52 protein-coding genes, 2 tRNA genes and 1 pseudogene are annotated in these 57,671 nt (G+C 42.5%); 34 read left to right on the forward strand and 21 right to left on the reverse strand.

Annotated features, from left to right (window positions below):
* The 4 genes from tnpA to BMZ28_RS09940 form a co-directional block, all read left to right on the forward strand.
* Positions 1–249: IS200/IS605 family transposase (tnpA, locus tag BMZ28_RS09925; protein ID WP_139211636.1), on the forward strand; the 249-nt coding region annotated here is incomplete at its 5' end.
* Positions 250–496: 247 nt separating this feature from the next.
* Positions 497–820 carry a hypothetical protein gene (locus tag BMZ28_RS09930; RefSeq protein WP_074822848.1) on the forward strand — a complete coding sequence of 108 codons (324 nt, stop codon included), beginning with the start codon at positions 497–499 and terminating at the stop codon, positions 818–820.
* Positions 821–1,823: 1,003 nt separating this feature from the next.
* Positions 1,824–4,238 carry an inverse autotransporter beta domain-containing protein gene (locus tag BMZ28_RS09935; protein WP_074822850.1) on the forward strand — a complete coding sequence of 805 codons (2,415 nt, stop codon included), beginning with the start codon at positions 1,824–1,826 and terminating at the stop codon, positions 4,236–4,238.
* 654 nt (positions 4,239–4,892) lie between these two features.
* Positions 4,893–5,462, forward strand: a complete 570-nt coding sequence (locus BMZ28_RS09940; RefSeq protein WP_074822854.1) for a hypothetical protein — start codon at positions 4,893–4,895, stop codon at positions 5,460–5,462.
* A 259-nt stretch (positions 5,463–5,721) separates the two neighbouring features.
* Here the strand turns inward: BMZ28_RS09940 and BMZ28_RS09945 are convergent, their stop codons facing one another.
* Positions 5,722–6,579, reverse strand: a complete 858-nt coding sequence (locus tag BMZ28_RS09945) for a Vmh family MBL fold metallo-hydrolase (RefSeq protein ID WP_074822857.1) — start codon at positions 6,577–6,579, stop codon at positions 5,722–5,724.
* A 278-nt stretch (positions 6,580–6,857) separates the two neighbouring features.
* Between BMZ28_RS09945 and BMZ28_RS09950 the strand changes: the two genes are divergently transcribed.
* The 7 genes from BMZ28_RS09950 (at position 6,858) to osmV (ending at position 13,570) form a co-directional block, all read left to right on the forward strand.
* On the forward strand, positions 6,858–7,442 hold the full coding sequence (locus tag BMZ28_RS09950) for a hypothetical protein (RefSeq protein ID WP_074822860.1): 585 nt from the start codon (positions 6,858–6,860) through the stop codon (positions 7,440–7,442).
* Between the two features lie 313 nt (positions 7,443–7,755).
* Complete coding sequence (locus BMZ28_RS09955) at positions 7,756–9,144, forward strand: L-cystine transporter (protein WP_047781021.1); 1,389 nt, start codon at positions 7,756–7,758, stop codon at positions 9,142–9,144.
* A gap of 169 nt (positions 9,145–9,313) precedes the next feature.
* A complete protein-coding gene (locus BMZ28_RS09960; RefSeq protein ID WP_074822863.1) occupies positions 9,314–9,652 on the forward strand; it encodes a DUF1161 domain-containing protein in 339 nt (112 codons plus the stop codon).
* Between the two features lie 444 nt (positions 9,653–10,096).
* Entirely contained in the window at positions 10,097–10,813 is a 717-nt protein-coding gene (locus tag BMZ28_RS09965; RefSeq protein ID WP_074822865.1) for an ABC transporter permease, read from the forward strand.
* 33 nt (positions 10,814–10,846) lie between these two features.
* Positions 10,847–11,776 (forward strand): glycine betaine ABC transporter substrate-binding protein, encoded by a 930-nt coding sequence (locus BMZ28_RS09970; protein WP_047781018.1) that lies wholly within the window; start codon positions 10,847–10,849, stop codon positions 11,774–11,776.
* Positions 11,777–11,786: 10 nt separating this feature from the next.
* Positions 11,787–12,434 carry an osmoprotectant ABC transporter permease OsmW gene (osmW, locus tag BMZ28_RS09975; RefSeq protein WP_047781017.1) on the forward strand — a complete coding sequence of 216 codons (648 nt, stop codon included), beginning with the start codon at positions 11,787–11,789 and terminating at the stop codon, positions 12,432–12,434.
* Positions 12,434–13,570 carry an osmoprotectant ABC transporter ATP-binding protein OsmV gene (gene osmV, locus BMZ28_RS09980; protein ID WP_047781016.1) on the forward strand — a complete coding sequence of 379 codons (1,137 nt, stop codon included), beginning with the start codon at positions 12,434–12,436 and terminating at the stop codon, positions 13,568–13,570. Before osmW ends, osmV begins: the two co-directional genes overlap by 1 nt.
* A gap of 87 nt (positions 13,571–13,657) precedes the next feature.
* Here osmV and BMZ28_RS09985 read toward each other — a convergent pair whose 3' ends face one another.
* The 3 genes from BMZ28_RS09985 to mlc all read right to left on the reverse strand — a co-directional run bounded on the left by BMZ28_RS09985 (position 13,658) and on the right by mlc (position 16,676).
* On the reverse strand, positions 13,658–14,404 hold the full coding sequence (locus tag BMZ28_RS09985; protein WP_047781015.1) for an SDR family oxidoreductase: 747 nt from the start codon (positions 14,402–14,404) through the stop codon (positions 13,658–13,660).
* Positions 14,405–14,517: 113 nt separating this feature from the next.
* Complete coding sequence (gene bioD, locus BMZ28_RS09990; RefSeq protein WP_047782618.1) at positions 14,518–15,204, reverse strand: dethiobiotin synthase; 687 nt, start codon at positions 15,202–15,204, stop codon at positions 14,518–14,520.
* Between the two features lie 254 nt (positions 15,205–15,458).
* The gene (gene mlc, locus BMZ28_RS09995) at positions 15,459–16,676 is read right to left on the reverse strand and encodes a sugar metabolism global transcriptional regulator Mlc (RefSeq protein WP_047781014.1); all 1,218 of its coding nucleotides are present in this window, start codon (positions 16,674–16,676) and stop codon (positions 15,459–15,461) included.
* A 349-nt stretch (positions 16,677–17,025) separates the two neighbouring features.
* On the opposite strand from mlc, the gene BMZ28_RS10000 reads away from it, so the two are divergent.
* The gene (locus BMZ28_RS10000; RefSeq protein WP_047782617.1) at positions 17,026–18,276 is read left to right on the forward strand and encodes an MFS transporter; all 1,251 of its coding nucleotides are present in this window, start codon (positions 17,026–17,028) and stop codon (positions 18,274–18,276) included.
* Between the two features lie 61 nt (positions 18,277–18,337).
* Here BMZ28_RS10000 and fumC read toward each other — a convergent pair whose 3' ends face one another.
* Positions 18,338–19,732 (reverse strand): class II fumarate hydratase, encoded by a 1,395-nt coding sequence (fumC, locus tag BMZ28_RS10005; protein ID WP_074822867.1) that lies wholly within the window; start codon positions 19,730–19,732, stop codon positions 18,338–18,340.
* Between the two features lie 274 nt (positions 19,733–20,006).
* Here fumC and BMZ28_RS10010 point away from each other — a divergent pair, with 274 nt between their 5' ends.
* Together BMZ28_RS10010 and aegA are read left to right on the forward strand one after the other, a co-directional pair.
* Positions 20,007–21,533 (forward strand): YdgA family protein, encoded by a 1,527-nt coding sequence (locus BMZ28_RS10010; protein ID WP_074822870.1) that lies wholly within the window; start codon positions 20,007–20,009, stop codon positions 21,531–21,533.
* A gap of 308 nt (positions 21,534–21,841) precedes the next feature.
* Positions 21,842–23,848: a formate-dependent uric acid utilization protein AegA gene (aegA, locus tag BMZ28_RS10015; protein WP_074822873.1), complete on the forward strand. Its 2,007-nt coding sequence runs from the start codon at positions 21,842–21,844 to the stop codon at positions 23,846–23,848.
* Between the two features lie 70 nt (positions 23,849–23,918).
* Here the strand turns inward: aegA and BMZ28_RS10020 are convergent, their stop codons facing one another.
* Positions 23,919–24,524: a riboflavin synthase subunit alpha gene (locus BMZ28_RS10020; protein WP_074822876.1), complete on the reverse strand. Its 606-nt coding sequence runs from the start codon at positions 24,522–24,524 to the stop codon at positions 23,919–23,921.
* 249 nt (positions 24,525–24,773) lie between these two features.
* Here BMZ28_RS10020 and BMZ28_RS10025 point away from each other — a divergent pair, with 249 nt between their 5' ends.
* From BMZ28_RS10025 to BMZ28_RS10045, 5 genes are all read left to right on the forward strand, one after another.
* Positions 24,774–26,147, forward strand: coding sequence for an MATE family efflux transporter (locus tag BMZ28_RS10025; protein WP_047781009.1), 1,374 nt, complete (start codon positions 24,774–24,776; stop codon positions 26,145–26,147).
* A 173-nt stretch (positions 26,148–26,320) separates the two neighbouring features.
* Positions 26,321–26,397 (forward strand) — tRNA-Val (locus BMZ28_RS10030).
* Between the two features lie 27 nt (positions 26,398–26,424).
* Positions 26,425–26,501 (forward strand) — tRNA-Val (locus tag BMZ28_RS10035).
* Positions 26,502–26,825: 324 nt separating this feature from the next.
* On the forward strand, positions 26,826–28,238 hold the full coding sequence (gene pykF / locus BMZ28_RS10040) for a pyruvate kinase PykF (RefSeq protein ID WP_047781008.1): 1,413 nt from the start codon (positions 26,826–26,828) through the stop codon (positions 28,236–28,238).
* 366 nt (positions 28,239–28,604) lie between these two features.
* The gene (locus BMZ28_RS10045; RefSeq protein ID WP_047781007.1) at positions 28,605–28,817 is read left to right on the forward strand and encodes an LPP leucine zipper domain-containing protein; all 213 of its coding nucleotides are present in this window, start codon (positions 28,605–28,607) and stop codon (positions 28,815–28,817) included.
* A 437-nt stretch (positions 28,818–29,254) separates the two neighbouring features.
* Here the strand turns inward: BMZ28_RS10045 and BMZ28_RS10050 are convergent.
* Positions 29,255–30,160: pseudogene (locus tag BMZ28_RS10050) on the reverse strand (L,D-transpeptidase family protein); the annotation flags it as partial.
* A 354-nt stretch (positions 30,161–30,514) separates the two neighbouring features.
* Between BMZ28_RS10050 and tpx the strand changes: the two are divergent.
* Positions 30,515–31,018 carry a thiol peroxidase gene (gene tpx / locus BMZ28_RS10055; RefSeq protein ID WP_074822879.1) on the forward strand — a complete coding sequence of 168 codons (504 nt, stop codon included), beginning with the start codon at positions 30,515–30,517 and terminating at the stop codon, positions 31,016–31,018.
* Between the two features lie 60 nt (positions 31,019–31,078).
* Here tpx and tyrR read toward each other — a convergent pair whose 3' ends face one another.
* The gene (gene tyrR, locus BMZ28_RS10060) at positions 31,079–32,668 is read right to left on the reverse strand and encodes a transcriptional regulator TyrR (RefSeq protein WP_074822881.1); all 1,590 of its coding nucleotides are present in this window, start codon (positions 32,666–32,668) and stop codon (positions 31,079–31,081) included.
* Between the two features lie 294 nt (positions 32,669–32,962).
* Between tyrR and BMZ28_RS10065 the strand changes: the two genes are divergently transcribed.
* A complete protein-coding gene (locus tag BMZ28_RS10065) occupies positions 32,963–34,231 on the forward strand; it encodes an O-acetylhomoserine aminocarboxypropyltransferase/cysteine synthase family protein (protein WP_074822883.1) in 1,269 nt (422 codons plus the stop codon).
* A 66-nt stretch (positions 34,232–34,297) separates the two neighbouring features.
* Here the strand turns inward: BMZ28_RS10065 and BMZ28_RS10070 are convergent, their stop codons facing one another.
* The 6 genes from BMZ28_RS10070 to pspA all read right to left on the reverse strand — a co-directional run bounded on the left by BMZ28_RS10070 (position 34,298) and on the right by pspA (position 38,441).
* Positions 34,298–35,356: a YcjF family protein gene (locus BMZ28_RS10070; RefSeq protein ID WP_047781003.1), complete on the reverse strand. Its 1,059-nt coding sequence runs from the start codon at positions 35,354–35,356 to the stop codon at positions 34,298–34,300.
* A complete protein-coding gene (locus BMZ28_RS10075) occupies positions 35,353–36,750 on the reverse strand; it encodes a YcjX family GTP-binding protein (protein WP_074822885.1) in 1,398 nt (465 codons plus the stop codon). Before BMZ28_RS10075 ends, BMZ28_RS10070 begins: the two co-directional genes overlap by 4 nt.
* Positions 36,731–36,961: a hypothetical protein gene (locus tag BMZ28_RS10080; protein ID WP_047781001.1), complete on the reverse strand. Its 231-nt coding sequence runs from the start codon at positions 36,959–36,961 to the stop codon at positions 36,731–36,733. The genes BMZ28_RS10075 and BMZ28_RS10080 overlap by 20 nt, the downstream gene beginning before the upstream one ends.
* 141 nt (positions 36,962–37,102) lie before the next feature.
* On the reverse strand, positions 37,103–37,447 hold the full coding sequence (pspC, locus tag BMZ28_RS10085) for an envelope stress response membrane protein PspC (protein ID WP_047781000.1): 345 nt from the start codon (positions 37,445–37,447) through the stop codon (positions 37,103–37,105).
* Positions 37,444–37,680, reverse strand: coding sequence for an envelope stress response membrane protein PspB (gene pspB, locus BMZ28_RS10090; RefSeq protein WP_047780999.1), 237 nt, complete (start codon positions 37,678–37,680; stop codon positions 37,444–37,446). The genes pspC and pspB overlap by 4 nt, the downstream gene beginning before the upstream one ends.
* 89 nt (positions 37,681–37,769) lie before the next feature.
* On the reverse strand, positions 37,770–38,441 hold the full coding sequence (gene pspA / locus BMZ28_RS10095) for a phage shock protein PspA (protein ID WP_047780998.1): 672 nt from the start codon (positions 38,439–38,441) through the stop codon (positions 37,770–37,772).
* A 195-nt stretch (positions 38,442–38,636) separates the two neighbouring features.
* Here pspA and pspF point away from each other — a divergent pair, with 195 nt between their 5' ends.
* The 7 genes from pspF to fabI all read left to right on the forward strand — a co-directional run bounded on the left by pspF (position 38,637) and on the right by fabI (position 46,106).
* Complete coding sequence (gene pspF / locus BMZ28_RS10100; RefSeq protein ID WP_074822888.1) at positions 38,637–39,647, forward strand: phage shock protein operon transcriptional activator; 1,011 nt, start codon at positions 38,637–38,639, stop codon at positions 39,645–39,647.
* A gap of 138 nt (positions 39,648–39,785) precedes the next feature.
* Positions 39,786–41,480 (forward strand): ABC transporter substrate-binding protein SapA, encoded by a 1,695-nt coding sequence (gene sapA, locus BMZ28_RS10105; RefSeq protein WP_074823142.1) that lies wholly within the window; start codon positions 39,786–39,788, stop codon positions 41,478–41,480.
* Positions 41,477–42,442 (forward strand): putrescine export ABC transporter permease SapB, encoded by a 966-nt coding sequence (gene sapB, locus BMZ28_RS10110; protein WP_047780997.1) that lies wholly within the window; start codon positions 41,477–41,479, stop codon positions 42,440–42,442. Before sapA ends, sapB begins: the two co-directional genes overlap by 4 nt.
* Positions 42,429–43,319: a putrescine export ABC transporter permease SapC gene (gene sapC, locus BMZ28_RS10115; RefSeq protein ID WP_047780996.1), complete on the forward strand. Its 891-nt coding sequence runs from the start codon at positions 42,429–42,431 to the stop codon at positions 43,317–43,319. The genes sapB and sapC overlap by 14 nt, the downstream gene beginning before the upstream one ends.
* Positions 43,319–44,314 carry a putrescine export ABC transporter ATP-binding protein SapD gene (sapD, locus tag BMZ28_RS10120; protein WP_074822890.1) on the forward strand — a complete coding sequence of 332 codons (996 nt, stop codon included), beginning with the start codon at positions 43,319–43,321 and terminating at the stop codon, positions 44,312–44,314. Before sapC ends, sapD begins: the two co-directional genes overlap by 1 nt.
* Positions 44,311–45,126: a putrescine export ABC transporter ATP-binding protein SapF gene (sapF, locus tag BMZ28_RS10125; RefSeq protein WP_126467561.1), complete on the forward strand. Its 816-nt coding sequence runs from the start codon at positions 44,311–44,313 to the stop codon at positions 45,124–45,126. The genes sapD and sapF overlap by 4 nt, the downstream gene beginning before the upstream one ends.
* Positions 45,127–45,317: 191 nt before the next feature.
* Positions 45,318–46,106 carry an enoyl-ACP reductase FabI gene (gene fabI, locus BMZ28_RS10130; protein ID WP_047780993.1) on the forward strand — a complete coding sequence of 263 codons (789 nt, stop codon included), beginning with the start codon at positions 45,318–45,320 and terminating at the stop codon, positions 46,104–46,106.
* A gap of 67 nt (positions 46,107–46,173) precedes the next feature.
* Here the strand turns inward: fabI and ppnP are convergent, their stop codons facing one another.
* The gene (ppnP, locus tag BMZ28_RS10135) at positions 46,174–46,458 is read right to left on the reverse strand and encodes a pyrimidine/purine nucleoside phosphorylase (RefSeq protein ID WP_047780992.1); all 285 of its coding nucleotides are present in this window, start codon (positions 46,456–46,458) and stop codon (positions 46,174–46,176) included.
* A gap of 247 nt (positions 46,459–46,705) precedes the next feature.
* On the opposite strand from ppnP, the gene BMZ28_RS10140 reads away from it, so the two are divergent.
* Entirely contained in the window at positions 46,706–48,649 is a 1,944-nt protein-coding gene (locus BMZ28_RS10140; RefSeq protein ID WP_074822891.1) for an exoribonuclease II, read from the forward strand.
* 134 nt (positions 48,650–48,783) lie between these two features.
* Positions 48,784–49,035, forward strand: coding sequence for an Arc family DNA-binding protein (locus tag BMZ28_RS10145; protein WP_047780990.1), 252 nt, complete (start codon positions 48,784–48,786; stop codon positions 49,033–49,035).
* A gap of 277 nt (positions 49,036–49,312) precedes the next feature.
* On the opposite strand, the gene cspE (BMZ28_RS10150) is transcribed toward BMZ28_RS10145, so the two are convergent.
* Positions 49,313–49,522 carry a transcription antiterminator/RNA stability regulator CspE gene (cspE, locus tag BMZ28_RS10150; protein WP_047780989.1) on the reverse strand — a complete coding sequence of 70 codons (210 nt, stop codon included), beginning with the start codon at positions 49,520–49,522 and terminating at the stop codon, positions 49,313–49,315.
* A gap of 464 nt (positions 49,523–49,986) precedes the next feature.
* Here cspE (BMZ28_RS10150) and BMZ28_RS10155 point away from each other — a divergent pair, with 464 nt between their 5' ends.
* Positions 49,987–50,496 (forward strand): M48 metallopeptidase family protein, encoded by a 510-nt coding sequence (locus tag BMZ28_RS10155; protein WP_114986608.1) that lies wholly within the window; start codon positions 49,987–49,989, stop codon positions 50,494–50,496.
* An 8-nt stretch (positions 50,497–50,504) separates the two neighbouring features.
* Here the strand turns inward: BMZ28_RS10155 and BMZ28_RS10160 are convergent, their stop codons facing one another.
* Positions 50,505–50,687 carry a YoaH family protein gene (locus tag BMZ28_RS10160; protein WP_047780987.1) on the reverse strand — a complete coding sequence of 61 codons (183 nt, stop codon included), beginning with the start codon at positions 50,685–50,687 and terminating at the stop codon, positions 50,505–50,507.
* A 175-nt stretch (positions 50,688–50,862) separates the two neighbouring features.
* Between BMZ28_RS10160 and BMZ28_RS10165 the strand changes: the two genes are divergently transcribed.
* The 3 genes from BMZ28_RS10165 to BMZ28_RS10175 all read left to right on the forward strand — a co-directional run bounded on the left by BMZ28_RS10165 (position 50,863) and on the right by BMZ28_RS10175 (position 54,552).
* Complete coding sequence (locus BMZ28_RS10165; RefSeq protein ID WP_047780986.1) at positions 50,863–51,432, forward strand: CoA pyrophosphatase; 570 nt, start codon at positions 50,863–50,865, stop codon at positions 51,430–51,432.
* A 286-nt stretch (positions 51,433–51,718) separates the two neighbouring features.
* Positions 51,719–53,086 (forward strand): L-serine ammonia-lyase, encoded by a 1,368-nt coding sequence (locus BMZ28_RS10170; protein ID WP_074822894.1) that lies wholly within the window; start codon positions 51,719–51,721, stop codon positions 53,084–53,086.
* A gap of 218 nt (positions 53,087–53,304) precedes the next feature.
* Complete coding sequence (locus BMZ28_RS10175) at positions 53,305–54,552, forward strand: mechanosensitive ion channel family protein (RefSeq protein ID WP_074822898.1); 1,248 nt, start codon at positions 53,305–53,307, stop codon at positions 54,550–54,552.
* A 58-nt stretch (positions 54,553–54,610) separates the two neighbouring features.
* Here BMZ28_RS10175 and rlmA read toward each other — a convergent pair whose 3' ends face one another.
* The 4 genes from rlmA to BMZ28_RS10195 form a co-directional block, all read right to left on the reverse strand.
* The gene (gene rlmA / locus BMZ28_RS10180; protein WP_047780983.1) at positions 54,611–55,429 is read right to left on the reverse strand and encodes a 23S rRNA (guanine(745)-N(1))-methyltransferase; all 819 of its coding nucleotides are present in this window, start codon (positions 55,427–55,429) and stop codon (positions 54,611–54,613) included.
* Between the two features lie 173 nt (positions 55,430–55,602).
* Complete coding sequence (locus BMZ28_RS10185) at positions 55,603–55,809, reverse strand: cold-shock protein (RefSeq protein WP_047780982.1); 207 nt, start codon at positions 55,807–55,809, stop codon at positions 55,603–55,605.
* Between the two features lie 201 nt (positions 55,810–56,010).
* Positions 56,011–56,220 carry a transcription antiterminator/RNA stability regulator CspE gene (gene cspE, locus BMZ28_RS10190; protein WP_047780981.1) on the reverse strand — a complete coding sequence of 70 codons (210 nt, stop codon included), beginning with the start codon at positions 56,218–56,220 and terminating at the stop codon, positions 56,011–56,013.
* A gap of 291 nt (positions 56,221–56,511) precedes the next feature.
* The gene (locus tag BMZ28_RS10195) at positions 56,512–57,438 is read right to left on the reverse strand and encodes a Kdo(2)-lipid IV(A) acyltransferase (protein ID WP_047780980.1); all 927 of its coding nucleotides are present in this window, start codon (positions 57,436–57,438) and stop codon (positions 56,512–56,514) included.
* Between the last annotated feature and the right edge of the window lie 233 nt (positions 57,439–57,671).

Consider the following 57,671-nt stretch of genomic DNA (forward strand, 5'->3'; position numbering starts at 1 on the left):
TTATTAGTCAAGATCCCACCAAAGCTCTCAGTGTCAGAGGTAATGGGGCACTTGAAAGGAAGAACAGCGATAAGGCTGTTTAATAAATTTCCCTATTTAAGAAAGAAAAAGCTGTGGGGCAACCATTTTTGGGCGAAGGGCTATTGTGTAGATACCGTAGGTGTAAATGCAGAAATGATTCGTAAGTATGTTAAGTATCAAGAGAAACATGAACTTGAAGATAATCAATTAAGCTTAAAAGGGATGTGAAGCGAGGGCCCTATGGGTTCGAGCTTAGTACGCCCCTCAGGGGCGCCAAAGCAATGCCGCCTTCTATGAAGGCGGATTTTTACTTCTCAACAGGACTGGCGGTTGGTACCTGTAATTTAATCTCCGGCTTACCGTTTAATTAGCGAATGATGATTTTGTATGTTTGACAATAAAACTGCTGTTTTTTTTAGTTTTACAGAGGATAATTACCGGTTATGAAAGGAAAAGGACTAATGGTAATAATTTTATGAAAAAATTTCACATAAAGAAATCAGTATTGGTATTATTTTTATTATTTGCATTTGTATATCCTAAAGTTGGCGATACATACCCTCAAGATGTTGTAGATTTTATAATGAAAAGAGAGGAGTGTGATCACTTTAGAGAAGAGATGTCTGGTGACAAAGATATAGATGAGATGAGAGATTTAAACAATCAGCTTGATTATTATTGTAAAAGAAGTGACCAGGAACTATCAGATCTAAAAAATAAGTATAAAAATAACCACGCTATTAATAAAAAACTAAGTCATTATGAAGAGAATATTGAGCCTATTAAGGTTGGGGAATAAATTTAAGATTATGCGGAGATATTGCATTTTGCTTTGAAATTACTCATGTTTATTTCGTGCAGCTAGTATGATCTTTTCTTATCAATCCTTCGGTAAGCGTCTGGCGTCTCTAAATCTTAAACTCGGCTTGTCAGTGGCACAAGGCTTTGAAAGATTTTCTATCTTTTCTGTTAAATTAGAAAAAAATTAATAAATTTAAATAGATCATGACAATGTTGTTATTTTAATGTCAATTATTAAATTTAATTTTTATATTCATAATGCTTATATTTGTCACAATTAGATTAATGTTTTATGATGCTGTTGTTTAATTGTATAAATATAAAATACACTATTATTGCCATTTGTTTTACCGCCAAACCAATAGCTTGAAGCTATTGGTTTAACTTGTTCAATTGATAATAACGATTTAATGATTTGATCGTTCAACTGTATCATCTAAACTTTATAGACTGATATTTATTGTTTATTAAGAAATAAATAAAGAGGCTGTATAGATGAAGTTTTTAACTCATATGGTTATCCTTTAATTTTTGTTTGATGTTTTTAACCTATCTCTTATAAGTTAGAGAGAAATTAATTTTTACTTTTTAATAATATGAGCATGCTGATGTGAACATTATTTAAATTAATACATTCTTATGAAAAAAATCAGACTGGCTATTTTATATTAAAGGTTAATAAAACATACTTTATAAATAAAGGTATGAAATTATCACCGTTAATTTAATCAAGACTATTTTTCAGAAAGCCAGTTCCAACTTTTTATTGAAACCCTTTGGATTCGCAGTACCCGTGATTTTGGGGCGACAATGAATGGTATTGCGGTGACACAGGCTGGCAAGGGCAGTTGAGCCCTGGGCTCAATCTGTGGGGGAATGTAGGGCAGCAGTTAGGTGACAAAGGCTACCGTGATACTGCAGCTGTTTTTGGGGTGAAGTATAGGCTTCATAACAGTCAGCAGGTAAGTGCGTAATTAACGACATACATGGAAGTATTGACAATGAAGGGAAACAAGAAGCATATAAGTTATTTATTGGTTGTTACACAGTTAGCTTTGCCGGTTTTTCCTGCTTATGCTGGATCTGATAATAACCACAATAATAATGAGCAAACTATTGCTCAAATCAGTTCTCAGTTTGGCTCCGCGATGAGCGCGGGTAATGCGAACGAAGCGGCTAAGTCCGTTTTGTTAAATCAGGCTTCCGGCGTGGCTTCTGAAAATGTTGAATCATGGTTACATCAATTTGGTACTGCGCAGATATCGTTACAGACGGACAGCGATTTTTCCTTAAAAAACTCATCTGCTGATGTATTGTTCCCCCTCTATAACTCCACTGAGAACGTCTTATTTGCACAGTTGGGCGTTAGGGATAATGATGGGCGCTTTACGTCAAATATCGGTTTAGGTCACCGTTATTTCACCGCGTCGTGGATGGTAGGGTATAATGCGTTCTATGACGCCAGTTGGAACAATACTAATCAACGTTACGGGGTTGGGATTGAAGCATGGCGAGATTACCTCAAACTTTCAGCTAACTTTTATCGTGGTATGTCAGGTTGGCATCAATCCCGACAACATCAAGATTATGATGAACGTCCAGCGGATGGATGGGATATTCGATCTGAAACCTACTTATCCGCTTACCCTCAACTGGGCGCTAAATTCGCTTATGAACAGTATTATGGCGATAGCGTCGCTCTTTTTAGCCACGACGATAAGCAAAAAAATCCCCACACTTTTACCGTTGGTGTGAACTATACTCCCGTTCCCTTAATTACGGCGGGCGTTGATATTAAGAATGGGAAAAATGGGGTAAACAATACACAATTCAATCTCGAACTTAACTACCGACTTGGTGAGACGCTGACCAAACAACTCGACTTGCAAGCAGTTTCGATACAACGCAGCTTGATGGGAAGTCGTTTAGATTTGGTTAATCGTAATAATAATATTGTGATGGATTACCGGAAACAAGAGTTGATAACTCTCGCATTTCCGACTCATATTAGAGGTGATGAAAATACACAATATACATTTATCCCAAGAGTGAAATCGAAGTACGGCGTAGAGCGTATCGAACTCAATGATACTGCGTTGGTGCGTATGGGAGGGAAAGTCGTGAGCAATCAACAGGGTGCTATCACACTACAACTTCCGCCACACACGGAGATTCCTGTCCAGTTATCGGGGGTTGCCGTTGACCGCCATGGCAACAAATCGAACCTAGCTAATGTACTTATTACGACTCTTGCTACGCAAAATAAGTTGGCTCTGATTGCCAATCGTAATCAGGTTAATGCCGATGGACAAGAGCGAGTTGTGTATACACTTTCAGTTACTGATAGTCAGGGTAAGGCCGTAGCGAATGCGGATATTACCTGGAACCATAATCTTGGCGAGATCCAGGCTGATGGTACAACGGACGATAAAGGTATGGCGACCGCGACATTAACTAGTCGTGAGGCAGGGCAAGCCATTGTTGTGGCGAAGGTAAACGAACAGTCCGTAACCAATAATACCGTCACCTTTACTGAGTTTAAAATGGTTATTAAATCCAGTATTACGCCTGAGCGAAACCAACTTACCCCTAATGAAAAAATACAGCTTACAGTACAAGTAAACGATGCACAGGGACATCCGGTGAGTCATGCGAAAGTGACTCATTGGCAGGTTAAAGGAGTAGGGATGGTAAATAGTCAGTCTGTTTATACTGATAATAATGGGGAGCTAAACGCGAATTACACCGCTACAGAATCAGGGGTAGCGGTTGTTTCCGTAGATATTACCGCACCAGACGATGAGGCGAATATTGTTAAGGCTAGCACCTCTGAAATTGTGGTGATGAAACCATTGGCCATTGAATCAATAGAGGCAGTAGATAAAAACGGTGGAAATGAGAATAACATTTCTTTCAGTAAATCGACCGGACCTACGGTAGCCTGGAAAGGCGCTAAATTCAAAGTTAATGTGACAAATGCCGTAGGCAATGTAACGTGGACCAGCGATTCAAACGCATTAAGCTTCGCGGGTGACATCATCACCATCAATAACCATCCATACACGGTACTGGTCATAGGTAAGGATACCGCAGGGCAAACAGTGGCATTTACAATGAATGTCAGACGTTGGTTTATGCAATCAGGGATAACCAGCGATTCATACGGCGGTGCTCAAAAAAACTGTGAAGCATTAGGAACAAACGTTTCATCAAAAGGTGCTATCAATAATTTGTTCAACCAGTGGGGGAATTTCTATGTCTATGATGGCTGGATGCGTGAATTTTATCGGACTTCTACGGCCTATGACCTTTCAAAACCCGTTTCAGATAATAATAACTGGGTGTTTTGGGCTGAAAATGGCCTATGGACTAAAAATGCCTGGTCGCGTCTTCCTTACGCCTGTGGTGGGGAGTAATCTCCACGAGCCCCATTGTGTATTTAGTGATGGGGCTAACCCGATATCGTCATCAATAATCATTAATACTTTCAGCGTCGATGATGTTTGAGTGAATAGGGACATTGCGGGATCAACCGCATTGAAGAATAGAATGAGCTTATTTACTCAATTATCTTATTTAACATAATATACATTATGCGCACCAAGATGTTATTTGAAGGAATCTGAGGTTCTGTGGCTAATCTTATGCTGTTGGATGTTTTAAGGCTTGTCTGATTGTGATCTGATAGCTAAACCGCCTGAGGCTCATTCAGTGAGCTACCATTGCACATCTTTCCTGATTGCATAAACTGCCGCGCCTAATCAACGCTAAAGAAAAAATAAAAACTGTTGTAGCTTGGCCAACCCCGTCAGCAACAAAACAAGTTTTGTCACTGACCGGCGCTATGATTAAAAATAAGGAAGTTAACGAATTATTTTTGGTGTTTGTTTTTGAGAAAAAAATATACATCCATCCTTGGTTCGCATAATGACATTATATGTAAACGAATGTCGATTCGGCTTAGGCCCTCCTAATTAAAATATCTCACCAGATACCGATGTACCCTATGCTACACACGGTGACAACGCATTAATAAGCTGCATGATGCTGGGTTAAAACTATTCAATTTCATGGATGGATGCTATGCGGCATTAGATGCTGCGGAGGAAAGTTTAACCAGTGAAAAAAAGACCCAACTAAATGAATTAGCTGGACTTTTCTGTGACGCACTTGAAGAGACGATCCCGAACCATTATTCAATAATGTGTGTGTATTATGGTGATGATTGTAAGCCAAGCAAACATGCTTTTGCTGGGTTGCAACAACTAATAGTTCAAGTAAAGAATAAAAAAGAAATTAGAGCATTAAAAGAAAAATGTATAGCCAATGGCTTACCTGTAAAAGGGTTTGATAAAAAAAGAAGATTCAGAATGACAAAAACACATGAGCGTATCTATTCTGCCATACTTGGAATTATAAGTATTACCGTCATGGTAATACTTCTGTTTTTCCTAGAGATCGACGACTCATCAAGGAGTAAATATATCATATTAAGTGTTGTGGTTTCTCTTTTAGGTGGGATTGGTGCTCGATTACTATCAGGCGCTTTAAATTTTAAAATAAAAGATACTACAGCAACTGCTGGTTATGCTGCATTTGTTATTATATTTTTGATATTGCAGGGAGTCAGGATTTTTTAACTAATGATTCGCATAATGCACTCTATGTGTAAAGACGAACCTTCACCATTCCGGTAACAGAGTAAAAAACCCTACCTCCTTGCCCACATTTCTCAAAGGAAAGCCACCCTATAAAGGGTTGGTTCATTCAATCAGGTCAAGGTGATGCAGTAAACGATCCATATCCAGATAATAAAAAATAATAATCCTTAATTGGCCCGCATAAATCAGGATGCTAAACTTCGCACCCTGATTTATTTTTAGCTGGTAAAACACCCTATTACCATTTCATTTCGCCGGTATTCACTTTTGCACTCAGTTCAAGTGAGCTTTTTTCACGTAATTCTGGGTAGGCTTTTTCCATTGAGCTGATTACCCCTTTAGAGTCCTTATGGGCCTTCAGGGACTGTTCCATTTTTTTCAGATAATCCGAAGTGAAAGTGATTGCCTGACCTTTTTCTGGAAGCTGTCCAAGATAATGCCCGGGAATAACCTGTTCAGGATGGAGTGCAGACATTTCGTTAAGTACTTTAAGCCAATTGGCCCGGCTGGCTTCTGTCTGAGTATCCGCTGTCCAGACATGGATGCCCCAAGACACGCCGGTTCCACCAAGGATAGCTTTAGCTGAAGGAACCCATACATAAGCCGCATAGGAATCCGGGTTGCGCAATTCCACTTCCTCGCCATCAATGTAAAAACGGGTATCATTAGTTTGCTCAGGAACAGTCAGTTTTTTGGGGGCTCCATCTTTTAGTTGCGGTCCCCAGTAAGCCAGTTTTGCATCTTTGGTTTCATTTATATGTTTAACCACTTCCGGTGTTGCAATCACTTTCACATCTGGAAATGCCTTGATAATCGGTTCAAGGCCGAAATAAAAGTCTGGATCACCGGAGGTGATGAGGATTGATTTTAGCTTTTTTCCACTCTTATTAATTATGTTAACCAGCTTCTCACCATCCTTGACGCTGAATTGTGAGTCAACGAGCATGGCTTCAGTAGGTCCAGTTATCAACGTTGAGGATACTGCAAAAATACCCTTATCCTGTGGGTTGTAAGTCTGCAGGCTGAGCGGTGCGGCCATTATCGTAGAGCAGAAAAGCGCGGAAAGTGCCACAACCGGTTTAACTAATACTTTCATAAAACCTCCCATTGTTTTTGTCTTAACTGACAACAAAAGTGTAACGTACTTTTTCATTAATCACCTGATAATGGCGGAATAACGTTTTTAAGCGCAAAGTAATGGTGAATAAAATTATTGGTATTATGATTAGCTACGTGGGCATCTTTGGGCGAGAAGCTTGGCTCGGGCACAAACAGTCAGTAATATGGACTACAACACTCGTATTTCTCGGTATTCAGGGGAAATATTCTGGTTACGAATATCATGGTCAACGTTAACATAATATCGGTGTCATAATGCCCTCACCTCTACTTTTAGTTGAAAATCAAATCACTTATCAGCAAGCAACTCAGGTCGATTACTCTGCTATTTTAACCATGGCGGAACCTTTTTATCCTGACTCACCCAGTGCTAATGCCTCTACCGGTTTTCTCAATAAACGTTTTACTGAGCCAATGCTGGCTTCAATGAATGAAAGTCTGGGATTATTGATTGCTCAAAAAGACGGCGGTCAAGTTATTGGATTTTTGGGACTGTCGCCCTTCACTACCCAATCGCCATCACCCGTCGTCAATGCGATGCTCAAGGTGTTAAATACCCTTTCTTATCACGGTCAGCGCATTGAACAACTGAGCCCGTTTGTTTTTGGACCAATCTGTGTTGCTGCTGAGGCTAAAGGGCTTGGGGTGTTTAAGAACTTATACCGTGCTATGTGGCAATTTTTGCCGGCGTCAGCCTATAACGTAGGTTTGGCTTTCATTGATAAAAATAACCAACACTCTTTGGATGCGCATATTAAAGGATTAGGTGCAGAAATTATTGGTGAGTTTAGCGTTCATCAATCTTTATTCTGGATTATTGCTTATTCCAGAGTTAAGTAAAAATAATTGGTGATAGATAAGAACTCTTTTTGTTATCACTATTGACTATTAAATCAACAAACACGCGTTGAGTATAGTTTGTCATTATTTTTGTTTTTATTAAAAACTATTTATTATCAATGCATTATTTGATTTTCATTAAAATGGACTTTCTCATTAGATCCTGGTGTTTTCCTATTTCATCTACAATTAAACGGTATAAACAATACTTTTTTGCTATAAGTAGTCATATTACATAACTGTTACAATACGACCATGCAATACTTAATTGCTTAATATACGTACAAAATAAGAATGATCACTGAGGTTGGGAATGAACATACCATTAATTATTAACGTGCTGGTCTTTATTGCAGTGCTATTTCTACTGGCACAAACACGACGCACCCAATGGAGCCTAGCGAAAAAGGTTCTGGTTGGTCTGATTGTCGGTGTTTTTTTTGGTTTAGGTTTGCAGTTAGTTTACGGTGCAGACAGCGCAATACTAAAAGAATCTATCTCTTGGTTTAATATTGTTGGTAATGGCTACGTTCAGTTGCTACAAATGATTGTTATGCCATTAGTTTTCGTTTCGATTCTGAGTGCGGTTGCTAAACTACATAACGCTTCCTCGTTGGGTAAAATCAGCTTTCTGACCATCGGCATTTTGCTTTTTACGACTATGATTGCCGCCATTATCGGTATTGCCATTACCCTATTATTCGGTTTGACGGCGGAAGGCTTGGTTCAAGGCGCTCAGGAAACGGCTCGTTTAGGCGCGATTGAGACCAATTATATTGGTAAAGTTGCCGATCTGACGACACCACAGCTGATTCTTTCCTTTATTCCAAAGAATCCATTTGCTGATTTAACTGGCGCAAATCCAACATCTATTATTAGTGTTGTTATCTTCGCGGCTTTCCTGGGCATAGCATCATTACAACTGCTGAAAGATGATGAAGTTAAGGGACGGCGGGTTTTAACCGCGATTGATACGCTACAATCTTGGGTTATGAAGCTGGTTCGTTTAGTCATTAAATTAACCCCTTATGGTGTTTTGGCTCTGATGACCAAAGTCGTGGCCGGTTCCAATATTCATGACCTGCTTAAACTTGGCGGCTTTATCATTGCTTCATATATTGCATTGGCATTAATGTTTGTCGTACACGGTATTTTATTAACGTTTAGCGGCATTAATCCGATTAAATTCTTCAAAAAAGTATTACCGGTACTCACATTTGCCTTTACCAGCCGTTCTAGTGCGGCAAGTATTCCACTCAATGTTGAAGCTCAGACTCGTCGTCTTGGCGTTCCTGAAACCATTGCGAGCTTCTCTGCTTCATTCGGTGCAACGATTGGCCAGAACGGTTGTGCGGGTATTTATCCTGCCATGTTAGCCGTTATGGTTGCACCTACCGTGGGAATTAACCCTTTTGACCCAATGTGGATTGCAACGCTGGTTGCCATTGTAACCATTAGTTCCGTTGGCGTTGCTGGCGTGGGTGGTGGCGCTACATTTGCAGCATTAATTGTTTTGCCAACCATGGGATTACCAGTAACGTTAGTTGCCCTGCTGATTTCTGTTGAACCATTAATCGATATGGGTCGTACCGCCCTGAACGTTAACGGTTCGATGACGGCAGGAACCATTACCAGCCAGATCCTGAAAGAAACCGATAAGTCAGTGTTTGAATCTGAGGATGATGAGCTCGCTCATCGTTAATCATAACTAATCAATAAACGACTTAAAAATGCAGCCTACGGGCTGCATTCTTGTTTCACACTTCTACAAAACCTGAAGAAGCTTGAAATTAAAAAAGATACGATCTGATAAAATCAGTACGTTTACTCTTGGCTATCTAAAGCAAACTACGTCTTCTCTGAGGGAAAAAATGAAAAAATTATTACTGGCACTAACGGCATCAGCGTTTTTTATTGGTGTACCTCTTACCACCTCTGCAGCAACCTGTGATGAGATCAAGGCGGAGATATCCCAGAAAATTATTAGTAATGGTGTGCCTGAATCCGGCTTTCAGCTGAATTTAATTCCAGCAGAACAGACTGAACCCACTGAAGGAAAAGTTGTTGGTAACTGCGATCGAGGCCAACAGAAAATTATCTATATTCGTGGTGATGTCTCTCAGATACAGCAGCCAGCCACCACTTCAGAGCCCGCTCCTGTCGTAGAGGAACCGAAACAAGAAGCCCCTCAACCTCAAACCCAACCATAAGAACGGGTTTAACAAGCAGTCACCTTGGTATTGAGTTGGCTGCTTGTTGACTGAATTCACGATTAATCTGAATTTTTATATTCTTTCTGACGGTATTCCATTATTACCCTTCACCCATTGGTGACATTGTCACTAAATGTGTTAAAAAAAGTTCAATCTCCCTCCAACCCTGATGTTACCGTACTTGAGCAGCCAGGTGCTGTAATTTTAAACACCACTAATTTACCTGATAGTTTGGCATTACCTTAATCATGATGTTATACCTTTAAAGGTCAGCAGTTTGGGGAAATGCTGACATCCCGTTTTTTATCGATATTTTTTGCTAAAAAAATCCGCGATTTACAATATTTTACCTCACTTCGTTTGGCTAATTCCTATTAGTGACGAACTCTCTTTCCCTGATGGTTTTCACCATCAAAATAGTTGATCTTATCTGGAGGAGACATGCATAAATCGGCGTTATTAAAACGAATGTTTATTGGAGGTTTGTTGCTTTTTGCCGTCCTTGCCCTGCTAATTTATGGCATTGGTATCGACTTATTAAAACAACATTCCGACGATCTTCGTTATCTTGGTAAGCAGCATATGTTTTTGGTTGGTTGTTCGATGCTGTTAGCCTTAATTATTGGTTTACCCAGTGGGGTTCTACTGAGCCGTTCATTTGCCCACCGTTGGGCAGAATCAGCCATGCAGATATTTAACGTAGGCAACACATTACCACCATTAGCCGTTCTGGCTTTAGCCATGTTGGTGGTTGGTATTGGTGATAAACCCGCTATCTTTGCTCTGTTCCTGGCTTCCCTATTACCCATTGTACGTAATACCTATTCAGGACTCAGATCGATTCCACCTTCATTAATTGAAGCCGCCAACAGTATTGGCATGACCCCTATGCAGCGCTTAATGAAAGTGGAATTACCCAATGCCTTACCAGTCATTATGTCAGGTGTCAGAGTGTCGGCAGCCATTAACGTTGGAACAGTACCGTTAACCTTTCTGATTGGTGCCAGCAGCTATGGTGAGCTGATTTTCCCCGGAATATATCTGAATGATTTTCCATTGCTAATTTTGGGAGCTGCCGCGACAGCGTTCATTGCTTTAGCCCTTGATACGCTCCTTGCCGGCCTGAGTTATTTACTGAGCCCTCAACTGGCACGATAAGTAAGGCATAAACCACAATCGATATGGAATATTATGAATAAATTCAAAAAATTATGTTCACAATGGCAACGAACTATTGGATATGGAATGCTCTCTGCTTTATTCATGTTCAGCGGCTTTGCAAACTCAGAATCACTGGTTCTGGCCAGTAAAAACTTCACCGAACAGCATATTTTGTCAGCCATGACCGTCCAGTATTTGCGAACTAAAGGCATTGCGATTACACCTAAGACTGATTTGGCATCGACAATCATTCGTACCGCTATGCTCAATAAACAGGTTGATTTAGCCTGGGAATATACCGGGACGTCACTCATTGTTTATAACCATATTAATCAGCCCATGTCGGCTGAAGACACTTATAACATGGTTAAAGAACTGGATGGTAAACAGGGAATTATCTGGCTGGAGCCGGCCAAGATGAATAATACCTATGCGTTTGCCATGCAACGCAAGCGTGCGGAACAAGAGAATATTCATACCCTTTCACAACTGGTTGAACGCATTTCACTGATACAAAAAACTGATGCCAAACATAACTGGATGATTGGCTTTGATCCTGAGTTCGTTAATCGTTCAGATGGTTTGAAACCCATGCAAAAAGCCTATTCGATGAATCTGGAACGTCCGCAAATTCGCCAGATGGATCCCGGTTTAGTCTATAACGCGATTCGCGATGGGTTTGTTGATGTCGGGCTTATTTACGCCACAGACGGACGGGTTAAAGGTTTTGATTTGCTGGTACTAAAGGATGATAAAGGATTCTTCCCAAGTTACGCTGTCACGCCAACCGTTCGAGCCGACGTACTAAAATCGACACCAGGCTTAGCTGAAGCGCTAAATACCCTATCTCGTTTGTTAAATAACGACGTTATTTCTGAATTGAATGCCAAAGTGGATATTGAACATCAATCCGCAGAACTGGTTGCAGCTCAATTCTTAAAAGACAACGGACTACTCTAGGAGGCAAATAATGGAAACGCTTGCATATATGTGGCAAGACGCGGGCTATATTGCCGGCCTGACCGGTCAGCATATGATGTTGGTCAGTGTTGCCGTTGGATTAGCGATTGTTATCGGTGTGCCTCTTGGTATTACTATCGTACGTTATAAATGGTTGGCGACACCCATACTCAGTTTGGCCACAGTCGTATTAACCATTCCTTCCATTGCGCTATTTGGCTTAATGATTCCGGTATTCTCTATTATTGGTCAGGGAATTGGCGTGGTGCCAGCCGTTACGGCGGTGTTCTTATACTCCCTACTGCCCATTGTGCGTAATACCCATATCGCCTTAAGCAACCTGCCTAATGGGTTACGTGAAGCCGGTCGTGGAATTGGTATGACTTTTTGGCAGCGTTTACGTTGGGTTGAAATCCCGATGGCGCTTCCGGTTATTTTTGGCGGTGTACGTACCGCAGTAGTTATGAATATTGGTGTTATGGCGATCGCGGCGGTGATTGGGGCCGGTGGATTGGGCCTATTGCTGCTGCATGGTATCAGCCGGAGCGATCCTAGATTGCTGATTGCCGGCGCCATCATGGTTAGCTTGCTGGCTATTGCGATGGATTGGTTACTCCACCGTTTACAACTCGCCCTAACGCCCAAAGGAATTCGATAATGATAAAATTAGAAAATCTCACCAAACAGTTTAAACAAAAAAGTGGTAAAGCGCTTAATGCCGTTGATCATGTGAATCTCCACGTACCGTCAGGTGAAATGTGCGTATTATTAGGCCCTTCCGGTTGTGGTAAAACCACCACACTGAAAATGATTAATCGCCTGATAACGCCTACCAGCGGGAGAATTTTGATAAATGGTGAAGATACTTCAGGTTTGGATACGGTAACGCTACGCCGAAAAATTGGCTACGTTATCCAGCAAATTGGTCTATTTCCCAATATGACCATTGAAGAAAATATTACCATCGTACCAAGGATGCTGGGCTGGAATAAAAAAGCCTGTCAAGAACGTGCTTGTGAGCTAATGGATATGGTTGCGTTAGATCCCAAGCGCTTTTTAAAGCGCTATCCGAGAGAAATGTCCGGTGGTCAACAGCAGCGTATTGGCGTTATTCGCGCTTTGGCTGCGGATCCTCCGGTACTCTTGATGGATGAACCTTTTGGTGCTGTTGACCCAATCAATCGTGAATCTATTCAAAATGAGTTTCAGGAGATGCAGCGTAAGCTGAAAAAAACCGTCATCTTAGTGAGCCATGATATTGATGAAGCCCTGAAACTAGGTGACCGAATTGCGGTATTTCGCCAAGGAAGAATTGTCCAATGTGCCACACCAGATGAACTCTTGGCTAAACCGGCGGATGAGTTTGTTGGTTCCTTTGTTGGTCAGGACAGAACCCTTAAACGCCTGCTATTGGTGCAGGCCGGCGATGTCACCGATATGCAGGAAACGTTAACCGTCCAACGATCAACGCCGATGAGTGAAGCCTTCAGTATTATGGATGACAACGATATGCGTTCTATTATTGTGGTTAATGATGATGAGAAACCACTTGGATTTATTAAGCGTCGTGAAGCGCGCGGCACTGACGGGGTTTGCGGTGATTTTACTCACCCGATCACCATAACTGCCCGGGCGGAAGAGAATTTACGAGTAGTATTGTCCAAGCTGTATGAGCACAACATGGTATGGATGCCGATAGTTGATGAAGAAGGCCGCTATAGCGGTGAGATATCTCAGGATTACATCGCCAGCTATCTCAGTTCCGGTCGTACTCGCCGTAAGTTATCAGCCTAGATTGATATTGGTGACATTGTCACTAATTGATAAATGCTAAAATAAAAGCGCCCTCTTTAATTGGGGCGCTTTTTGTCGGGTTTAGAACTAGCCTTTCACTATTTTTAGCGGTGAGAAGCTTTGTGCTACCGGCATTAATTCAATGCGATTGACGTTAACGTGAGCGGGTTGAGTGGCGATCCAGAATACCGTTTCAGCAATATCCGCTGACGTTAATGGCTGTACATTTTCATATAGGCTCGCCGCTTTAGTATCATCACCTTTAAAGCGCACGTTAGAAAACTCAGTAGTTCCACACAGGCCCGGTTCAACATCCGTTACTCGAATTGCGGTACCGGCTAAATCTGCACGCAAATTCAGACTAAACTGCTTAACAAATGCTTTTGTCGCCCCATAAACATTACCGCCAGGGTACGGATAGGTACCTGCAATCGAACCGATGTTAATCACATGTCCACGGTTTTGTTCAACCATTTGCGGCAAAATAGCGTGAGTGACGGAAGCCAGCGCGGTCACATTGGTATTGATCATGGTTACCCAGTCATTAAAGTCCGCCTTATTGGCCATCTCCAGCCCAAGTGCCAAACCAGCATTATTCACCAATAAATCAATTTGCTTAAACGGTGCGGGTAAGTTTTGTAAAACATCTAATAGTTTCTCACGATCGCAAACATCCAGTTCAACGGGCAAAAACTTATCCCCTAACTCTGTTTTAAGCTGTTGAAGACGTTCCAGACGACGGGCTACACCGATAACATAATGTCCTTCAGTAACAAATTTTTTAACAATAGCCTGACCAAAACCGGCCGATGCACCGGTAACAAAAACAACCATAATATTTCCCCTTGTCTGTTATTAGTGAGCCTATTCAGTGACGGATAAGCAGCCATCAGCATACGAATAACGATCTGAATAGTCACCTATATTTATATCAGTCAGGTATTTGATTAGTAAGACGGTGATAAAACCGATGCCATCTGAGTCAAATCAATAAAACCCGTTAAATCGCGCTCTTCTGGCCGACCGAGATAAGGTAATTCACCAATCAGTGGAGCTGGGATATTCTGTTGTAAAGCAGCGATGGTCTCGGCGTAATATGCCAGACCGGGGTTAATACGATTTGCTACCCAGCCAGCAATTTTCAACCCATCACGAGTAATGGCTTCTGCAGTGAGAATTGCGTGATTAATACAGCCCAACTGAATACCGACCACCAGAATAACCGGTAATTTTTCTTCAATTACCCAGTCAGATACGGGGCGCATTCCATTAAGTAAAAAACGCCAGCCGCCAGTACCTTCAACAATAACACAATCTGCTAAAGACCCGAGTTTATTTAACCCAGCGGAAAGTCTGGCGTAGTTCATGGGTTCGTCGTGATAAGTCAGCGCTGCGTGGTTTTCAATAATGATCGGGTTAATATCTTCGTAAGGCACGGCAACAGATGACGATGATTGCAGAATCAGCGCATCGTGATTTCTTGCACCCTCTTCAGTGCTGTGAGAAGCAATAGCGATAGGTTTATATCCTACGGCTCTTTTCCCTTGTTTTATAAATGATTGTAACAGCGCACGAGAAACAACAGTTTTACCCACTTCAGTACAGGTACCCGTTACAAAAAATCGATTCGGCATAAAGGTAATCACTCCGAAACCTTCAACTAAAACGGTTAAGACGTATCAGTTAGCCGGTTACTCAATCTAGAAATCGTGAAATAAAAATGAACCAACACTCTGTGATATTCATCCCAATAGCAAAAGTCTAGGCTATGGTTAAATTGAATAGATTGCGTTAGCTCAATATTTACTGCATCAGATAGGATAATTTTATAAAACAAAGCGTTATACCAATTAAGGGGTAATTGCTGAAGTTAACGCATTGAAAGCAGTTATCCTTGCAAAAGTTTAACTAGCAGAGCGCCGTTATATAGCGCCATTTTTACCAATGCCGCACCTGGCATTGTTCCTTGGTTAATAAAGTGAGTTGGAGCAAGACGAATATTGGTGCTGTATTGCGGTAAAGATTGCTGCCTGACGCTGTTTTCAATCGCGGGATAGAGAATAGCGGAAGAACGATTAAGGGGAGATCCAATAATAATTTTCTCTGGATTAAAGATATTCACCATGACCGCGGCAATCTGTCCGACGCTGTGTCCCACATGTTGAATAATCTCGGTAGCTAACTGGTCACCTTCATTGGCAGCATTACATAGATTCTCAATAGTTAGCGGAGCATGATGTAGTGCCGATTCTGGATGTGTGTTCAACCGTTGTTGGGTTTGCTCCAGAATACTGCCCATACTGGCGATGGTTTCCAGACAGCCATGATTGCCGCAGTAACAAGCCTTACCGTTAGGATCAACTTGCGTATGCCCTATTTCTATATGGCTGCCTGAATCAGCATGTAAAACGCGTCCATCGGTGATCACGGAAGCGCCGACAATATCATCAATAACCAATTGAATCACATTTTGGCAACCTACCGCTGCGCCATATAGCGCCTCACTGATTGCCCAGGCAGATACATCATGCTGAACATAAACGGGTAGCCCAGTTCTTTGACTCAACATTGGCCCAAGAGGAACATTCTCTTGGTTATAAAACGGCATTTTATGCACGATGCCGGATGTTGCATCAACAATGCCCGGCAGTGTTATGGCGATAGCCGTTAATCGTTCAAGCTGTTTCTGATGACGATTAAAAAAAGATTCAATTTGAGCGATAAAACGCTCTAACCATGACGCACTATGATCAATAGGAAAATCGATTTGTTCTTCAATAATGACCTGATTACTGAGATCTCTTAAAGCTAATGTCAAATAACCGTAGTGAATACGTCCAGTTAAATAGTGCCATGCTTGGGTATCCAGTTCGACGCCAACCGCAGGACGCCCTCGGCTACCTACTTCATTAAACTCGGTTTCTTTAACTAAATGCGCATCAAACAATTCACGCACAATTTTGGTAATACTGGCGGGAGCCAATTGGGAAACTTTTGACAGATCTATCCGTGAAATGGGGCCATATTGATCGATTAACCGATATACCGCACCGGTATTTATTTGTTTTATATGGTCAATATGTCCTGGCTGTCCTTCTCTATTCACACTGCTGCCCCTGAATACCGCTCAATATAGTTGGATCTAATAACCCATAATGTTCACATGATGTCATGTATAATAAAAATGCGATGAATTAGTTGATAGAAATGACGATAAACAAGATTGATATTTATTGCTATGTCTAAGAACGTTTCATAAGAAAATTTTGTTGTTAATACTGTGTATCAAAAAGCAAATTGGCATTTTCAGGCTAATACAAACATCGATTCTGGATTATCGTTTACCCAATAGCTTTTGTCACCAATGTATAGTCTTATTTTCCAGATTCTGAGGACATCTCGTGGCACCGAACCAGTCTGAAAATCGAGTAAACACCGAGTCTAATACTGATGAAATCGAACCGGTACCGGATCCTGTAACCGAAAAATCAACGCGTACGCGTTCCCCTTTTATTACCCGTGGAACGCCTAATTTTATGCGCGTTACCGCAGCGCTGTTTTCCGCGGGTTTAGCGACATTTGCTTTACTCTACTGTGTTCAGCCTATTCTGCCTATTTTATCGCACGATTTTAATGTATCACCGGCCAGTAGTAGTCTTTCTCTTTCTGTTTCAACAGCCATGTTAGCCGTAGGTTTATTATTCACTGGCCCGATCTCTGATGCCGTTGGCCGGAAACCGGTGATGGTTATCGCCTTAATGTTGGCGGCTATTTTGACGATTGCCAGTTCATTAACCACTAGCTGGCACGGTATTCTGATTATGCGGGCCTTAGTAGGGTTGGCTCTAAGTGGTGTCGCCGCCGTTGCAATGACCTATTTAAGTGAAGAGATCGACCCAATGTACGTCGCCTTTGCCATGGGATTGTATATCAGTGGTAATTCGATTGGCGGTATGAGCGGTCGACTGCTCAGTGGTGTTTTGACCGATCTTTTTTCCTGGCGCTTTACGTTGGGAAGCATTGGGTTAATTGCCCTGATCGCGGCCTTGGTTTTCTGGCGAATTTTACCCCCTTCTCGCCACTTCAGACCTTCTTCACTACGGCCGAAAACGCTACTGATAAACTTTCGTCTGCACTGGCACGACCGTGGTTTACCCTTATTATTTGCCGAAGGCTTTTTGCTCATGGGAGCTTTTGTCACCCTGTTTAACTATATTGGTTATCGATTGATGGCAGCCCCTTATTACATCAGTCAGGCGTTAATTGGATTGCTTTCTTTGGTTTATTTGATGGGGACTTATAGTTCTCCCAAAGCGGGCTCTCTCACTTTACGCTTTGGTCGCGGGCCGGTATTTATGTTCTCTATTGGGTTGATGTTACTCGGTTTGTGTATCAGCCTGTTTTCCTCCATTTGGATCATCTTTATCGGCATGCTGATCTTTACCTCTGGCTTTTTTGCCGCCCATTCTGTTGCCAGTAGTTGGATTGGTCGCCGGGCAAGACGCGCGAAAGGTCAAGCCTCTGCTTTGTATCTGTTTTTCTATTATGTTGGCTCCAGCGTTGCAGGTACGTCAGGTGGTTTTTTCTGGCATAATTACGGTTGGTCCGGTCTGGTGGCTTTTTTGAGCGTTATGTTGATTTGTGCACTGCTTATTGGACGTTCTCTTTCTCGTTTACCCGAAGCATCTATAGCCTCTAACCTATAAAAAAGATAAAAGGAGCCTAATGGCTCCTTTTAGATCACCAGAAAAAGTGACAGCGTCACCATTACTTCATACTACCGACCATATCCTCAGGCCTAACCCACTCATCAAATTGTTCTTCGGTGAGATAACCTAACTTCAAGGCTGACGCTTTTAACGTTAACCCTTCTTTATGTGCTTTTTTCGCAATTTCTGCTGATTTATCGTAACCAATATGGGTGTTCAGCGCCGTGACCAGCATTAATGATTCGTTAAGCAGTTGAGAAATACGCTTTCTATTTGGCTCAATACCCACCGCGCAATGCTTATTAAAACTATTCATACCATCAGCCAATAAACGAACTGACTGGAGGAAGTTATCAATGATCATTGGACGGTATACGTTAAGTTCAAAGTTACCAGATGCTCCACCAATATTGATAGCCACATCATTTCCCATGACCTGAGCACACAACATGGTTACCGCTTCACATTGGGTCGGGTTCACTTTGCCTGGCATGATGGAACTACCTGGCTCATTCTCCGGAATAGAAAGCTCACCAATGCCACAGCGCGGACCTGAAGCCAGCCAGCGCACATCGTTGGCTATTTTCATCAACGATGCGGCTAAACCTTTAAGCGCGCCATGGGCATGAACCAGCGCGTCGCAGGTTGCCAAGGCTTCAAATTTATTGGGAGAAGTGATAAACGGCAGCTTGGTCAAAGAGGCTAATTCTTTGGCAACCCGAACTGCATATTCAGGATGAGTATTTAAGCCGGTCCCCACAGCGGTACCACCTAGTGCGAGTTCGCTAAGGTGAGGAAGCGCATTTTCAATATGCTTGATATTATAGCTTAGCATTGCTGCCCAGCCTGAAATCTCCTGCCCGAGAGTTAGTGGTGTGGCATCTTGCAAATGCGTACGGCCGATTTTAACAATGTCCTGATAAGCCTGTGCCTTATCAGCAAAAACCTGCTGTAGCGCTTTGAGTTCGGGTAATAAATGCTCATGAATGGAAACAACGGCGGCGACATGCATACCCGTTGGGAATACGTCATTAGAGCTTTGGCTTTTATTCACATCATCGTTAGGGTGAACTAAACGTTCATTACCGCGTTTTCCGCCCAATATCTCACTGGCTCGGTTGGCCAAAACCTCATTCATATTCATGTTGGTTTGGGTACCGGAACCCGTTTGCCAAATCGACAACGGAAATTCATGCGGATGTTTATCCGCTAAAACCTCATCGGCAGCCTGAATAATCGCCTTGCCTTTCTTATTATCAAGCAGGCCTAGCTGCATATTCACACTGGCCGCCGCTCGCTTTACCTGAGCCAGAGCATGAATCAGCGAATTGGGCATTTTCTCTTGTGAAATACGGAAATGCTCCAGAGAGCGTTGTGTTTGGGCTCCCCACAGGCTGTTTTCAGGAACATCAATTGGACCCATTGAGTCTTTTTCTGTACGCATAGCCACCATCACTTTCTCCTGATATTAGTCAATAAAGGTATGGGATTTGCTTCATGATAAAATATTGTCAGATTATTGTTACACAATTGTGCTTAATAATGTGTGATAGACCCATTAGTTAATGCTGAGGAGGCTCATCAATATGATTAAATTATGGATAAATATTGCTAACCAGCTTGCTTAACGGGTTTATTTAAGTGGACAATCAACAATCTGATTTTGAACTGCCATTAGTCTGGTTTGCTATTGGTAACATAGCCGTGAATGACAGGATAAACAAACGATGAAAAAGTCGATAGTTGCAGTAGGTGTATTGGTCGTACTTGGAGGAGCTTGGGTTGGCGGTTCATGGTATACCGGTAAAGTAATTCAAAGCGAAATTGAAAAGTCGCTGGTTAATGCTCAAAAATATATTGAGCAATATGCACCTGAATACAAGATCAAGATGAATATCACTGACTACCAGCGAGGCGTGTTTTCCTCACAAGTGTCCTACGCTTTTGACGTTGCCAACGGTAACGGTAGTGATTCTGTTTCCATCGCTCAAAAAATTAGCCACGGCCCTTTCCCATTAGATCATTTTAGCCTGTCGCCTAAACTGGCCTTTTCTAAAACCGAGCTGATTAAGCAACCATCGTTGGATAGCTTTTTTGACATGGCCGGTGGAAAATCCCCACTTAACGTTGAAGTACTTGCCTCTTATGATGGTAGCTCAGAAGGTAAAGTCGTCATAGAAGCACTGACGGATAAATCTGACGGAACATTTAAATTCAGCGGGCTCACTCTAAATGTTGCCGGTCAGGTTAAAGATGGTGAAACAAACTTTACGATGACCAGTTCACCATTTGATATGACCGAGCACGGTAGTCAAGTATCTTACGATATGGCAAAGGTGGCTGGTACTCAGAATAAAAGTAAAGAATATACGGTTGATGGTAGCTTAGGAAAACTCACCATTGCTAAATTGGGTGATGAAGGTGAAAAAGAACAAATCATACTCAACAATTTGACCGTGAAGAGTCAAGGTAAGGCCGGTAAGTTTGACATGAATCTGGGCCTAATCAATATTGCATTGCAAAACGTAACCTACACCATAAACGATAAACCTAAAATGGTGATGGATAGTTTAACTGCCGTTAGTAATGTACAGGAAGATGAGAAATTCATTAATCAGGTTATCGATACCACCATTGGCCAGCTTAACCTTGATGGTAAAAACCTGGGATCTGGTTCAATGAAGGTGAAGCTCGATCGATTTGATGGCGGTGCATTACAATACTTGAATAAGAACTCTGATCAACTAGCCTATTTATATATGGCTGGCGCTACCTCGCCACAGGGTGAGAGTAATTTGATGATGAATAATCTGATGACGTTTTTGGATGCCAATCCGACCATCAGTATTACACCGTTAACCTGGAAAAATGACAAAGGTGAAAGCCAGATAGATATGGCATTAACGCTAATGCGCCCTGCTTCCCTTGAGTTTTCGGATATGACCCAGCTGTTACTTAACTCGGTCAAACAATTCAACAGTAGTACTAAATTGTCAGTGCCTATGCTGACTGAAATGACCAAGCTTCAGTATGAGCTTTCTGGTGGATTGTCTGCGGAAGATTCTCAGACCCAAGCTACGGCGTCAGTACAGCAAACTATCGATATGGGTATCGCCCAGAAGATGCTGAGCAAGAAAGATGATAATACCGTCACCAGCTATTTTAACTATGCTGATGGTATGCTCGATTTGAATGGGCAAAAAATGCCTGCGGAGCAGTTTATCAATATGTTTATGATGCCGGGCATTGAGTAGCTTATAAATTAAGCTAACGATGATAAATATACGTTTCCGCCTGAAATAATTCGTCTCAAGCGGAAACGTATCAGCAACGTGATATTTTTAAAGTTTTTAATTAATTATCCCTATCTTTATCAAATAATTAATCTTAATTCCCTTTCGATTTAACCTCCTTTTATTGTGCATTTACCCTAATTGTTTGAATATTTTGACTATTGTTATGCCCATTCGCCTGTGATAAATACAATACCCATAATAAAAGTAATGATTAATCCCTAATTAATAAGCAGTCCTAACACACTGGATATCTACAGGAAGGATTTATGAACCGCTTTGTAATAGCTGATGCCAAAGCATGCATTGGATGTCGTGTCTGTGAAGTTGCTTGCGTTATGACACATAACCATGGCAAGCATCCAGAAGTACCGGAACTTTACCTCCCTCGAATCAAGGTTGTTAAAACGGCTAAAATAAAAACGGCGGTAACCTGTCGTCACTGTGAAGATGCTCCCTGTGTGCAAGTTTGCGCGAGTGATGCGTTAACACACGAAATTGATGGCATTCAGTTGTCGAAAGAGAAATGTATTGGCTGTAAGACCTGCGTGCTCGCCTGCCCATTTGGCGCTATTAGCATGGTAGAAGAAAACGCCACCGTTTTAGATAACGAATTGTCGCGTATTACCGCGCATAAATGCGACTTATGTGCCAATGATGCCGAAAGTCCCGCCTGCGTCAGCGCTTGCCCTACCAAAGCATTGAAAGTATTTAGTCAGGCGTATTTGTTAGAACAACAGCAAGAAAAACTCTATTCGGCAGCATTAAGAGAAAACCTCGAAAGTGTTTCCTCTTCAGTACCGGAATTCGCTAAGAATAGCGCCATGAACAAACTCACCGACAAAATTACCGTTCCGCGGGGAGAGGCTATCAAAGAAGACATTACTCTGCGAAAAACCGGTTTCGGTGAAATATATCAGCGCTTCACACCAGAACAGGTTGAAACTCAGGGCAATCGCTGTATCACCTGTGGTGAACATGCTTTCTGCGAATGGACCTGCCCGCTACATAACCGGATTCCACACTGGATCTCGCTGGCAAAACAAGGCCGTATTATTGAAGCCGCTGAACTCTCTCATCAAACCAGCAGCTTGCCCGAAATCTGTGGCCGCGTCTGCCCTCAGGATCGGCTTTGTGAAGGGAGCTGTACTCTAAACTCGCAAGGCGGCGTGACCGTGGGAAATATTGAGCGCTATATTACTGATACCGCCTTTGAAATGGGTTGGAAGCCGGATCTTTCTCATGTTAAGTCATTAGGTAAAAAAGTCGCCATTGTTGGCGCAGGTCCAGCGGGATTAGCCTGTGCGGATATTCTGGCTCGAAATGGTGTTGATGCCGTGGTATTTGATCGACACCCGGAAATTGGCGGTATGTTAACGTTTGGTATTCCATCGTTCAAACTGGATAAGAACGTGATGGTACACCGCCGCGAGATATTTAGCGGTATGGGCATTACATTTCATCTGAATACTGAGATTGGTAAAGATATTCCATTCGAATCGCTGGTTAATGACTATGATGCTGTTTTTGTTGGTGTTGGCACCTACCAATCCATGAGAGCAGGTCTGGATAATGAAGATGCGCCAGGTGTTTATGATGCATTACCCTTCCTTATCGCCAATACTAAAAAAGTGATGCATTTACCCGAATTGGCAGAAGAACCTTATATCAATATGGTAGAAAAACGCGTTGTTGTGCTGGGTGGTGGTGATACAGCAATGGACTGTTTACGCACCGCTATTCGTCATGGGGCAACGGAAGTAACTTGTGCGTATCGTCGTGATGAAGCCAATATGCCCGGCTCGAAAAAGGAAGTGAAAAACGCGCGTGAAGAAGGCGTAGAGTTTATGTTTAATGTGCAGCCCGTTTCGCTGGAATTAGACGATTCAGGACACGTTTGTGGCGTTAAACTGGTGAGAACCGAGATGGGAGAGCCTGACGCGGCAGGACGTCGCCGACCTAAAGTGATTCAAGGTTCAGAATTTATTCAACCGGCTGAGGCTGTCATTAAAGCCTTTGGTTTCCGCCCTCATGCCATGCCTTGGTTGGCTGACGTTGGCGTTGAACTGGATAGTTATGGTGTGATTGTGGCTCCTCATCTCAATCACTATGCTTGTCAAACCAGTAATCCCAAAATTTTTGCCGGTGGTGATGTTGTTCGAGGGGCTGATTTAGTGGTTACTGCTATCGCTGATGGTCGTAAAGCAGCAAAAAGTATTGTTGAATATTTAACCGATGACGATCGGACATCTAATTTGTTAAATAAAGCGTCTTAATAACAATATTAGATAAATTCAGGCCCCCTGCATCTAAAAGCGTGGGGGCCTTCAGATGATCAATCAGCCATTATCGATTAGCTAACACGCGTTCTACGGTATCAACTACGGCTTGAGTTTGCGGATCGATTTCGATATTCACTTTATCTGCTAACCGCTTACAACCCAGAGTGGTACGCTCCAGCGTTTCTGGAATCAGGTGTACACAGAAGCGCTCTTTTGACACTTCGCCAATCGTCAGACTGATACCATCAATGCCAATAAAACCCTTATGTAGCACATATTTCATCAACTCTTGCGGCATTTTGAACCATATTTGGCGGTTATTCTCAGAGGTCAGAATTTTGACGATTTCTGCCTGGCAAATAATGTGTCCAGACATTAAATGCCCACCGATTTCATCACCAAATTTTGATGCCCGCTCGATATTGACTCGATCACCAACGTTGATAGCCCCAAGATTAGTGATGCGTAGCGTTTCTTTCATTAAATCGAAACTGACTACGTCACCTTCTATTTTTGTTACGGTCAAACAACACCCATTATGGGCAATAGAAGCGCCGGTCTCGATTCCCGGCAACAATGCTGACGGAAGTTTTACTTTGTGAACACGAAAATTGGACTTCTCATCAATGGCGACTACGGGCGCCGTACCCTGAACAATTCCGGTAAACATTCGATTAGCCTCGATAACTAGAATGATAAACAAATTCACTGTTGAGAAGTTTGACGTAATTTATCCTAAAAACCAAATACGTTTTTCTTCATTTACATGACATGCAAAAAGAATGACCTTAAATCGGCCTAGATTATTTGATTACTGATGGTTAACAGGTAAAATCACGCCTCGCATAATTTCGTCTCTCACTGTAGGTATGTCTTACGGTGACTTTCTTATTTTTAGTTTCAATAAAAAGGTATATACGTGCAGAAGTATATAAGTGAAGCGCGTAGTCTGTTGGCTTTAGCCATTCCAGTGATTGCAGCCCAGTTCTCTCAAACTGCCATGGGGGTTGTCGATACCATCATGGCGGGTGATGTTAGTGCCACCGATATGGCAGCCGTAGCCGTGGGGACGTCAATCTGGTTACCGGCAATTTTGTTTGGTCAGGGACTATTAATGGCGTTAACGCCAGTCGTGGCACAGCTTAATGGTGCCGGACGCCGCAATAAAATCGCTCATCAGGTGACTCAATCAATCTGGTTAGCGTTGTTTATTTCATTGTTGGTGATGGTTGTGCTGTATAACAGCCACTACATCATTGAACATATGCAAAATATTGACCAAAAGTTAGCGGAGATCACAATAGGCTATTTACGCGCTATTATGTGGGGAGCTCCAGCCTATCTGCTATTTCAGGTTTATCGCAGTCAGTGTGATGGTTTGTCAAAAACCAAACCGAGTATGGTGATTGGTTTTGTCGCTTTGCTGGTTAACATTCCGGTTAACTACGTAATGATTCACGGTAAGCTCGGTTTTCCTGCTTTAGGCGGCGTTGGCTGTGGTGTCGCGACGGCTACCGTCTATTGGGTTATGTTTGTTTGCATTAAATTCTACGTCCGCTCTGCCGGTTCTCAGAAAGATATCCTGGCCCACAGTAAATTTGAGATGCCTTACTGGCCAACCCTAAAACGGTTGTTTAATTTAGGATTACCCGTTGCTTTAGCGCTGTTTTTTGAAGTGACGCTGTTTGCTGTGGTGGCTTTGTTGGTTTCGCCTTTAGGCGTGGTCTCCGTTGCCGGTCATCAAATTGCGCTGAACTTCAGTAGTCTGGTCTTTGTTATACCGCTGGCGTTAGGTGTTGCAACATCAATACGCATTGGTTTTAAGCTGGGGCAAAAAAAGGTAGACGACGCCAAAATAGCATCTTATACCAGTCTAATATTGGGTTTATCCATGGCCAGTATGACTGCATTGTTCACCGTGGTCTTCCGCCATCAAATCGCTTTATTGTATAACGATACACCTGAAGTGGTGGTGATGGCTTCTCACTTGATGTTGCTGGCAGCAATTTATCAGTGTTCTGACTCTATTCAAGTTATCGGTAGTGGCGTGTTACGTGGCTATAAAGATACACGTTCGATTTTCTTTATTACCTTTACTTCTTATTGGATAATTGGCCTGCCAGTTGGCTATATATTGGGTCTGACCGATCTTATTGTACCGGCGATGGGGCCTGCTGGCTTCTGGACTGGATTTATTATAGGTCTAACCATATCCGCTATTATGATGACATGGCGTATGCGTTGGTTACAAAAACAGCCTGTTGAGGTAATTTTAAGCCGGGTACAACATTAGTCATTTGATTAGAAATGCATAACGGTGATTGAATAAAAAAGAGGCGGCCTGCACAGTAACTCGCCAGTTAGTCAGGTTAGTGCAAGAAAAACGTTTTTTCTCCTTGCCAGTAGGTCGCTTCATCGTTAATATTCGTGCCCATCACTACTGCTTTTAATAACAGTATGATATGTGCGTCCGTAGCTCAGTTGGTTAGAGCACCACCTTGACATGGTGGGGGTCGGTGGTTCGAGTCCACTCGGACGCACCAAATTAATTAAGCATCAGCTATCTTTATGCGCCCTTAGCTCAGTTGGTTAGAGCGCCACCTTGACATGGTGGAGGTCGGTGATTCGAGTTCACTAGGGCGCACCATTTCTTCTATTCCCCCCTATTTTTGGCTTTTTTGTACGTTTTCACTAATTTAAATAATAAATTCAATCGTTATTTCCACATTTTTCCATTTTCATCTTGAGCGTTTCCCCTCTATAATAGGCCGATAGTTTGTTGAAAGGTTTCAGCTAGTGAGAAAATGGATTGTTCGTAGAAACGACTAACGCGTTTGTTTTATAAACTGGCGGGATTGTCTATGTTTCGCAATACTGAAAGAAGCCTGATAACGTATGAACTCTTATCTGAAGCCTAGAATGCAGGCTCTTGTTTTCTTTTTACACAATAATATCGGTAGAAATTATCATCATGAAAAAAACTAAAATTGTATGTACCATCGGTCCAAAAACGGAATCTGAAGAGGTTCTGGGCAAACTGCTAAATGCAGGTATGAATGTAATGCGTTTGAACTTTTCTCATGGTGACTATGATGAACATGGTCAGCGTATTACTAACCTGCGCGCTATTCTGGCTAAAACTGGTCAAAAAGCCGCTATTCTGTTAGATACTAAAGGCCCAGAAATCCGCACCATGAAACTAGAAGGTGGTAATGATGCCCCTCTGGTTGCTGGTCAAACGTTTACCTTCACTACCGATCATAACGTTATTGGTAACAGTAATTGTGTAGCGGTCACCTATAGTGGATTTGCTCAAGACCTGAAAGTAGGTAATACCGTTTTAGTTGATGACGGCTTAATTGGTATGGAAGTGATCGAAGTTAAAGCCAATGAAGTGGTATGTAAAGTTCTGAACAGCGGTGACTTAGGTGAGAATAAAGGCATCAACCTGCCAAACGTTTCTATTCAGTTGCCTGCCCTGTCTGAAAAAGATAAGAAAGACTTAGTATTTGGCTGTGAACAGAACGTTGACTTCGTTGCAGCATCATTTATCCGTAAGCGTTCTGACGTACTGGATATCCGTGAGCACTTAAAAGCACACGGCGGTGAGCATATTCAGATTATCTCCAAAATCGAAAACCAAGAAGGCCTGAATAACTTCGATGAAATCCTTGAAGCCTCTGATGGCATCATGGTTGCTCGTGGTGACCTGGGTGTTGAAATTCCGGTCGAAGAGGTAATTTTCGCTCAGAAGATGATGATTGAAAAATGTAATCGGGCACGTAAGGTTGTTATTACCGCAACTCAAATGCTGGACTCCATGATCAAAAACCCTCGCCCTACCCGTGCAGAAGCTGGTGACGTTGCTAACGCCATTCTTGATGGTACTGACGCAGTTATGTTGTCTGGTGAGAGTGCTAAAGGTAAATATCCATTGGAAGCCGTAACGATTATGGCAACCATTTGTGAGCGTACCGATCGCGTTATGCCTTGTCGCGTTGATTCACTGGCATCATCAGGTAAGTTACGCATTACTGAAGCAGTTTGCCGCGGAGCCGTTGAAACAGCAGAGAAACTGGAAGCGGCACTAATCGTAGTTGCAACCCAGGGCGGTAAATCAGCTAAAGCTATCCGTAAATACTTCCCTACTGCGCCAATTCTTGCTCTAACCACTAACGAAACAACTGCTCGTCAGTTAGTTCTGAGCAAAGGCATTTCTGCTCAAATCGTCAGTGAAATTGCTTCAACGGATGATTTCTATCGCATTGGTAAAGAAGCGGCTCTGGCGAGCGGTTTGGCACATAAGAATGACGTTATTGTGATGGTGTCTGGTGCATTAGTTGCTAGTGGTACCACTAACACCGCATCTGTGCATATTCTTTAACATTTGCCATAACAAAAAACGCCGTTTAATACGGCGTTTTTTTTTGCTTGTAAGAAATAAGCCCATTAACTTTATTGTATGAACAAAAAGTGCGGTTTATTTGTTAACAAAATAATTTAATATGGATAAAAATACAGGTTAATTTCAACCTATTACTTTAGGTATTCTATTAAACATGGGTATATCCCACTTTTTTAGTAGAATAAGATCCTTTTTTTTGCAAATAAATAAATGTTTTGACCATTATTTAACCAGTCAAGCAAAATAGTTTGAAAGAAGTTAAAAAATTATTCTCATTCCAAAAAACTTTGTGTAATACTTATGTGGCTACATGCAAAAAAGTTAACTCAAATTGAGGGTGTAAATATGAACCGTACTAAAGTGGTACTGGGTGCTGTAATTTTAGGTGCTACTCTGTTAGCTGGTTGTGCGAAAAGCACTGATACTGCTACTAACAGCAAGCTGACTCAACTGATCAGCGATGTTGCTGCTTTACGTTCTGATGTACAAGTTGCTAAAGATGAAGCAGCTCGTGCTAACCAGCGTTTAGACAACATGACTCGTTCTTACAAGAAATAATATTTCTAGTAAGTAAAAATGGCGCACTTTGTGCGCCATTTTTTTTTGCCTCTCTTTATTCCTACTCCCCCACATTGATATACCTATTACTGGTTTTAATTACCGTTTATTGTATTTATTTTTCCTAATCGAGAAATATTATCAAATGCATAAAACGCAATGGCATGCATTATGAGCACGCGTAATCGATAGAGGCGTTGTTCTCATTATAAATTTAAAAACAGTCCCTATTGTTCTGCTATGCGTTTATTTTACGTATTTGGTTAAAGGTGTGGTCATCAATTTAAACCAGACAAAAAAAGAGATAATAGAACATAGGAAGTAAGTCGGAATTTGACGGGAAGGATTCAAAAGTATAGAGAGGAAAAAGTGCTTAAGGCGACAGGAAACATTTCCTGTCGCGCTTTATTAAAATGCGATTATTTGTTTACCTGAAGAGGTAAACCAGAACGGCGGGAAATTTCAGTATTCACTTTTGCTGCATCGGTTGCTGAATTATTGATAAACGTAGCAACGTTAGCACTGATCTCAATAGGTTTAGTTTGAGGATCGTCATTTTCAGATTTAGATAACGGTTGATGAACCTCAACATAACGTTGACCGTCCGGTTCTATCGTTGTTTTTATCGGTTCATTAATCACTTGAACGCGAGTACCAACCGGAACCGTATTGAAAAGTTCTTCAATATCATTAGGACGTAAACGAATACAACCGGAACTCACCCGTAGACCAATACCAAAATCAGCATTTGTTCCATGAATCAGATAAGTACCACCAGCAGCGGCTAAACGTAATGCAAACAGCCCCATTGGGTTATCTGGCCCGGCAGGAATGACGGCAGGTAAGGTAATTCCTTCAGCCGCATAATTCTTACGAATGTTAGCCGTTGGTGTCCAGGTCGGATTTGCTTTCCGCTCGGTAATTTGAGTCACCATTACCGGTGTATCACGGCCTAATTGACCAATACCGATAGGATAGACAATAACGCTATTTTTACCCTTCGGATAATAGTAAAGACGAAGTTCAGAAAGGTTGATTACAATACCTTCACGTGGGGTATCTGGCAGAATCATTTTTAGCGGTAAAATCAACTCTGAGCCAGCTTTAGGCAACAGAGGGTCAACATCAGGGTTAGCTTCAAGCATACCAATCAAGCCGATCTGATAATCAGCCGCAATTCTTTCCAGAGAACGACCGTCATCAGGGACGATCAGCACCCTATTCTCACCAATTAAACGGCTGCCCGATGACGGTAATGGATATTCCATTGCCTGAGCAATGGTAGCTTGACCAATGAATAATATCGCTAGTACAGCCTTACAAACTGCAAAAACACGGTTCATTCTTAATTCCTAAACTTCAACTTTATATAAGTTAATTTTCCGGGGTATCTCATCGACAGGATCTCCCGAGGTTTACAGCTATAAACAAACATTATGTATCAAAACAAACTATTCACATAGGGATGCTACCTGTTGTCAGGTAAAAAATAATCAATTTTTTTATTCATTCTCACGTTGCCTCATTTCTGTTGCTACAATGAATAAATTAATTAATTGATATGTAGATAAAAAACTACGTTAAGGCTTGATGTGGCGTTTCAATGCTTCGACTAAAATAATTTGAGATACCCAAAACGATTTGGTTGGGCTAAGATAAATCAATTGTTAAATAAAAGTAACTCCCTGGAGAAGACCATGACACAAACTGTTAAAATGAAAGGTAATCCTGTTTCAGTCGCTGGACAATTACCCAAATCGGGTGATAACGCCAAAGCCTTCACGCTGGTTGCTAAAGATCTTACTGATGCCACATTGAGTACTTATGCCGGCAAGCGAAAAGTATTGAATATTTTCCCAAGCGTTGATACCGGTGTATGTGCTACATCAGTTAGAACATTTAATAAACTGGTTGGTGACTTGGAAAATACTGTTGTTCTGTGTATTTCTGCTGACTTACCTTTTGCTCAGGCACGTTTCTGTGGTGCAGAGGGGTTGGATCATGTTGTGACACTTTCAGCTTTCCGTAATCCTGAGTTTAAACAGAACTATGGCGTTGAGATTCTTGATGGCCCACTGAAAGGCTTAACTGCTCGTGCAGTGGTCGTGTTAGACGCCAATGATAAAGTTATTCATAGCGAGCTGGTTGAGGAAATTACCACTGAACCTAACTATGATGCGGCCCTGGCTGTACTTAAGTAGATTTCACTTATAAACAAGGGGCTTTTTATTAAGCCCCTTTTTTCTTCAACAATGTCTAACCTAGTCGTTTTCGACGGTTTCAATATTCTCAGCAGATTTAGGTGGATGACTTAAACCATACTCTCTTAGTTTATTGGCAATTGCCGTATGAGAGACGCCAAGTCTTTTCGCCAGCTTTCGAGTACTCGGATAACTGCCATATAATTGAGTTAATATCGAACACTCAAATCGTTTGCAGATTTCATCTAAGGTACCGTCCATCAGGTCATTATTTAGCATCATCTCCGTTGCTACTTCAGGCAAGACAATATCTTTCGCCTGTAGCTCATTTCCTTCCAGTTGTGTGAAGCTACGATAAAGTACATTCTTCAACTGACGCACATTTCCAGGCCAACCATACTGCGTTAATAGTGGAATAATATCGCCAGAAAGTTTTGGTCGCGGAACGCCCTGTTGATCGGCAAACAGGGTAATAAACTGTTCGGTCAACGGCATAATATCCGATACTCTTTCACGCAATGGAGGAATGGTTAACGTGAGTACATTAAGACGATAATAAAGATCTTCCCGGAATAGTCCCTGATTAACTAAATTGAACAGATTCTTTTGTGTAGCGCAAATGACGCGAACATCAACGTAGACTTCTTTATCTTCCCCTACTCGACGGAAAGTACCATCATTAAGGAAGCGCAGCAGCTTGGTTTGCATTGTTGGTGACATTTCACTGATATTATCCAGCAGCACCGAACCGCCATTAGCCTGTTCAAAAAATCCTTTTTTACTTTCCACTACCGCAGGATAAGTGCTGCCACCGTAGCCATATAATTCACTTTCAACCACATCGTCCGGCATTGAAGCACAGTTTATGGCCAAAAAAGGCTGTTCCCGGCGAGCGCTACGCATGTGACAAGCATGAGCCAGTACATCTTTACCGGTGCCGGTATCACCCTGAATCAATAATGGTACATCTAACATCGCCAGCTTATTCGCTTGTTCGATGAGCTGCTTCATTTTGCTACTTATGGCAACAATATGGCTAAAAGCGTTGTTATCAGCAATATTCTTATTCTGCAGTTGATGTCCCATTCTGGCCGCTGACTTAAGCACAATAACGGCACCAGTGATCTCTTTTGGCTGCTTATCTTCATCACTTTGATAAATTGGCATCATATCCATCAAATAGTCCTGACCGCGTACAATGGCACGTTCAGAATGAGCTGTGATGTTATCCCCTTCAAGATGACGCAAGAAATTATAGCCGCTGAGCAGGCTGGAGGCAGTTTGAGTCAGAATCTTTTCTTCAGAGAGCCCAAACAGCATGAGTGCCGCATGGTTTGCCAAATCGACCTTGCCTTTTAAGTCGATAGAAAGTACTGGTTCAGGTAAAGATTCAAGCAAGGCTCGTAATGCGCGTAGACGTTGCTCTGATGGCATATAAGAAACGGTACGAACATCGGTCACGCCGGTAATGCGTCGGATATTCACCATCAATGCGCTAAACACATCAAAATCAATGGATGAAAAGTTAAGGTATATTTTTCCGCTGACATCAATTTCAATGCCGCGGAGATCGAGATTGCGAGCAACCAGTAAATCAAGTAATTCGCGGGTTAGCCCCAACCGGTCTTCACAAAGAACTTCAAGACGCATTGTAGATAGCCTTGTTTAACGAGCGCTGTAGACAACTATTACCATTATCATACCCGCAGAGCGGTTGCATATGAAGTGGAGTGTCACAAAAAGTTGACAGATTTAACAGAAACTCGTGGGCGACGCCTGAGAATTGACGCCTTTGACAATGGCATGATGAGGAGCAAAGCATAACGCGGGCTAAGTTTGATGGTAAACGATTGTTTACGGCAAAAATTGGTTTTTATGGTTCCCTTTCATCATAAACAGTGATTAAGTAATCTTCCTTTAAAAACAAAATAACAGAGAAATGGAATGAAAGACGCAACTCTTGCCCTACACCATGGATTCCAGTGCGATCCAACCACGAAATCTGTCGCTGTTCCCATCTATCAAACCGTTGCTTACGAGTTTGATAATGCACAACATGGTGCCGATCTGTTTAATCTGGCGGTTCCGGGCAATATCTATACTCGAATAATGAACCCAACTAACGATATTTTGGAAAAACGCATGGCCGCCCTTGAAGGTGGTGTTGCGGGACTGGTGGTTTCAGCGGGCAGTGCAGCCATTAGTTATGCTATTCAGACGCTGGCTCAAGTCGGTGATAACATTGTTAGTACTCCCCAATTGTATGGCGGCACCTATACGCTATTTGCCCATATGCTTCCCGGCTTTGGTATCAATGTGAAGTTTGCTCGTGATGATTCTCCTCAAGCCATTGCGGAACTTATCGATGAAAATACTAAAGCGGTTTATTGTGAAAGTATTGGTAATCCAGCGGGAAACATTGTCGATATTGAAGGGCTTGCTGAGGTTGCTCATGCCCGTGGTGTTCCCCTTATTGTTGATAACACCGTCGCTTCTCCAGTTCTGTGTAAGCCTATTCAGTTTGGCGCGGACATTGTTGTCCATTCGATTACCAAATATGTCGGTGGGCATGGTAACTCATTGGGCGGTGTTATCGTTGATTCAGGTAAGTTTCCGTGGACTGAGCACAAAGAACGCTTCCCCATGTTCAGCTCACCTGAGCCTGCCTACCATGGTGTGATATATACCGAATCTTTCGGCGCTGCTGCTTTTGTTGCCCGTGCACGTACCGTTCCCTTACGTAACTGTGGCGCGGCCCTTTCTCCAATGAATGCTTTCCTGCTGATACAGGGATTAGAAACCCTATCTCTGCGTATGGAACGTCACGTTGAAAATGCGCGTAAGGTAGCTAATTATCTGAAGCAACACGATAAGGTCGCTTGGGTTAGCTATGCAGGTCTGCCAGAACATCCTCATTATGCGCTGGCGCAAAAATATATGCAGGGTACGCCTTCGGCGATTCTCTCTTTTGGATTAAAAGGTGGTTATCAGGCTGGCGTTCAATTTTATGATGCCTTACAGATATTTAAACGATTGGTGAATATCGGTGATGCTAAATCACTCGCTTGCCATCCGGCATCAACCACCCATCGTCAAATGTCTGAAGAAGAGCAGGCAAAAGCCGGTGTTAAACCAGAAATGATTCGCTTATCTATTGGTATTGAAGCGATTGAGGATATTCTGGCCGACTTGGAACAGGCATTGGCTGATTAATCGAGAGCCCATAACTGAACAAAGCGGCCAAGCGTTTATCTGGCCGCTTTGTTATTTGGGGGTTACCTATTCGGTACGTCCCCCTTTCGGCAGTTTATTCTTTAACTGACTAATGAGCTGGGTACGGAAGTCACCTAAACGTGGTTTATCATTCTCCATCCATGGTAACGGTCGACATAATTCCATCGCTTTAATACCCAGTCTGGCGGTAAGTAAACCGGCACCAATCCCCTGAGCCGCACGAGTGGATAAACGAGCGGTGATATCCTGAGAAATCCAGTCCATGCCTACTTCACGAATTAATTCTGAAGCCCCGGCAAACGCAATATTTAGCATTACCAGTTTAAACAGCCGTATCCTGCTAAAATAGCCTAGCTGGATGCCATATATATTGGCAATTCGGTTAATCAGGCGCAGATTTCGCCAGGCAATAAACGCCATATCCACAATAGCCAATGGACTAACCGCTATCATCAGTGCTGATTCAGCCGCTGAACCGCTGATTTCACGACGAGCCTGTTGGTCTAACACCGGTTGCACCAGTTTGGCGTACAGGGAAACAACCTCTCGATCGTTTTGGGTTTCATGTAGCGAAGCCTGCCAGCGCTGCAGAGCCGGGTGACTTTTATCAATACCCGCCTGTTCCGCCAGCTTTTCACAGAATTCACGCCCTTTCCCCAAAGCATGGCTGTGTAATAACTCGCGGGCAATATCCCTTTCCTCGGCCCGCTCTCGCAGGTGATACAATCTGCGCCACTCCGTCGCCACCGAGCCAATTCCGGCAACCACAATAATCGCACCGGCACTGTAAGCGCCGAGCGTAATCCATTCTTGTTGTTGAATCGCCTCAGCGATTCGATAAACGCCTTGAGCCACAACGCTTACGCCAAACAACCCTAGACCAAATGTCACCATCTTGCGCCACAGGCTTCTTTTTGGTTTCAGAGCGCTAATAATAATGCCTTCTGCCTGACCTTCTTCCTGTTCTTCTTCAAGCTCGGGCGCCGAAGGATAAAAGTGTTCAGACTCTTCTTGATTGAATTGCAAATTGCTACGTAATACCGGTTCTTGTTCCTGTATTAACGGTTCTTCAAACGTAACTCGCCCTTTTAATGGTTGATTCATCGAAGTTTATCTCCTAACAAAAACTCCATCACGGCATCCAGACGAATATGGGGCAGCGGCGTATCGACGCTCATGGGTTTTGGCCGGAACTGATCGAAATGGAATCCCTGCTGTTGCCAGAAAGCAGGCTCAGGTAAACGTGCAGGGACTTCACCCGGATAAACGGTTAACGGCTGCCCATCATCCAAACGATACCCTTTCAACGCCGGTAAACGAGTGCCCTGATGTTCTATCATGCCACTATCAGTAGCCTGCACCGAGGCCAGGCCAACGCAATCCATACTGATTCCTTCAAATGCAGCATTTTGCCACGCCTCCTGTACCAGCTGTTGCAGCAGAGAAACCAAATTTGCATGCTGATCGGGAGTAATATGGTCGGCTTTACTGGCAGCAAACATCAATTTATCAATGCAGGGAGAAAATAGCCGTCTTAAAATTGAGCGTTGACCATAGTGAAAGCTTTGCATTAATTGAGTCAGTGCCAACCGCATATCGTTAAATGCTTGTGGTCCGTTGTTCAACGGCTGTAGACAATCCACCAGCACGATCTGACGATCGAATTTCATAAAGTGATCTTTATAGAATCCCTTGACCACATGTTGACAATAATATTCGTAGCGAGCTTTCAGCATTCCCCAGTTGGTACGCTTATTCGCCTGAGCCAATCGAGACTCATTTTGCACACTGATATCCGGCCATGGGAAAAATTGCAGAACTGGCGCACCGGCTAACTCCCCGGGTAAAACAAACCGCCCCGGTTGAATAAAGTGCAGACCTTCTTGCTTACAACGCAATAGATAGTTAGCGTATTCCTGAGCGATATCCGCCAGCAAATTTTCATCAACTGGACCCAGAGGATCGCATTTAGCACACAGCGCTAGCCAAGGCTTAGCCCATTCAGCTCTTTCTCCCTGCCGTATGCCGTTCATTTGATGTGACCATTCCAGATAGCTTTGTTCCAGCATCGGTAGGTCCAGCAACCACTCCCCCGGATAATCAACGATTTCCAGATACAAAGATGAGTGGGTGGTAAAGTGACGTAACAGAGAGTCATTGGAACGAAAGCGTAGCGCTAACTGAATTTCACTGACGCCTCGGGTCGGCGTTGGCCAACTCGGCGGCGTACCATATAACGAAGCTAATCCTTCATCATAAGTGAAACGTGGAATCGCGAAATCTTTTTGGGGAATACGCTTTACCCCCAACAGACGATCTTCCCGTACGGCTGAGAATAACGGCAGTCTTGCGCCATTATTGACATTAAGCAGTTGGTTAACAAAAGCGGTGATAAATGCCGTTTTTCCACTGCGGCTTAAGCCGGTCACCGCCAATCTTAAATGACGATCCAGCCCGCGGTTAACCAGTGAATTAATTTCATTTTGCAGTCGTTTCATTCGGAACCTTAACAAAGCGGTAAGCAACGGAACCAAATAGTTTTCGTAACAATGGCTCACCAAATAAGACCAGCAGAAAACGTACCGGCCGCCATAACTTGCTTTTCAACAAGAATGATAGCACTAACACCGGCGCATACGATCTCCCCAGAAATAATAATAGCGCGATAAGAGGCTGAATAAGTAAGCGGATTTTGCCTGGCTTTTGCATTATTGCTCCCGAGTTCTGAATATTGTGAGGGTTTCTAAAGGAGGGATATCGGTTGCCTGAAGCGACGATCTCACGTTGATGTGAGCTCCTTCCTTTAGAAGGAACTCCACATAACATGAAGTGCGCTGTCGGAAAGCCTAATTATAAACGGCGAAATCGGCTTTCTACCTGAAAGGTTTCTGAGGTCAGATAACGTTCTAAATCACGTAAACGCTGTTCACTCGCCAATAGATCTTGTTCCACTTGCTTTATACGCTGACGGGCAGGTATACGACTGTGTAATGAAGCTTCTTCTGCTGGCGCACTCTCCAGAAAAAATACCATCGTGAAATAGACCACCACGGTAATGAAGAAAAAGCCGAAAAATAGCGCTAATATCGCCAGAATACGCACCATTAATACCGGGATCCCCAGATAACGTGCGATCCCCGCACATACTCCACTAATCATGCCTTCATCAGGAATACGATACAGTTTATTGTTCATCGGCGTTGCCTCCAGTTTGGATGATCTTCATCTAAAATGGCTTCCAGAGTCTGAATACGTTCTCTCATTTTCTGAGCATCATCACTCAGTTTTGCTAACCGTTGTATATCTTGTTGATTTAACTGACCACTATTGTTCTGTTTATTGCGATAATGCATCCAGAGCCAAATTGGGACAATGAACAAGATAAATAACGTCAGCGGTATGGCAAGAAAACCTAATAGCCAACTCATTGATATTCCTTATATTGTAAGGGTTAGTCTGTCGCTCACTCGTGCATACTGTTACTGAGTAAGCGACGTTATCAGCCTGTCGCTATCTATCAGGCATCTTTGTTCAAGTTCATTTTAGCTTTTAATGCAGCCAGTTCATTGTCAATTTGTTCGTTAACTTTCAGTTCAGTTAATTGCTGCTCTAAGCTCTTCTCTTTACCAAAAGCCACGCTCTGACCTTCGGCTTCCATATGGTCGATACGACGTTCAAATTGCTCAAAACGCGCCATCGCTGCATCAAGTTTACCGCTGTCCAGTTGACGACGAACGTCACGGGAAGAACTGGCGGCCTGATGACGTAATGTTAATGCTTGTTGGCGAGCGCGAGTTTCGCTTAATTTTGCTTCCAGCTCACTCACTTCATTGCGCATACGGTCTAGGGTTTCATTAACTACAACCAGCTCTGACTGAAGTATAGCGACCAAATCGGCCATCTTTTGCTTTTCGATTAAAGCAGCGCGGGCCAGATCTTCTTTATCTTTACGTAAAGCCAGTTCAGCTTTATCTTGCCATTCAGTTTGTTGAGTTTCGCCCTGCTCTATACGACGAGCTAACTGCTTTTTCTCTGCCAAAGCGCGAGCTGAGGTGGAGCGAATTTCAACTAATGTATCTTCCATTTCCTGAATCATCAGGCGAACCATTTTTTGTGGATCTTCTGCCTTCTCTAATAAGCTACTGATGTTAGCGTTTACGATATCGGCGAAACGAGAAAAAATACCCATGGTGATGTCCTCTACAGTTGTGAATCAATTTATTGGCGTTGATTGCCAGTCAGATGAATTACTATAGATATATCAAGAAGCGTGCCAACTTTTTCATTTTATTAACCGCATGATTTTAAAGTAAATTAAATTTACTTGCTATTTGAGTGTAAAAAATGGTTTGATGAAAAAAACCAATTAATGGCGAAATTAACCATGAATGATGGCATTGATAACATCTTAGGTGAAGCTAATAGCTTTATTGAAGTGCTGGAGCAGGCTTCTCAAGTTGCACCTTTAACCAAGCCGGTACTGATTATTGGCGAACGAGGCACCGGTAAAGAGCTGATTGCTCATCGCCTTCACTATTTATCCAAACGATGGCAAGGGCCGTTTATTTCCCTTAATTGTGCTGCGCTGAGTGATACCTTGCTAGATTCAGAACTCTTTGGTCATGAAGCTGGAGCGTTTACCGGGGCGCAAAAAAGACATTTAGGACGTTTTGAACGCGCAGACGGCGGTACATTGTTTCTCGATGAATTAGCTAATGCCCCCATGTTGGTTCAGGAAAAATTACTGCGGGTTATTGAATACGGTCAATTAGAACGAGTTGGTGGTACTCAACCGTTAAAGGTGAATGTGCGTCTGGTGTGCGCGACCAATGAAAACTTACCGGCGATGGCCAAAGCGGGAAAGTTCCGCGCAGACCTGCTGGATCGACTGGCATTTGATGTTATTAATTTACCGCCGTTGCGTGAACGGCGACAGGATATTATGTTACTGGCAAACAATTTTGCCATTCAAATGTGCAGTGAATTAGAGTTGCCATTCTTCCCTGGATTTACCGTTCAGGCCATTGAAGTGCTGATGAACTATGACTGGCCAGGTAATATTCGTGAGCTGAAAAACGTGGTTGAACGTTCAGTCTATCGGCATGGGGAAAACGAGGCTCCGCTGGATAATATTATTATCGATCCTTTTGTCCGCCCTTCATCTACTCATAGTCAATATGACCCATCGCCAATACCAGAAGCAAAACATCACGTTGATTTACCGGCTTTTCCGATGGATTTAAAGCAATGGTTATCAGAGCAAGAGCAGTTAATGATCGTCAAAGCACTGGAGCAATCACAATATAACCAACGTCAGGCGGCTAAACTACTTGGGTTAAGTTATCACCAACTAAGAGGGATGTTACGCAAATCAGAGATGAATAAACTGACATAGCTGAACAGTATTTCGACATCTTTCGCACAATTTATATTCTCTGCTTCGCTTAAGCCATGCTAAGGATTGGGATGATGGCTATACTCCTGTATAATCGCCAACTTGAATAGAATAAAAAAGAACTCTTTATATATGCGTATGCGTGGTTTAAAAATATGGGCGTTGATATGTGCTGGTTTAATGATGCCAGTATGTGCGCCATCGGCTAAAACGCAAACGGCTCCGGCGTCTCCTGTCGAGACGACATCCGCTGTTCCGATAACGGCAACACCACTGACGAATATCAATCAAAGTGGCTTTGTGTACTGCGTTAACGGTGTTGTTGATAGCTTTAACCCACAAATTGCTAACGGTGGCGTACTGGTAGATACCATTTCCGCTCAGCTGTATGACCGGCTATTAGATGTTGATCCTTATACCTATCGTTTAATTCCCGAATTGGCGGAGCGCTGGGAAACACTGAATGATGGAGCAACCTATCGTTTCTATTTACGTAAAGATGTGCCTTTTCAAACCACCGCCTGGTTTACGCCAACGCGAAACCTGAATGCTGATGATGTGGTTTTCAGCTTCAGTCGTATTTTTAATCAAGAAGCGCCCTATCATGCCGTTAACGGTGGCCGTTACCCCTATTTTGATAGTATGCAATTTTCAGATGCGGTAAAAAGTATTCGTAAAATTAACGATTACACCGTAGAGATCCAACTTTATAAGCCAGATGCTTCTTTTTTATGGCACTTAGCCACACATTATGCCCCAGTACTGTCAGCTGAATACGCTCAAAATTTAACCCGGAATGGTATCCAAGAGAACATCGATCGCCAACCAGTCGGCTCTGGCCCTTTTTTGTTAAATGAATATCATCCGGGACAGTTTATCCGTTTATACCGTAATGAAAGCTACTGGCGTGGGTCACCTAAGATGCAGCAGGTGGTGATTGATCTGGGCGCTGGGGGAACAGGTCGTTTATCCAAACTGTTGACCGGTGAATGTGATGTTTTAGCCTATCCGGCCGCGAGCCAGCTTTCTATTTTACGTGACGATCCACGTTTGCGTATCTCGTTACGCAGCGGTATGAATGTGGCCTATTTAGCATTTAACACCAGTAAACCACCGTTGAATGATGTTCGTGTTCGTCATGCCATTGCGTTGGCCATCAATAATCCCCGACTCATGCAATCGATCTATTACGGTACCGCAGAAACTGCGTCATCTATTCTCCCCAGAACATCGTGGGCTTATGACAATGAATCGACGATTACTGAATATGATATCGAAAAAGCGAAACAGCTCTTACAAGAAGCCAATGTTACTGACCTTCGGTTACATCTATGGGTACCAACGGCATCTCAAGCTTATAATCCGAGTCCGATGAAAATGGCCGAATTGATCCAAGCCGACTTAGCGCGTATCAATATTAAAGTCACGATTGTACCCGTTGAGGGGCGATTTCAGGAAATGCACCTGAGCGATGATGAACATGATCTGACGTTAACCGGATGGGCAACGGACAGTAACGATCCGGATAGTTTTTTCCGACCGCTGCTCAGCTGCGCCGGTATTGATTCACAAACTAACTATGCCCGGTGGTGTAATCCAGAATTCGATCGTCTCTTAACTGAAGGCGTTACTTCACAAGATCTGGCCGTAAGGATAGAAACTTACCAGCAGGCACAAAAAATTCTGGCGCAGGAAATTCCTGTTTTACCGTTGGCCTCTTCCCTTCGTATACAGGCTTACCGCTATGATATTAAGGGATTAGTATTAAGTCCGTTAGGTAATATTTCCTTTGCGGATGTTTACCGCGAGAAACCAGAGAGCAATCGCAAATGATTATCTATCTTCTCAGACGATTACTGCTATCGCTCGTTACTCTGTTGATCTTAACCGTTGTGAGTTTTAGCATTTCCTATTACCCCTCAAATGCGCCATTGAGCGGTGCGGGTTTATTTGAAGCTTATAGCTTTTATATATCAGATTTACTTCACGGTGAATTTGGCACATCGGTTATTAACGGGCAGGATATCGGTGAGCAACTAAAAATTGTTTTTCCAGCTACGCTCGAACTCTGTTTTTTTGCATTTATTATCGCGTTAGGGTTGGGGACGCCTCTCGGTATTGCCGCCGCCATGACCAAAAGTAAATGGCCGGATCGTATTATAACTTCGGTTTCCCTATTAGGTTTTTCTATTCCGATTTTCTGGCTAGCGCTGTTATTGATGTTATTTTTCTCTCTAAACCTTGAGTTATTACCAGTATCAGGACGCTACGATCTTCTCTATCAGATTCAACCAGTCACTGGCGTAGCACTTATTGATGCATGGTTATCTGATTCCCCTTATCGTGAACAAATCATGATAAGCGTGGTGCAGCACTTAATTTTACCGGTCATTACGCTGGCCGTTGCACCAACGACAGAAGTGATTCGCCTGACACGTCAAAGCGTGATTCAGATTATTGGCCAAAATTTTATTAAAGCGGCCGCGACCCGTGGTTTATCACGACTTATCATTATTCGTCGTCACGTATTGCACAACATCCTCCCCATCGTCATTCCCCAACTGACTTTACAGTTCTCCACCATGTTGGCATTGGCAATGATTACTGAATCCGTGTTTAACTGGCCGGGCCTTGGTCGTTGGCTGATTATTGCTATTCGTCAGCAGGATTTTGCCGTTATCTCTGCGGGGATTATGGTAATGGGTAGCCTGACAATTGTTGTAAACCTGATTGCCGATATTTTCAGTGCCATGACTAATCCATTTAAAAATAAGGAGTGGTATGCTTTCAGATAACGTATACCGCGAAAAGAAAATGCCCAGTGCTTTGAGCCATATCTGGCAGAATATTCATCGGGATATTTTAGCCATGGTTGGGCTGTATGGCGTATTGCTACTCATTGTCCTGTGTTTATTTGGTCATTTGATTGCGCCCTACCAACTCGACCAACAATTCCTTGGTTATCAGTTACTGCCCCCATCTTGGTCTCGTCATGGGGATGTCTCCTTCTTTTTAGGCACTGACGATCTCGGACGTGACATCCTCAGCCGTTTATTAAATGGTGCGGCTCCTACGTTTGGCTCCGCCTTACTCGTCACGTTGGCAGCGGCGATATGCGGTACTATTTTGGGCGTTCTGGCGGGCGTATCTCGTGGCTTACGCTCTGCAATACTTAACCATATTCTGGATGCTTTGCTGGCAATTCCATCCCTATTATTGGCAATTATTGTGGTGGCATTTATTGGCCCGCGTTTAGAACATGCGATGTTTGCCATATGGCTGGCACTGTTACCACGTATAGTTCATACCATATATCGAACCGTTCATGATGAGCTTGAAAAGGAATATGTCATTGCAGCCCGTCTGGATGGTGCATCAACAGCATATATCTTATGGAATGGCCTGTTGCCGAATATCGCACCGGTGTTAGTCACCGAATTCACTCGTTCACTCTCTATGGCCATTATGGATATTGCTGCTCTGGGATTTCTTAATCTGGGGGCTCAACTTCCCTCTCCTGAATGGGGAGCGATGTTAGGTGATTCCCTTGAGCTGATCTACGTCGCACCGTGGAGCGTAATGCTACCCGGCGCATCAATTATGATTTGCGTTCTGCTGGTTAATATCCTGGGTGACGGGCTTTACCGCGCTATTTCTACGGGTGATGAATAATGCCTTTATTAGATATTCGTAACCTTACCATTGAGTTTATGACCCCTGAAGGCCCGGTTAAAGCGGTTGATCGCGTTAGTTTAACCCTGACTGAAGGCGAAATTCGTGGTTTAGTGGGTGAATCAGGTTCTGGAAAAAGTTTAATCGCCAAAGCGATTTGTGGCATCAGTAAAGACAACTGGCGCATCACTGCCGATCGTTTCCGTTTTGACGACATTGATTTACTGAAACTCACACCCCGCGAACGTAGAAAGCTCGTCGGTCATAATGTTTCGATGATTTTTCAGGAGCCTCAATCTTGTTTGGATCCTTCTGAAAAAATTGGTCGTCAACTGATACAGGTCATTCCCGGTTGGACTTATAAAGGACGTTGGTGGCAGCGTTTTAACTGGCGTAAACATCGGGTTATTGAGCTACTACATCGCGTGGGAATTAAAGACCATAAAGATATTATGCGTAGCTACCCTTATGAAATAACTGAAGGTGAATGTCAAAAGGTAATGATTGCCATTGCCCTTGCTAATCAGCCTAGGTTATTGATCGCCGATGAACCAACTAATGCCATGGAGGCAACGACTCAGGCGCAAATATTTCGCCTGCTGGCGCGGATGAACCAAAATAACAATACGACTATTTTGCTGATTAGCCACGATTTACAGATGATGAGTAAATGGGCTACCCGCATTAATGTGATGTACTGTGGTCAAACGGTAGAAAGTGCGTTATGTGATGAATTACTGACGGCCCCTCATCATCCTTATACGCAGGCCTTAATTCGTGCAATGCCCGACTTTGGTCGAGCACTACCCCATAAAAGTCGATTAAATACTCTGTCAGGCGTTATCCCGTCCCTTGAACATTTACCAATTGGCTGTCGTTTAGGTCCACGATGTCCCTATGCTCAGAAAAAATGCATAGAAACGCCTCGTCTCAGGGATATTAAAGGCCATAAGTTTGCCTGCCATTTTCCTCTTAATCTGGAGGAGCCATCCTGATGAACACCTTACTTGAAGTACGTAATTTATCAAAAACCTTTCATTTTAGGACGGGGCTGTTCCGTCCTCATGAGCTGGAAGCCGTAAAACCCGTTAGCTTCATACTAAGGGAAAAGCAGACGCTAGCCATCATCGGTGAAAATGGTTCAGGTAAATCAACGCTGGCCAAAATGATTTCCGGTATGATTAAACCAACGTCCGGAGAGATGATTATTGATGACCATAAGCTGGAGTTTGGTGATTATGGTTATCGTAGCCAACATATCCGGATGATTTTCCAAGATCCTAATACTTCATTTAATCCCCGACAGCGCATTGGCCAATTGCTGGATATTCCTCTGAGGCTTAATACTGACCTTGAAGCTTCCGAACGAGAAAAACAGATTAATTTGACGTTACGTCAGGTTGGTTTACTACCCGATCATGCTTATTACTATCCACAAATGCTGGCCTCTGGACAAAAGCAACGTGTAGCGTTAGCCAGGGCGTTGATACTTCAACCTAAAATTATTATCGCTGATGAGGCCTTGGCTTCATTGGATATGTCGCTACGTTCTCAATTAATCAATTTGATGATGGAGTTACAGGAAAAACACGGCATATCCTATATTTATGTGAGCCAGCATTTAGGCATGGTGAAACACATTAGCGATCAGCTATTAGTCATGCAAAATGGCGAAGTGGTTGAGCGAGGCAATACCGCTGAAGTTATTGCCTCTCCCCTACATGAGATTACTCGACGAATGATTAACAGCCACTTTACGGAAACGCTAACGGCGGATCATTGGCGGAAAGATATTTCTGAAATTTAGCGGTATGAAATATAACCAATAAAATACCGGCAAATCATTTTATTATTTGCCTATTTAATAACACTGATCGGAGCAGTATGACAAAGGTGCACTAACTTTGCTTATTGCATGTTAGAATTGCTCCGTTTTTTTAACAATGGCCGTTCCGGATTGGTTCCGACGACCACAAATTGACTACAAGGATTATAGCTATGGGTTTTCTGACCGGTAAGCGTATTCTGGTTACTGGCGTTGCTAGTAACCGTTCTATTGCCTTTGGTATCGCGCAAGCAATGAAACGCGAAGGGGCTGAGCTGGCTTTAACTTATCAGAACGACAGACTGAAATCCCGCGTGGAAGAGTTTGCCGCGGAATTAGGCAGCAATATCGTATTACCTTGTGATGTTGCTGAAGATGAAAGCATCACTGAGCTATTCGTTGAATTAGCCAAAGTGTGGCCTAAGTTTGATGGTCTGGTTCACTCAATTGGTTTTGCGCCAGGCGATCAATTAGACGGTGACTACGTTAATGCGGTAACCCGTGACGGTTTTAAAATTGCTCACGATATCAGCTCTTACAGCTTTGTTGCTTTGGCCAAAGCGTGTCGTAGCATGTTGAATCCTGACTCAGCATTACTGACATTGTCTTATTTAGGTGCCGAGCGCGCTATTCCTAACTATAACGTTATGGGATTAGCCAAAGCTTCTCTGGAAGCTAACGTACGCTATATGGCAAATGCAATGGGACCAGAAGGTGTTCGTGTTAACGCCATTTCTGCCGGCCCTATCCGCACATTAGCTGCTTCCGGCATCAAAGACTTCAAAAAGATGTTGTCACATTGTGAAGCCGTTACGCCAATCCGTCGTACCGTGACTATCGAAGATGTCGGTAACTCTGCTGCCTTCCTGTGTTCAAATCTGGCTGCCGGCGTTAGCGGTGAAGTTCTGCACGTTGATGGTGGTTTCAGTATTGCCGCAATGAACGAGCTTGAACTGAAATAAGTTTGTTGAACTCAGGCTTACGATCGGTATTCACGTAAGCCTGGGCTTTTCTCAAGACCCTCCTAAACTACAAATAACGGCACAGATACGCCGTACATTCACAAACCTGCACGTTAAACTCACTTTTGGCCGGAACATGGAATGATTCACCTGCCGTAAAAATGGTCCATTCTGTTGAGCCCGGTAATAATACGTTTAAAGACCCGGTAATCACGGTCATCTCTTCAGGTTGCGCCGTACTAAAATTGTACTCTCCCGCCTCCATAACCCCAATGCTGGAAAGACCGATACTTCCATTTTCGAAGCCAATAGATTTCACTTTACCTGCAAAGTATTCATTTACATTAAGCATAATTTGGCACCTGATATGAGTGATAAAATAGAACCTTTATATTAGAAATATCAGTGTATTATTGTCACAAGGAAAACCCAAGTTTGTGAGCTAAAGCTGATAATCATTTGTTATTTACACCTTCATGACCATCATGACATACCAATTAATTGTGGTAAACAACAGGATAAGCCTTGCTCCTCACTAACCTTTTGTGTAAAACAACCCATTATAAAATGACTTATTCACTCATAGCATTCCGAGATATATGTTTCAAAATAACCCGCTGCTAGCGCAGCTTAAACAGCAACTTCACGCGAATACTCCCCGGGTTGAGGGCACAGTCAAAGGTACAGAGAAAGGGTTTGGCTTTCTTGAGGTTGATAGCCAGAAAAGCTACTTCATCCCACCGCCACAAATGAAGAAGGTCATGCATGGTGACCGTATCTCCGCTAGCATTCATACTGAAAAGGATCGTGAATTAGTGGAACCTGAAGAGTTGATTGAGCCTTTTCTCACTCGCTTTATTGGCCGGGTTCAACAAAAGAACGGACGTTTATTTATCGTTCCCGATCATCCTTTGATAAAAGATGTTATTCCCTGTAAACCGGCCAAACATCTCACTCAGCCTCTTAACCAAGGAGATTGGGTAGTCGCCGAAATGAGCAGCCATCCTCTAACCGGCGATCGTGGTTTTAATGCTTTAGTTACTGAGTATATTACTTTTAGTGATGACCATCTGGCTCCTTGGTGGGTGACATTGTCACGTCATCAGTTAGATCGTAAAGCGCCCGAATGGCAACCAAGTGAAATACAGGATGAGGGCATTACACGACGTGATTTAACTGCTTTCAACTTTATTACTATTGATAGCGAATCAACAGAAGATATGGATGATGCGCTATTCGCTGAACAATTAGATAACGATAAATTAAAACTGTTCATCGCGATAGCCGATCCAACGGCTTATATTACTCCTGGTAGCGAGCTTGATGTTATTGCATTAAAACGTGCATTTACCAATTACCTACCCGGCTTTAACGTACCCATGCTGCCAAGGGAGTTATCAGATAATCTCTGTTCCCTACTGCCTAATGAGCGTCGTCCGGCCTTAGTCTGTGAAGTTGTTTTAGCCGCTGACGGTGCTATCTGTGGTGAAATAGAGTTCTTCAGCGCATGGGTTATGTCGAAAGGTAAATTGGATTATGACAAGTTATCTGACTGGCTAGAGGAAAGCGGAACATGGCAGCCGGAAAACGAACAAACCAAACAGCAGATTCAACTATTACATCAAATGGCATTACACCGTATCGCATGGCGTACTGAGCATGCCTTGATGTTTAAAGAACGCCCGGATTATCGCTTTGTTCTGGGTGAAAAAGGTGAAGTGCTGGATATTATTACCGAACACCGCCGTATTGCTAATCGTATCGTTGAAGAAGCGATGATCGTTGCCAATATTTGCGCTGCTCGGGTGCTAAAAGAACGTTTAGGCTATGGCATTTTTAACGTCCATGCTGGTTTTGATCCTACACTAGTAGAACAAGCCATTAACGTATTGCAACTTAATGGCGCTGAGTTCAACAAAGAAGAGATTCTGACCCTTGATGGTTTCTGTAAGTTGCGTCGTTTCCTAGACACTCAGCCAACCTCTTATCTGGATAGTCGGGTACGAAAATATCAGACCTATGCAGAAATCAGCACAACGCCAGGACCTCATTTTGGTTTGGGTCTTGATGCTTATGCGACCTGGACTTCACCAATCCGCAAATACGGCGATATTATCAATCATCGTTTACTTAAAGCGCTTATCCATGGTGCCCCATCAACGATGCCGGATGAAGGCGTGATGCAACCTTTAACCGAGCGCCGGCGTTTTAACCGTATGGCTGAACGTGATGTGAGTGATTGGCTGTATGCACGATTCTTACAGGATAAAGCCGGTACTGATAAACGTTATTTGGCTGAAATTTTGGATATCTCACGCGGTGGTATGCGTATTAAGCTGTTAGAGAATGGCGCCGTGGCTTTTATCCCTGCACCATTTATTCATGCGGTACGTGATGAGTTGGTATGCAGTGCTGAAACAGGTACTATTCAGCTTAAAGGTGAGGTTATTTATCGTCAGGGCGATACGCTGGAAGTGGTTCTTGCCGAAGTTCGTATTGAAACACGCAGCATTATTGCTCGGCCTGCCCCGTCCTTGGCCTGACAATTAGTCCGTCTTATCATGCGTTCTGTTGCTATCATTTCAGAACGCATGACTGATTATTCTTTATCCATTCCATTAAAGAGGTTATAACATTACTCAGCCCTAATACTTCATACGACCACAGGAACATTATTATGTCGATTACTTCACTGAGCGTACGTATTCCCGCCGCCTTAAAAGCAAAACTCAAAGTTCAAGCTGAACACAACAATCATTCAATGAATGCGGAAATTATTAAACGGCTGGAAGAAAGCTTTGCCCAGGCTACACCCGTAGCTAAAGTTTCTCCTCTATCCGGTAATATTGAGCTCCCCATTACTGAAGTAACAAAAATCAAAAAAGTATTAAAAAAGGCCGTTAAAGAGCTGAAGAAAAAAAATCTTTAATACTAAGAAGAATATTATCTTGGTATCGGGTTATGGCGTATAAACGTCATTGCTATTTATCAATGCACTTTTTGAGCAGAATATAACCATCACTTATTTCGATAGGAATTGTTCTTGAATAGTGCATTGAGTTGATAAGCCGGTATCTAAAGAAATGAAATAGTCCTCACAAATAGATAATTACTGCAAAATTCAATAAACGTCAGGCTGATTAAGTTGCAATATAATAAAAAAAACCCGCAATATGCGGGTTTTTAGCAACATCGATTATTGCTGATTACAGAGCAACAACGTCCGCCGCAGACGGGCCACGTGGGCTGTCTTGAATAGAAAATTCAACGTGCTGGCCTTCTGCCAGAGTTTTGAATCCATCATTAACGATTGCAGAGAAGTGAACGAAAACGTCCTTACTGCCATCAGTTGGAGTGATGAAGCCAAAACCTTTACTTTCGTTGAACCACTTAACGTGACCAGTTTTCTTAGACATTACAAAAATTCCTATTGATGTTTAACCTGCCAAAAGGCACGGAAGATCAGCATCTGTGGTTACTAGCATGGTAGACACTAAGAGAAGAACCGAAAATAAGTTAATCCGAGGATAATAACTCACTGGGGGAACTCTAAATTCAAAACGAATATTCAAAATGACATACCTGAAGTAACTCTATTTCACCGACCAAAGTCATTACCGCATATTCAATAAATTTAGGCAAGGTGTTTTCAGCAACACAATAAAAAGTTAGATCAAGTGCACATTATTTAATGTTCAGCCGCTTTATCGAAACGGTTAAGCAAATAAAATAATCACATTCTATTTTATTACCCACCATAATGAGACATTAATTCCATTAGCTAAGCTTATCTAGCCAGTCCATTATGCAATAAATGTTATTAGATGATAGAATGAATAATCTGTTTATAATATAAACTCATTTTTCTAAGTAAAACGACGTGAATACACTACCTTACCTTTCCGGATACCCTGAAAACCTTCAACAACAAGTGATGAAGCTGATAGAGCAGAAGACATTAGGGAATGTTCTACTCTCCCGTTATCCAGCCCCTCACGGTTATGTCACGGATAAAATGTTATATCAGTATGTGATAATAATAAAAAACGAGTATATGAAGAATGCTCAATTGGTAAACAAAGTTTGCTATGACAATAAAATTCATGTCATTAACCATGCTCTTGGAATGAATACCGCAATATCTCGCCTTCAGGGGAATAAATTAAAGGCAAAAGCGGAAATTCGAATATCTAACATTTTCAAATCATCCCCTGAAGCGCTATTAAAAATGATTGTAGTGCATGAACTCGCACATTTAAAAGAGAGGGAACATAATAAGAATTTCTATAACCTATGTTGTCATATGGAACCTGACTACCATCAGTTAGAGTTTGATACTCGCCTGTACCTGACTTATCTGGATAAATTTGGTCAGCTATATACTAATTAGTCGATAAGTTATTCTTCTTCTTCATCATCAAATGAGACAACAGAACGCTCACCTTGATGGTTAGCTCGAATTTCTTTAGCGACTAACGCGATAGCCTCTCCGCTGCTCATCCCTTCCGCCATCAATTGTTGAATACGTTCTACAGCATCTTGCTGCTCTTCGTGTCGAAGTGCCGGCGATCCGATTGTCATATAAATTTCACTTTTTTAAGGTAATGGAACATACCAGACATGAGTCAATAAACAATGCTGAATCACACCCATATTGATTAAATAATCATAGCGCAAAAATAATACCGTTGTATTATCTCACCTGTAGCATACTTATACTAGCCAGATAATCTAACTCTTATTGACTGACCTAACAATGAACGATGTTATTAACCGATTTGTCCAACGATTTCAAATGCAATTGCCACCATTGGCATCAGCGACTCAACATCAAAGACAAGCGGCTGTTTTGATTCCTGTCATCTGCGGTAATGAGCCGTCGCTATTGTTGACGCGTCGCTCATCTCAGTTGCGTAAGCATCCAGGTCAAGTTGCTTTTCCAGGTGGAGCCGCGGATGAAACCGATAGTTCTCTCAATATAACGGCTTTAAGAGAAGCCTATGAAGAAGTTGGTCTAAATCCAGACCGTGTTGATATTATTGGCCAACTTCCGCCATTGGATAGCATTAGTGGATTTCAGGTGACGCCTATCGTGGGTTTGCTACCTGATGGATTGCAGTTTAAACAGAATAAAAATGAAGTTGAAACACTGTTTGAAGTTCCTCTTGGTTACGTCCTCAACAAAGATAACTATCATTCAATAGAGATTATTCGCCGTAATAAACCATTACGCATCTATTTTATCTATTATGCAGATAACTTTATCTGGGGACTCACCGCCTCAATTCTTCAACGTCTGGCTACTCAGGTTCACGGATTTCTATAACCTTTTAAAATATAGCGATATAAATTAACTGGCTGTTTTATCTTAATAATTTTTTTGCCTCTTTAAAATTCACGATCTTCATCAAAGATCACACATTCTAATACACCATATTCATAGCTTATCACTGCACAAAAAGACTATAATTGCCCCATCGGCCAAGATGATATCTTGCTCAAGTAAAATCAAGCAGGCCAATTGACTAAAAAATGTCAGGCTATCGAACACACTGAGCCTTCATCTTTTAAGCCAGAAATGATGCAAATTTAATTCTATTGAGGAGTTTCATGTGATTAGCGTTTTCGACATGTTCAAAATTGGTATTGGTCCATCCAGTTCACATACCGTCGGTCCGATGAAAGCGGGCAAAGAGTTTGTCGATGATCTCTGTCATAACGAGTTACTCTCTTCCGTTGATCGTATTGCTGTAGATGTTTATGGTTCACTGTCTTTAACGGGCAAAGGCCACCATACAGATATCGCTATTATTATGGGATTAGCCGGTAACTTACCCGCCACTGTCGATATCGATACAATTCCTGCATTCATTCGTAGTGTAGAAGAAACTCAGCGTTTGCCGTTGGTTAATGGAAAACACGAAGTTGATTTCCCACGCAATGGTGGCATGGTTTTCCACAGTGACAATCTGTCACTGCATGAAAATGGTATGAAAATTACCGCTCTTTCTGCCGATAAAGTAATTTATAGCAAAACCTATTACTCGATTGGCGGTGGTTTTATCGTTGATGAAGAAAATTTTGGCAAAGCATCGACAAATGAGGTTGCTGTCCCCTATCCATTCAAATCAGCAACAGCGTTGTTAGAGCTGTGTAAGCACCATGGTTTATCAATATCCGGTTTGGTGATGCAAAACGAGTTAGCCATGCACAGCCAAAAAGAGATCGAAAATTACTTCTCTGCCGTTTGGCAAACCATGCGTGACTGTATCGATCGCGGTATGAATACTGAAGGTGTATTACCCGGCCCATTGCAGGTTCCACGCCGTGCCGCCCCGCTACGCCGTATGTTGGTATCTTCAGATAAGCTATCTAACGATCCGATGCACATTATTGATTGGGTGAATATGTTTGCTCTGGCCGTCAATGAAGAAAATGCCGCCGGAGGCCGTGTAGTTACAGCACCAACTAACGGTGCCTGCGGTATTATCCCTGCGGTGCTGGCCTACTATGATCAGTTTATTCAACCGGTTAGTCCGGAAGCATATATCCGCTATTTCCTGGCTTCAGGCGCTATCGGAACGCTTTATAAGATGAACGCCTCTATCTCTGGTGCTGAAGTGGGTTGTCAAGGTGAGGTTGGCGTTGCTTGCTCTATGGCTGCTGCTGGCTTAACTGAGTTATTGGGCGGTAGTCCACAACAGGTTTGTGATGCAGCAGAGATTGGTATGGAGCATAACCTAGGCTTAACCTGCGATCCGGTTGCTGGTCAGGTACAAGTTCCTTGTATTGAACGTAATGCGATTGCTTCCGTTAAGGCTATTAACTCCTCTCGTATGGCTTTACGTCGTACCAGTGAGCCACGGGTTTCATTGGATAAAGTCATCGAGACCATGTACGAAACGGGTAAAGATATGAACTCAAAATATCGAGAAACTTCTCGTGGAGGCTTGGCTATCAAGGTTGTTCACTGCGATTAATGCCTAAATTACTCCCTCTCTATCACGGGGAGGGAGTTTATATTCTGCTTCATTTACCGGTTTTGTTATCCACTTATCCATATCATCCTCTGTTTTACCGATTAAATCCCCTTTATCCATTGACAGTGCCTGATAAATCATTAGGTTAATAGTCTTATTTCAATCGGAGTCGTTAGTTTTGCCGACTGAATTTAGTTTTTTACACGGAGAAGAAGTTAATGCAGGAATATTTATTGCTTATATTGAATAAGGTGGGTGTTGAAGCAACGCCACTGATCATTTTAATTATTACCCTCACCCTGATTATATTGTTGTCCGTGATTATTCATCTGTTTCTTCACCATGTCATTCTCGGCAGCATGAAGAAAAGCGAAGCCAGAAACCATAAATTCTGGCGACAAATTTTAATCGATCATAATTTATTTGACCGCCTCTCATTTGTTCTACAGGGTATTATTGTCCACGTTATTTCATCACACTGGGTCGTGCAAGAGCCTGAAGTACTGGACATCATTCTACTTTGCGCACAGATATGGATTTTATTGTATGGCTTGCTTTCCCTGTTCGCCTTACTGGATACCTTGCTCAGCCTGTCCCATATGACCAAAGTCGCCAGTCAGTTACCGCTACGAGGAATTTTCCAGAGTATCAAACTGATTGCCGCTATTTTTATTGGTATTCTGATTATCTCTACCTTAATCGGTAAGTCGCCAACGCTGCTATTAAGCGGTTTAGGAGCCATGACCGCCGTAATAATGCTGGTATTTAAAGATCCTATATTGGGACTGGTCGCTGGAATTCAGTTATCCGCCAATAATATGCTAAAGATTGGCGACTGGCTGGAAATGCCTAAATACGGTGCTGATGGTGCAGTATTAGATATTGGTTTAACCACGGTAAAAGTCAGAAATTGGGATAATACGGTAACAACTATTCCGACCTATTCACTGATTTCTGATTCATTTAAAAACTGGCGTTCAATGTCAGAATCAGGTGGCCGCCGCATCAAGCGCAGCATTAAAATTGACGCTACTAGCGTACATTTCCTCTCTCTGGAAGAGCAAGAAAACCTGCAAAGCAGTCATTTACTTGAATCCTATATTGAACATAAAGTAAATGAAATAAGTCAATTTAATCATGAGCATCGTGTTGATTTATCTATTGCTATGAATGGGAGAAGATTAACCAATCTAGGGACATTACGGGCATATATTGGTGAATACCTAAAAGCGCATTCAGGTATCCATAAAAATATGACTTTGATGGTTCGTCAATTAGAAGCCGGCTCAGAAGGTATTCCACTGGAAATTTATGCCTTTACTAATACTGTAGCTTGGGTTGAGTATGAAGGTATCCAATCAGATATTTTTGATCATATCTACTCGATCATTCCACAGTTTGGATTGCGCCTGCATCAAACTCCGACCGGTAGCGATATGCGAGCAATGGTTGATCGATTAGCTTAACAATAAGAGAAAAAACGGGGCATCTAAAGTGCCCCGTTTTATTTTGCATCAGGAAATATTACTTCTGATAGAGACGAATATAAAAATCCGCCTCACAGTGAAATTCTGACATTTCTGCCAGTTGCTGGATCAACTGTTCTGATGCTTTCCAGGCAAAAGGGGTCATCTGTAGGAGATTGACGGCCTGCTCCCCAGAGAGAGTAAGGTTGTAACTTAAACGTTGTTGTTGAATACAGTGAAAGCCCTCGATCTGCTCTTCAATGTCTTCATGAGGCTGGGGCGTTTGGTAAATCAACCCTTTTAACTGGATCAAATGTCTCGGTGCCGGGGTCACTGCTACAATAAATCCACCAGATTTAATCACACGGCTGAGCTCTTGTGCTTTACAGGGGGCATAAATGCGTAATACGCCGTCCATTGAGTCATCAGCAAATGGTAAACGATGACTGGATGCAACACAGAAAGAAGCGGCAGGATAGCGTTTAGCGGCTGCTCGGATGGCACCTTTGGCGATATCCAGGCCATGCACCTGAACGGTGTGATGACTTGACAAATTCTCAGCCAAAAATCCGGTGTAATACCCTTCACCACAGCCAATATCCAACAGCCTCTTAGTATTCTGATGATCGGACAGAGATTTATCCAATAGTGAATAAATCGCATCGCGCAGGGGCTGATAATATCCAGCATCAAGAAACTGGCGTCTGGCCTGCATCATCATTTGATTATCGCCAGGATTTTTTGATTTCTTATGTTGGACCGGCATGAGGTTCACATACCCCTCTTTCGCACGGTCGAACTGATGATGATTACTACAACACCATACCCGATCGTCCAATTGCAATGAATGATGACAAATAGGACATTGATATAGCATGGGAGGATCCTGATGAAAAATAGTGACTACCGGGGAAACCAGCGAAGAAAATTTTATGAAGGAAAGTATAACATTAAAGCAGCAATTTTTGAGAGGTGTGTTAATTGTGATTTAACACATAATTTTATGCAGAAACTTTAATTAATCCTTTCCTCCATGTGGTTGCTTAAAAACTAAAAAGCAATAACGTCCGTTGCAAATGGACCTCTGGAGGTTCTATAAGTAGAAAATTCTACGTTTTGCCCTTCGGTCAATAATTTAGTTGAATTAGCGATGGAAGTGCGGTCAACGAAGACATCAGAACTACCATCCAGCGGTGCGATTAAGCCAACACCATGGTTTCTATCAAACCATTTTACCATTCCCATTCTTAGGGTCATAATTTGTACCTCTTAAATTTAGTTATATATCATTTTCCTTTACAGTTAGTTGGTTAGAACATCTGTACCTGGAATATCAGGTGTGCGTAAAAATGCCTGTGGTCCACAAAAAAACCCGCATCAGCGATGCGGGTTTTCTGTCACTAGAGTTAAGAAAGCCAAAGGCTTATCTTATTTATCTCTATAAACGTTTGCTGCTAATTACAGAGCAACAACGTTTGCAGCTGCTGGACCGCGTGGGCTGTCTTGAATGGTATATTCTACTTTCTGACCTTCAGCCAGAGTTTTGAAACCTTCACTAGCGATAGCAGAGAAGTGAACGAATACGTCTTTACCACCATCATCTTGCTCAATAAAACCAAAACCTTTGCTCTCATTGAACCATTTAACTTTGCCAGTTTTCTTGGACATCTTTACTTACCTTTAAATTAGTTAACCTGCCATACATCATAGGGTATAGGCATTATGGCCAGATTTTCAGAATCAATACTTATGGAGGCACTAAGAAGATGTTCGTCTAGTAAGCGAAATCAAAAGATAACGGCTTTTAAGAAGGAACTGCTTTACTCTAATGTCGTACATAAATAGGTCTGTAGCACAGGCCGGTTTACATTTACTCATAATGAACCAGATAACGCAAGCCTTTTCTCTCTCTTTTGGATAAAAGAACCAAACTGGTTCTTTTAACTGGTTATAATTTGATTAATAAAGAGATATTTCACCCGCCGGACGCGTCTTAAATCGACGATGTAGCCACATATATAATTCCGGCGCTTTCAGGATTTCCTTCTCAACGACTTTATTCATAAAGGTAGCAGCAGCCGTTGAATCGTCCATCGGAAACCCGGTTGGTGGTTCAGTGACTAACACGGTATATCCGCTACCATCCGCGTGTCGTTTTGGCGTAAATGGCAAAATAACAGGATCGGCCTGACGCATCAGAATACTGGTTCCAATCGTCGTTGCTGCTTGTGGTACGGCAAAGAATGGCGCAAATACGCTGTTACGTGGACCGTAATCGTGATCGGGGGCATACCAAAGGATTTCGCCTTTACGCAGTTCCCTAATCATGCCTTTGATATCATTACGGTCGATAAAGTATTTATTAGAACGACTACGGCCCCGAACCTGAACCCAATCCATTAATTTATTGTTGTGTGGTCGATAAACACCCACTCCAGGGTTGTACATACCATAAATGCGCCCCCCCAGTTCTAACGTCAGAAAATGAACGCCGACCAACAATACGCCTTTACCATTGGCTCGAATACGCGACATGATTTCAAGATTATCGACCTTACACCATTTTTTAATTCGGTTATCAGACCAGAACCAAGCCATGCCTGTTTCCAGCAATCCCATGCCTAATGATTCAAAATTCTCAACTAACAGCTTCTCCCTCTCCTCTTTACTTAAGTTGGGAAAGCAGAGTTCCAGATTACGACGAGCAATGTGCTGCCGGCGTTTTAAAAAACGCATAGACAATCGCCCTGTTCGAGAGCCAATAAAGTGAATTGCTGGGTAAGGTAGCTGAACTAAAAGATAAAGAGATATTATCCCAAACCAGGTTAGCCAGTATTTAGGTTTCAAAAAAGAATAATGAAACTCAGGCTGTTTAAATTTTGACATTCAGGTATTGCTTCTCTAGCTGCAAAGCAGCATTAATGGACAAGATAACTCATTGTTCAAACAGACATTAATTTACAGAAAAAACCGAAAATTAAAAAAATAGTTGAGACAATGTCAGACTTAATTAAGACAACAAGTTAATGATCAAGTTCTTAGAGGTATAATTATTTATACAAAAAATAGATTGGATAAAAAATAAACTTATCCTGCGAATTATTTTCATTTACAATGTT

The sequence above is a fragment of the Pragia fontium DSM 5563 = ATCC 49100 genome (genome assembly GCF_900112475.1).
GTDB lineage: Bacteria > Pseudomonadota > Gammaproteobacteria > Enterobacterales > Enterobacteriaceae > Pragia > Pragia fontium.

Bases quoted from the DNA above. Each gene is read 5' to 3' on its own strand.
- BMZ28_RS09930 (WP_074822848.1), top strand. From the start codon at position 497: ATGAAAAAATTTCACATAAAGAAATCAGTATTGGTATTATTTTTATTA.
- BMZ28_RS09935 (WP_074822850.1), top strand. From the start codon at position 1,824: ATGAAGGGAAACAAGAAGCATATAAGTTATTTATTGGTTGTTACACAG.
- BMZ28_RS09940 (WP_074822854.1), top strand. From the start codon at position 4,893: ATGGATGGATGCTATGCGGCATTAGATGCTGCGGAGGAAAGTTTAACC.
- BMZ28_RS09945 (WP_074822857.1), bottom strand. From the start codon at position 6,579: ATGAAAGTATTAGTTAAACCGGTTGTGGCACTTTCCGCGCTTTTCTGC.
- BMZ28_RS09950 (WP_074822860.1), top strand. From the start codon at position 6,858: ATGCCCTCACCTCTACTTTTAGTTGAAAATCAAATCACTTATCAGCAA.
- BMZ28_RS09955 (WP_047781021.1), top strand. From the start codon at position 7,756: ATGAACATACCATTAATTATTAACGTGCTGGTCTTTATTGCAGTGCTA.
- BMZ28_RS09960 (WP_074822863.1), top strand. From the start codon at position 9,314: ATGAAAAAATTATTACTGGCACTAACGGCATCAGCGTTTTTTATTGGT.
- BMZ28_RS09965 (WP_074822865.1), top strand. From the start codon at position 10,097: ATGCATAAATCGGCGTTATTAAAACGAATGTTTATTGGAGGTTTGTTG.
- BMZ28_RS09970 (WP_047781018.1), top strand. From the start codon at position 10,847: ATGAATAAATTCAAAAAATTATGTTCACAATGGCAACGAACTATTGGA.
- osmW (WP_047781017.1), top strand. From the start codon at position 11,787: ATGGAAACGCTTGCATATATGTGGCAAGACGCGGGCTATATTGCCGGC.
- osmV (WP_047781016.1), top strand. From the start codon at position 12,434: ATGATAAAATTAGAAAATCTCACCAAACAGTTTAAACAAAAAAGTGGT.
- BMZ28_RS09985 (WP_047781015.1), bottom strand. From the start codon at position 14,404: ATGGTTGTTTTTGTTACCGGTGCATCGGCCGGTTTTGGTCAGGCTATT.
- bioD (WP_047782618.1), bottom strand. From the start codon at position 15,204: ATGCCGAATCGATTTTTTGTAACGGGTACCTGTACTGAAGTGGGTAAA.
- fumC (WP_074822867.1), bottom strand. From the start codon at position 19,732: ATGGTGGCTATGCGTACAGAAAAAGACTCAATGGGTCCAATTGATGTT.
- BMZ28_RS10010 (WP_074822870.1), top strand. From the start codon at position 20,007: ATGAAAAAGTCGATAGTTGCAGTAGGTGTATTGGTCGTACTTGGAGGA.
- aegA (WP_074822873.1), top strand. From the start codon at position 21,842: ATGAACCGCTTTGTAATAGCTGATGCCAAAGCATGCATTGGATGTCGT.
- BMZ28_RS10020 (WP_074822876.1), bottom strand. From the start codon at position 24,524: ATGTTTACCGGAATTGTTCAGGGTACGGCGCCCGTAGTCGCCATTGAT.
- pykF (WP_047781008.1), top strand. From the start codon at position 26,826: ATGAAAAAAACTAAAATTGTATGTACCATCGGTCCAAAAACGGAATCT.
- BMZ28_RS10045 (WP_047781007.1), top strand. From the start codon at position 28,605: ATGAACCGTACTAAAGTGGTACTGGGTGCTGTAATTTTAGGTGCTACT.
- tpx (WP_074822879.1), top strand. From the start codon at position 30,515: ATGACACAAACTGTTAAAATGAAAGGTAATCCTGTTTCAGTCGCTGGA.
- tyrR (WP_074822881.1), bottom strand. From the start codon at position 32,668: ATGCGTCTTGAAGTTCTTTGTGAAGACCGGTTGGGGCTAACCCGCGAA.
- BMZ28_RS10065 (WP_074822883.1), top strand. From the start codon at position 32,963: ATGAAAGACGCAACTCTTGCCCTACACCATGGATTCCAGTGCGATCCA.
- BMZ28_RS10070 (WP_047781003.1), bottom strand. From the start codon at position 35,356: ATGAATCAACCATTAAAAGGGCGAGTTACGTTTGAAGAACCGTTAATA.
- BMZ28_RS10075 (WP_074822885.1), bottom strand. From the start codon at position 36,750: ATGAAACGACTGCAAAATGAAATTAATTCACTGGTTAACCGCGGGCTG.
- BMZ28_RS10080 (WP_047781001.1), bottom strand. From the start codon at position 36,961: ATGCAAAAGCCAGGCAAAATCCGCTTACTTATTCAGCCTCTTATCGCG.
- pspC (WP_047781000.1), bottom strand. From the start codon at position 37,447: ATGAACAATAAACTGTATCGTATTCCTGATGAAGGCATGATTAGTGGA.
- pspB (WP_047780999.1), bottom strand. From the start codon at position 37,680: ATGAGTTGGCTATTAGGTTTTCTTGCCATACCGCTGACGTTATTTATC.
- pspA (WP_047780998.1), bottom strand. From the start codon at position 38,441: ATGGGTATTTTTTCTCGTTTCGCCGATATCGTAAACGCTAACATCAGT.
- pspF (WP_074822888.1), top strand. From the start codon at position 38,637: ATGAATGATGGCATTGATAACATCTTAGGTGAAGCTAATAGCTTTATT.
- sapA (WP_074823142.1), top strand. From the start codon at position 39,786: ATGCGTGGTTTAAAAATATGGGCGTTGATATGTGCTGGTTTAATGATG.
- sapB (WP_047780997.1), top strand. From the start codon at position 41,477: ATGATTATCTATCTTCTCAGACGATTACTGCTATCGCTCGTTACTCTG.
- sapC (WP_047780996.1), top strand. From the start codon at position 42,429: ATGCTTTCAGATAACGTATACCGCGAAAAGAAAATGCCCAGTGCTTTG.
- sapD (WP_074822890.1), top strand. From the start codon at position 43,319: ATGCCTTTATTAGATATTCGTAACCTTACCATTGAGTTTATGACCCCT.
- fabI (WP_047780993.1), top strand. From the start codon at position 45,318: ATGGGTTTTCTGACCGGTAAGCGTATTCTGGTTACTGGCGTTGCTAGT.
- ppnP (WP_047780992.1), bottom strand. From the start codon at position 46,458: ATGCTTAATGTAAATGAATACTTTGCAGGTAAAGTGAAATCTATTGGC.
- BMZ28_RS10140 (WP_074822891.1), top strand. From the start codon at position 46,706: ATGTTTCAAAATAACCCGCTGCTAGCGCAGCTTAAACAGCAACTTCAC.
- BMZ28_RS10145 (WP_047780990.1), top strand. From the start codon at position 48,784: ATGTCGATTACTTCACTGAGCGTACGTATTCCCGCCGCCTTAAAAGCA.
- cspE (WP_047780989.1), bottom strand. From the start codon at position 49,522: ATGTCTAAGAAAACTGGTCACGTTAAGTGGTTCAACGAAAGTAAAGGT.
- BMZ28_RS10160 (WP_047780987.1), bottom strand. From the start codon at position 50,687: ATGACAATCGGATCGCCGGCACTTCGACACGAAGAGCAGCAAGATGCT.
- BMZ28_RS10165 (WP_047780986.1), top strand. From the start codon at position 50,863: ATGAACGATGTTATTAACCGATTTGTCCAACGATTTCAAATGCAATTG.
- BMZ28_RS10175 (WP_074822898.1), top strand. From the start codon at position 53,305: ATGCAGGAATATTTATTGCTTATATTGAATAAGGTGGGTGTTGAAGCA.
- rlmA (WP_047780983.1), bottom strand. From the start codon at position 55,429: ATGCTATATCAATGTCCTATTTGTCATCATTCATTGCAATTGGACGAT.
- BMZ28_RS10185 (WP_047780982.1), bottom strand. From the start codon at position 55,809: ATGACCCTAAGAATGGGAATGGTAAAATGGTTTGATAGAAACCATGGT.
- cspE (WP_047780981.1), bottom strand. From the start codon at position 56,220: ATGTCCAAGAAAACTGGCAAAGTTAAATGGTTCAATGAGAGCAAAGGT.
- BMZ28_RS10195 (WP_047780980.1), bottom strand. From the start codon at position 57,438: ATGTCAAAATTTAAACAGCCTGAGTTTCATTATTCTTTTTTGAAACCT.